This window comes from Streptomyces sp. NPDC029836, assembly GCF_055574495.1.
On the sequence record NZ_JBVHZI010000011.1, the window covers coordinates 111200 to 165407 of the forward strand.

Annotated in this window: 58 protein-coding genes and 1 pseudogene (2 of these 59 cut by a window edge); 22 read left to right on the forward strand and 37 right to left on the reverse strand. The window is 72.1% G+C overall.

Annotated features, from left to right (window positions below):
- Positions 1-269, reverse strand: partial view of a TetR/AcrR family transcriptional regulator gene (locus ACZ4XJ_RS27840; protein ID WP_362882050.1) — the beginning only. 310 nt of this gene lie to the left of the window's left edge; only the first 269 of its 579 coding nucleotides appear in the window; the start codon lies at positions 267-269; the stop codon falls past the left edge of the window.
- A 91-nt stretch (positions 270-360) separates the two neighbouring features.
- Here ACZ4XJ_RS27840 and ACZ4XJ_RS27845 point away from each other — a divergent pair, with 91 nt between their 5' ends.
- The 7 genes from ACZ4XJ_RS27845 (at position 361) to ACZ4XJ_RS27875 (ending at position 8073) form a co-directional block, all read left to right on the forward strand.
- On the forward strand, positions 361-807 hold the full coding sequence (locus ACZ4XJ_RS27845) for an anthrone oxygenase family protein (protein WP_468497807.1): 447 nt from the start codon (positions 361-363) through the stop codon (positions 805-807).
- A gap of 219 nt (positions 808-1026) precedes the next feature.
- On the forward strand, positions 1027-1638 hold the full coding sequence (locus ACZ4XJ_RS27850) for a hypothetical protein (protein WP_362882053.1): 612 nt from the start codon (positions 1027-1029) through the stop codon (positions 1636-1638).
- A gap of 151 nt (positions 1639-1789) precedes the next feature.
- Positions 1790-2512, forward strand: coding sequence for a hypothetical protein (locus ACZ4XJ_RS27855; RefSeq protein WP_468497808.1), 723 nt, complete (start codon positions 1790-1792; stop codon positions 2510-2512).
- 2 nt (positions 2513-2514) lie between these two features.
- Positions 2515-3777 carry an MAB_1171c family putative transporter gene (locus tag ACZ4XJ_RS27860; protein ID WP_468497809.1) on the forward strand — a complete coding sequence of 421 codons (1263 nt, stop codon included), beginning with the start codon at positions 2515-2517 and terminating at the stop codon, positions 3775-3777.
- 40 nt (positions 3778-3817) lie between these two features.
- Positions 3818-4999, forward strand: a complete 1182-nt coding sequence (locus ACZ4XJ_RS27865; RefSeq protein WP_468497810.1) for an MAB_1171c family putative transporter — start codon at positions 3818-3820, stop codon at positions 4997-4999.
- 67 nt (positions 5000-5066) lie between these two features.
- Positions 5067-6347, forward strand: coding sequence for an FAD-dependent monooxygenase family protein (locus ACZ4XJ_RS27870; protein ID WP_362882060.1), 1281 nt, complete (start codon positions 5067-5069; stop codon positions 6345-6347).
- Positions 6348-6636: 289 nt separating this feature from the next.
- Entirely contained in the window at positions 6637-8073 is a 1437-nt protein-coding gene (locus tag ACZ4XJ_RS27875; protein WP_468497811.1) for an NADH:flavin oxidoreductase/NADH oxidase family protein, read from the forward strand.
- A gap of 13 nt (positions 8074-8086) precedes the next feature.
- Here the strand turns inward: ACZ4XJ_RS27875 and ACZ4XJ_RS27880 are convergent, their stop codons facing one another.
- Complete coding sequence (locus ACZ4XJ_RS27880; RefSeq protein ID WP_362882064.1) at positions 8087-8284, reverse strand: hypothetical protein; 198 nt, start codon at positions 8282-8284, stop codon at positions 8087-8089.
- A gap of 80 nt (positions 8285-8364) precedes the next feature.
- On the opposite strand from ACZ4XJ_RS27880, the gene ACZ4XJ_RS27885 reads away from it, so the two are divergent.
- Entirely contained in the window at positions 8365-9834 is a 1470-nt protein-coding gene (locus tag ACZ4XJ_RS27885; protein WP_468497812.1) for a pyridine nucleotide-disulfide oxidoreductase, read from the forward strand.
- Between the two features lie 133 nt (positions 9835-9967).
- On the opposite strand, the gene ACZ4XJ_RS27890 is transcribed toward ACZ4XJ_RS27885, so the two are convergent.
- The 10 genes from ACZ4XJ_RS27890 to ACZ4XJ_RS27935 all read right to left on the reverse strand — a co-directional run bounded on the left by ACZ4XJ_RS27890 (position 9968) and on the right by ACZ4XJ_RS27935 (position 18045).
- Positions 9968-10963 (reverse strand): aldo/keto reductase, encoded by a 996-nt coding sequence (locus ACZ4XJ_RS27890; RefSeq protein WP_468497813.1) that lies wholly within the window; start codon positions 10961-10963, stop codon positions 9968-9970.
- Between the two features lie 60 nt (positions 10964-11023).
- The gene (locus ACZ4XJ_RS27895; RefSeq protein ID WP_362882068.1) at positions 11024-12289 is read right to left on the reverse strand and encodes an MFS transporter; all 1266 of its coding nucleotides are present in this window, start codon (positions 12287-12289) and stop codon (positions 11024-11026) included.
- Positions 12290-12291: 2 nt separating this feature from the next.
- The gene (locus tag ACZ4XJ_RS27900; RefSeq protein ID WP_362882070.1) at positions 12292-12519 is read right to left on the reverse strand and encodes a hypothetical protein; all 228 of its coding nucleotides are present in this window, start codon (positions 12517-12519) and stop codon (positions 12292-12294) included.
- Positions 12516-13598: a 3-oxoacyl-ACP synthase III family protein gene (locus ACZ4XJ_RS27905; protein WP_468497814.1), complete on the reverse strand. Its 1083-nt coding sequence runs from the start codon at positions 13596-13598 to the stop codon at positions 12516-12518. The genes ACZ4XJ_RS27900 and ACZ4XJ_RS27905 overlap by 4 nt, the downstream gene beginning before the upstream one ends.
- Entirely contained in the window at positions 13595-14296 is a 702-nt protein-coding gene (locus tag ACZ4XJ_RS27910) for an HAD-IB family hydrolase (protein ID WP_362882074.1), read from the reverse strand. The genes ACZ4XJ_RS27905 and ACZ4XJ_RS27910 overlap by 4 nt, the downstream gene beginning before the upstream one ends.
- A gap of 196 nt (positions 14297-14492) precedes the next feature.
- Positions 14493-15302, reverse strand: coding sequence for a carboxymuconolactone decarboxylase family protein (locus tag ACZ4XJ_RS27915; RefSeq protein WP_468497815.1), 810 nt, complete (start codon positions 15300-15302; stop codon positions 14493-14495).
- Between the two features lie 74 nt (positions 15303-15376).
- A complete protein-coding gene (locus ACZ4XJ_RS27920) occupies positions 15377-15604 on the reverse strand; it encodes a tautomerase family protein (RefSeq protein WP_362882077.1) in 228 nt (75 codons plus the stop codon).
- 14 nt (positions 15605-15618) lie between these two features.
- Positions 15619-16470, reverse strand: a complete 852-nt coding sequence (locus ACZ4XJ_RS27925) for a hypothetical protein (RefSeq protein WP_362882078.1) — start codon at positions 16468-16470, stop codon at positions 15619-15621.
- Positions 16471-16539: 69 nt separating this feature from the next.
- Positions 16540-17157: a hypothetical protein gene (locus ACZ4XJ_RS27930; RefSeq protein ID WP_362882080.1), complete on the reverse strand. Its 618-nt coding sequence runs from the start codon at positions 17155-17157 to the stop codon at positions 16540-16542.
- An 87-nt stretch (positions 17158-17244) separates the two neighbouring features.
- Positions 17245-18045 carry an AfsA-related hotdog domain-containing protein gene (locus tag ACZ4XJ_RS27935; protein WP_362882082.1) on the reverse strand — a complete coding sequence of 267 codons (801 nt, stop codon included), beginning with the start codon at positions 18043-18045 and terminating at the stop codon, positions 17245-17247.
- A 243-nt stretch (positions 18046-18288) separates the two neighbouring features.
- On the opposite strand from ACZ4XJ_RS27935, the gene ACZ4XJ_RS27940 reads away from it, so the two are divergent.
- The 3 genes from ACZ4XJ_RS27940 to ACZ4XJ_RS27950 all read left to right on the forward strand — a co-directional run bounded on the left by ACZ4XJ_RS27940 (position 18289) and on the right by ACZ4XJ_RS27950 (position 20497).
- The gene (locus ACZ4XJ_RS27940) at positions 18289-18957 is read left to right on the forward strand and encodes a TetR/AcrR family transcriptional regulator (RefSeq protein WP_468497816.1); all 669 of its coding nucleotides are present in this window, start codon (positions 18289-18291) and stop codon (positions 18955-18957) included.
- A gap of 440 nt (positions 18958-19397) precedes the next feature.
- A complete protein-coding gene (locus tag ACZ4XJ_RS27945) occupies positions 19398-19802 on the forward strand; it encodes an aggregation-promoting factor C-terminal-like domain-containing protein (protein WP_319191172.1) in 405 nt (134 codons plus the stop codon).
- A 401-nt stretch (positions 19803-20203) separates the two neighbouring features.
- Positions 20204-20497, forward strand: a complete 294-nt coding sequence (locus tag ACZ4XJ_RS27950) for a hypothetical protein (RefSeq protein ID WP_468497817.1) — start codon at positions 20204-20206, stop codon at positions 20495-20497.
- An 86-nt stretch (positions 20498-20583) separates the two neighbouring features.
- Here the strand turns inward: ACZ4XJ_RS27950 and ACZ4XJ_RS27955 are convergent, their stop codons facing one another.
- A complete protein-coding gene (locus ACZ4XJ_RS27955) occupies positions 20584-21168 on the reverse strand; it encodes a type IV secretory system conjugative DNA transfer family protein (RefSeq protein WP_468497818.1) in 585 nt (194 codons plus the stop codon).
- A gap of 66 nt (positions 21169-21234) precedes the next feature.
- On the opposite strand from ACZ4XJ_RS27955, the gene ACZ4XJ_RS27960 reads away from it, so the two are divergent.
- Both ACZ4XJ_RS27960 and ACZ4XJ_RS27965 read left to right on the forward strand, forming a co-directional pair.
- On the forward strand, positions 21235-21438 hold the full coding sequence (locus ACZ4XJ_RS27960) for a hypothetical protein (protein WP_468497819.1): 204 nt from the start codon (positions 21235-21237) through the stop codon (positions 21436-21438).
- 10 nt (positions 21439-21448) lie between these two features.
- Positions 21449-21598, forward strand: a complete 150-nt coding sequence (locus tag ACZ4XJ_RS27965) for a hypothetical protein (RefSeq protein ID WP_468497820.1) — start codon at positions 21449-21451, stop codon at positions 21596-21598.
- Positions 21599-21688: 90 nt separating this feature from the next.
- Here ACZ4XJ_RS27965 and ACZ4XJ_RS27970 read toward each other — a convergent pair whose 3' ends face one another.
- From ACZ4XJ_RS27970 to ACZ4XJ_RS27985, 4 genes are all read right to left on the reverse strand, one after another.
- On the reverse strand, positions 21689-22249 hold the full coding sequence (locus ACZ4XJ_RS27970; protein ID WP_468497821.1) for a hypothetical protein: 561 nt from the start codon (positions 22247-22249) through the stop codon (positions 21689-21691).
- 295 nt (positions 22250-22544) lie between these two features.
- The gene (locus tag ACZ4XJ_RS27975) at positions 22545-23333 is read right to left on the reverse strand and encodes an ABC transporter permease (RefSeq protein ID WP_362881600.1); all 789 of its coding nucleotides are present in this window, start codon (positions 23331-23333) and stop codon (positions 22545-22547) included.
- Positions 23330-24331, reverse strand: coding sequence for an ATP-binding cassette domain-containing protein (locus tag ACZ4XJ_RS27980; RefSeq protein ID WP_362881598.1), 1002 nt, complete (start codon positions 24329-24331; stop codon positions 23330-23332). Before ACZ4XJ_RS27980 ends, ACZ4XJ_RS27975 begins: the two co-directional genes overlap by 4 nt.
- 78 nt (positions 24332-24409) lie before the next feature.
- Entirely contained in the window at positions 24410-25078 is a 669-nt protein-coding gene (locus tag ACZ4XJ_RS27985; RefSeq protein WP_468497822.1) for a DUF4097 family beta strand repeat-containing protein, read from the reverse strand.
- Between the two features lie 250 nt (positions 25079-25328).
- On the opposite strand from ACZ4XJ_RS27985, the gene ACZ4XJ_RS27990 reads away from it, so the two are divergent.
- Complete coding sequence (locus ACZ4XJ_RS27990) at positions 25329-25913, forward strand: hypothetical protein (protein WP_468497823.1); 585 nt, start codon at positions 25329-25331, stop codon at positions 25911-25913.
- Between the two features lie 7 nt (positions 25914-25920).
- Here ACZ4XJ_RS27990 and ACZ4XJ_RS27995 read toward each other — a convergent pair whose 3' ends face one another.
- On the reverse strand, positions 25921-26136 hold the full coding sequence (locus tag ACZ4XJ_RS27995) for a hypothetical protein (RefSeq protein ID WP_468497824.1): 216 nt from the start codon (positions 26134-26136) through the stop codon (positions 25921-25923).
- A gap of 23 nt (positions 26137-26159) precedes the next feature.
- A complete protein-coding gene (locus ACZ4XJ_RS28000) occupies positions 26160-26504 on the reverse strand; it encodes a DUF6233 domain-containing protein (protein ID WP_468497825.1) in 345 nt (114 codons plus the stop codon).
- 203 nt (positions 26505-26707) lie between these two features.
- On the opposite strand from ACZ4XJ_RS28000, the gene ACZ4XJ_RS28005 reads away from it, so the two are divergent.
- Both ACZ4XJ_RS28005 and ACZ4XJ_RS28010 read left to right on the forward strand, forming a co-directional pair.
- The gene (locus tag ACZ4XJ_RS28005) at positions 26708-27115 is read left to right on the forward strand and encodes a YciI family protein (RefSeq protein ID WP_468497826.1); all 408 of its coding nucleotides are present in this window, start codon (positions 26708-26710) and stop codon (positions 27113-27115) included.
- Positions 27116-27123: 8 nt separating this feature from the next.
- Positions 27124-28269, forward strand: coding sequence for an RNA polymerase sigma factor (locus ACZ4XJ_RS28010; protein ID WP_362881638.1), 1146 nt, complete (start codon positions 27124-27126; stop codon positions 28267-28269).
- Positions 28270-28343: 74 nt separating this feature from the next.
- Here the strand turns inward: ACZ4XJ_RS28010 and ACZ4XJ_RS28015 are convergent, their stop codons facing one another.
- From ACZ4XJ_RS28015 to ACZ4XJ_RS28025, 3 genes are all read right to left on the reverse strand, one after another.
- Positions 28344-28880: a hypothetical protein gene (locus ACZ4XJ_RS28015; protein ID WP_362881589.1), complete on the reverse strand. Its 537-nt coding sequence runs from the start codon at positions 28878-28880 to the stop codon at positions 28344-28346.
- A 123-nt stretch (positions 28881-29003) separates the two neighbouring features.
- Entirely contained in the window at positions 29004-31673 is a 2670-nt protein-coding gene (gene rph / locus ACZ4XJ_RS28020; protein ID WP_468497827.1) for a rifamycin-inactivating phosphotransferase, read from the reverse strand.
- 304 nt (positions 31674-31977) lie between these two features.
- Positions 31978-32514, reverse strand: a complete 537-nt coding sequence (locus ACZ4XJ_RS28025) for a hypothetical protein (RefSeq protein ID WP_468497828.1) — start codon at positions 32512-32514, stop codon at positions 31978-31980.
- Positions 32515-32740: 226 nt separating this feature from the next.
- On the opposite strand from ACZ4XJ_RS28025, the gene ACZ4XJ_RS28030 reads away from it, so the two are divergent.
- Both ACZ4XJ_RS28030 and ACZ4XJ_RS28035 read left to right on the forward strand, forming a co-directional pair.
- Positions 32741-33247: a DinB family protein gene (locus ACZ4XJ_RS28030; RefSeq protein ID WP_468497829.1), complete on the forward strand. Its 507-nt coding sequence runs from the start codon at positions 32741-32743 to the stop codon at positions 33245-33247.
- A 108-nt stretch (positions 33248-33355) separates the two neighbouring features.
- Positions 33356-34209 (forward strand): annotated as a pseudogene (locus ACZ4XJ_RS28035) (helix-turn-helix transcriptional regulator).
- Between the two features lie 35 nt (positions 34210-34244).
- Here ACZ4XJ_RS28035 and ACZ4XJ_RS28040 read toward each other — a convergent pair.
- The 6 genes from ACZ4XJ_RS28040 to ACZ4XJ_RS28065 all read right to left on the reverse strand — a co-directional run bounded on the left by ACZ4XJ_RS28040 (position 34245) and on the right by ACZ4XJ_RS28065 (position 39450).
- Positions 34245-35651, reverse strand: coding sequence for an amidohydrolase family protein (locus tag ACZ4XJ_RS28040; protein WP_468497830.1), 1407 nt, complete (start codon positions 35649-35651; stop codon positions 34245-34247).
- A 356-nt stretch (positions 35652-36007) separates the two neighbouring features.
- Positions 36008-36361 (reverse strand): PRC-barrel domain-containing protein, encoded by a 354-nt coding sequence (locus tag ACZ4XJ_RS28045; RefSeq protein ID WP_383997860.1) that lies wholly within the window; start codon positions 36359-36361, stop codon positions 36008-36010.
- Between the two features lie 159 nt (positions 36362-36520).
- Positions 36521-36682, reverse strand: coding sequence for a hypothetical protein (locus ACZ4XJ_RS28050; RefSeq protein ID WP_053676175.1), 162 nt, complete (start codon positions 36680-36682; stop codon positions 36521-36523).
- Between the two features lie 109 nt (positions 36683-36791).
- A complete protein-coding gene (locus ACZ4XJ_RS28055; RefSeq protein ID WP_468497831.1) occupies positions 36792-37466 on the reverse strand; it encodes a nucleotidyl transferase AbiEii/AbiGii toxin family protein in 675 nt (224 codons plus the stop codon).
- A gap of 10 nt (positions 37467-37476) precedes the next feature.
- Positions 37477-37848, reverse strand: coding sequence for a hypothetical protein (locus ACZ4XJ_RS28060; RefSeq protein ID WP_468497832.1), 372 nt, complete (start codon positions 37846-37848; stop codon positions 37477-37479).
- Positions 37849-37914: 66 nt separating this feature from the next.
- The gene (locus tag ACZ4XJ_RS28065; protein WP_468497833.1) at positions 37915-39450 is read right to left on the reverse strand and encodes a tryptophan 7-halogenase; all 1536 of its coding nucleotides are present in this window, start codon (positions 39448-39450) and stop codon (positions 37915-37917) included.
- Between the two features lie 161 nt (positions 39451-39611).
- Between ACZ4XJ_RS28065 and ACZ4XJ_RS28070 the strand changes: the two genes are divergently transcribed.
- Positions 39612-39839, forward strand: coding sequence for a DUF6269 family protein (locus ACZ4XJ_RS28070; RefSeq protein WP_362881572.1), 228 nt, complete (start codon positions 39612-39614; stop codon positions 39837-39839).
- A 100-nt stretch (positions 39840-39939) separates the two neighbouring features.
- Here the strand turns inward: ACZ4XJ_RS28070 and ACZ4XJ_RS28075 are convergent, their stop codons facing one another.
- Positions 39940-42003: an AfsR/SARP family transcriptional regulator gene (locus ACZ4XJ_RS28075; protein WP_468497834.1), complete on the reverse strand. Its 2064-nt coding sequence runs from the start codon at positions 42001-42003 to the stop codon at positions 39940-39942.
- Between the two features lie 156 nt (positions 42004-42159).
- Here ACZ4XJ_RS28075 and ACZ4XJ_RS28080 point away from each other — a divergent pair, with 156 nt between their 5' ends.
- Positions 42160-42429 carry a hypothetical protein gene (locus tag ACZ4XJ_RS28080; protein WP_362881569.1) on the forward strand — a complete coding sequence of 90 codons (270 nt, stop codon included), beginning with the start codon at positions 42160-42162 and terminating at the stop codon, positions 42427-42429.
- A gap of 87 nt (positions 42430-42516) precedes the next feature.
- On the opposite strand, the gene ACZ4XJ_RS28085 is transcribed toward ACZ4XJ_RS28080, so the two are convergent.
- The 8 genes from ACZ4XJ_RS28085 to ACZ4XJ_RS28120 form a co-directional block, all read right to left on the reverse strand.
- Positions 42517-45504, reverse strand: coding sequence for an AfsR/SARP family transcriptional regulator (locus ACZ4XJ_RS28085; protein WP_468497835.1), 2988 nt, complete (start codon positions 45502-45504; stop codon positions 42517-42519).
- A gap of 129 nt (positions 45505-45633) precedes the next feature.
- Positions 45634-45942 carry an acyl-CoA carboxylase epsilon subunit gene (locus ACZ4XJ_RS28090; RefSeq protein ID WP_468497836.1) on the reverse strand — a complete coding sequence of 103 codons (309 nt, stop codon included), beginning with the start codon at positions 45940-45942 and terminating at the stop codon, positions 45634-45636.
- A gap of 10 nt (positions 45943-45952) precedes the next feature.
- Entirely contained in the window at positions 45953-47494 is a 1542-nt protein-coding gene (locus ACZ4XJ_RS28095) for an acyl-CoA carboxylase subunit beta (protein ID WP_468497889.1), read from the reverse strand.
- A gap of 26 nt (positions 47495-47520) precedes the next feature.
- On the reverse strand, positions 47521-48537 hold the full coding sequence (locus ACZ4XJ_RS28100) for a polyprenyl synthetase family protein (RefSeq protein WP_468497837.1): 1017 nt from the start codon (positions 48535-48537) through the stop codon (positions 47521-47523).
- A 186-nt stretch (positions 48538-48723) separates the two neighbouring features.
- Positions 48724-49218 (reverse strand): lasso peptide biosynthesis B2 protein, encoded by a 495-nt coding sequence (locus ACZ4XJ_RS28105; RefSeq protein WP_362881560.1) that lies wholly within the window; start codon positions 49216-49218, stop codon positions 48724-48726.
- The gene (locus tag ACZ4XJ_RS28110; RefSeq protein ID WP_362881558.1) at positions 49215-49472 is read right to left on the reverse strand and encodes a lasso peptide biosynthesis PqqD family chaperone; all 258 of its coding nucleotides are present in this window, start codon (positions 49470-49472) and stop codon (positions 49215-49217) included. The genes ACZ4XJ_RS28105 and ACZ4XJ_RS28110 overlap by 4 nt, the downstream gene beginning before the upstream one ends.
- Positions 49469-51325, reverse strand: a complete 1857-nt coding sequence (locus ACZ4XJ_RS28115; protein WP_468497838.1) for an asparagine synthase-related protein — start codon at positions 51323-51325, stop codon at positions 49469-49471. Before ACZ4XJ_RS28115 ends, ACZ4XJ_RS28110 begins: the two co-directional genes overlap by 4 nt.
- A 22-nt stretch (positions 51326-51347) precedes the next feature.
- The gene (locus ACZ4XJ_RS28120) at positions 51348-51467 is read right to left on the reverse strand and encodes a keywimysin-related RiPP (RefSeq protein ID WP_362881555.1); all 120 of its coding nucleotides are present in this window, start codon (positions 51465-51467) and stop codon (positions 51348-51350) included.
- Between the two features lie 319 nt (positions 51468-51786).
- Between ACZ4XJ_RS28120 and ACZ4XJ_RS28125 the strand changes: the two genes are divergently transcribed.
- Both ACZ4XJ_RS28125 and ACZ4XJ_RS28130 read left to right on the forward strand, forming a co-directional pair.
- Positions 51787-52485 (forward strand): hypothetical protein, encoded by a 699-nt coding sequence (locus ACZ4XJ_RS28125; protein ID WP_362881553.1) that lies wholly within the window; start codon positions 51787-51789, stop codon positions 52483-52485.
- Positions 52486-52593: 108 nt separating this feature from the next.
- Positions 52594-54208: the 5' portion of an MMPL family transporter gene (locus ACZ4XJ_RS28130; RefSeq protein WP_468497839.1), read on the forward strand. 578 nt of this gene lie beyond the right edge of the window; 1615 of the gene's 2193 nt are visible here — the first part of the coding sequence; its start codon is at positions 52594-52596; its stop codon lies off the right edge, out of view.

Below are 54208 nucleotides of genomic sequence, written 5' to 3' on the forward strand. Positions count from 1 at the left end.
ACCCGGTCGCGCGGGCCGGGTGCGGCGGAGGCCGCGCCCCGGACCGCCGCGGCCAGCTCGGCGGCGCCCTCCAGGGCAACGGCGCCGATGATCTCCCGTTTGCCGCGGAAGTGGCTGTAGAGGACGGGCTGGCTGTACTCGATGCGCTCGGCGAGCCGACGGGTGGTGACCGCGTCCCAACCCTGCTGCTCGGCGAGTTCGCGCGCCGTCGCCACGATGAGGCGCTCGCGGTCCGCCCGTTCACGTGCCTTGCGTTCCTGTACCGACATGATTCGATCCTAGCACCGCTAGACAAGCAAGCGGCAGTAGGGCTAGCGTTGCATCAACACCTAGCGGCACTAGATTTCCGAAGGGGTCGTCATGCTCAACGCACTTGGGATCGTCACCACCGTGGTCGTCGGCGTCATGGTGGGGGTGGAGTTCTCCGTCGCGTTCGTCATCAACCGGATCCTCGGCGCCCTGCCCGAGGACAGCGGCCAACTCGGCCGGGCCCACGGGGGCCGGATGCTCGGCGCCGTGATGCCGGTCTGGTACATCGGCTCGCTCGTCCTCGCCGCGATCTGGGCCGTCGCCGGATGGGACCGCCCCGGCGCCGGCCTGGTCGTCACCGCCGGCGCGTTGCTGATCGTCAGCGTGGTCATGTCGATCCTGCTGCTGGTCCCGATCAACAACCGGACCAAGAAGTGGACCCCCGAGAACCGGCCCGCGGACTGGAAGGAGCAGATGAACCGTTGGGACCGCTGGCACTACGTCCGCGTCGCCGTCATCATCGCCGCCTTCACCCTGTTGGTCACCGCCCTCGCCTGACCCGCGGGTCGGCGCGACGCGGGTTCTCTCCCATGTCGACAAGTCGGTTCCTCCGCGCGACTGAACCGCCTCGGGAGCCCGGGCGGTGGGGCGTGCGATCGAGCCAGGTGAAACGATCGTTTCATTGCGGAGCCGACCGTTTCCGTGATCTAGTTGCCTCCCGCAGGTCTCGGGCCCCACCGGACCACGTGTTCCCCTTCCATCCCGTCCGGAGGGTCCATGAACGACGGGTACGAACAGCTCGCCGAGACCGTGAGTGAAGTCGAAGTGCTTCGGCGGGAGTCGGGGCTCGACAGAGCGTCCGCCTTCAACCTGGCGGCCCTCTCGTTCCACACCTCCCTCGCGGAGGCGGACATCCGGCGACTGCTCGACGGCGAACCCGTCGCGTCGCCGGTGAGCGGGCCGGCCGAACTGGCCCGTCGCATCGCGTTCCTGAGGGAGACCCGGCTGACCGTGGACGGGGACACCGGCAACCGGCGTCAGTACACGACCGCCGAGATCGCCGCCGGCAGTGGGATGACACCCCAGTGGCACGGCAAGCTCCTGAACCGGAGCACGCCGAACATCTGGCACGGAGCGGGTCTGGCCCGGTTCTTCGACGTCCCCATGGAGTACTTCACCCACACTCCGCCCGAGGCGCTGAGGCGGGTGCTGGAGAGCAAGGTCATCCCGGAGCTCACGGCGCACCTCAGGAATCCTGCGCACGCGGTAAAGAATCGTTACGCCTTGCAGATCCAACTCCGTCTCGGCGACAAGGAACTGCCACCGAACCTGGAGACGGCGCTGATGGCCTTCGTTGACGCGATCACCCAGGAGAGCTCCGCCCCTTGAGGCCGGGGCGGGAACCCGGGAGGGCGGCCGACCCGGACCTTCGGTCACAGCACCACAGCACCACAGCACCACAGCGCACAGCACCACAGCGGAAGGCGGGCGGCCGCGGCCCCACCGCCCTTCGGAAGGAACGCAGAGTGAGGGCATTCGGATGAGCGAGCGGCAGAGGGCGAACCTTCCCACAGGGGTGTTCGCGGCTCTCGGGAGGGCGATCCGCCCCAAGAGCCTGCTCGTCGCGCCGAAGCACCACCTCACGCGACGGTCGACGGAACGGAAGATCGCGAGGCTCTGCGACGAGATCCTCGCGGGTCTGGAACGGCCGATCCCCTCGGATCCGGACCAGTTGTTCGAGGTACTGAGGGCCGACGTCGAGCGGCGGTTCAACGCGGACCGCGACGAGCTGCCGTACCGTCCGGTCCTCCTGCGCTTCCGCGAGTTCCCCGAAGAGACGGCCAGCGGTCTCACCGCCACCTTCGACGACCGAGTCGTCATCATCATCGAGAGTAAGACCACTACGTTGCACCAGTTCGTCATTTTTGCCCACGAGATCTGGCACACCCTGATGGGTGGCTGCCTGTCACACGGAACCCACGGATCAGACGGAACACAGGGATCACACGGATCACAGGGATCACACCGGATCCACAGTGACGTGGCCACGGCTGCCGCCCGGTCGCTCGGCGGTGATCTGGCCGGTGACGACCTGATGGCCATGGCCGCGAGGAGCCACGTCAACACCGAGGAGGAGAGCGACGCGGAGAACTTCGGGCTCCAGCTCGGATCCCGACTGCGGGAGTACCTCCAGGGTGGCGGCGCCGTACCCATCACCGGTCTGGCCGGCCGGATCCAGTCGAGCCTGGGCAGAGGCTACTGAGCATGACCGGATCGGACTACTACATACCCGCCGCCGTCCTGGCGATCGCCCTGGTGGTGAAGTCGCCCTCGTTCTGGCACACCTGGCACTCGCCGATGTCGAAGTCGATCCTCGTGATCCTCGCGTGTTCGGCGGCCGGCTTCGTGTTCGGCGCTCCGCCCACGATCGAGCGGGTCAACCGGATCACCGGTGTCCCGAACATCTCGGCGCTCATCGTCTACTGCATCCTGTCCTGCCTGGCGTGCGGGTCGCTCGTGCTCCTCATCCACTGGCGCGGTGGGGCCGAGGAGACCGTCCGACGGCACACCAGGCTGTGGATCGCGGCGACCGGCGTGGTGATGGCGACGTTCTGCGTGCTCTTCTCGCTCAGCGACGTACCGATCGAGCAGCAGCGCGACTTCGACACCTTCTACGCCAACACCCCGTACGTCCGGGAGATGATCGTTCTCTACCTGACCTCGCACACCGCCACGAGTCTCGTCGTGGCGACGAAGTGCTGGCGCTGGGCGCGGGAACTGCGCGAGCTCCAAGCGGCGTGGACCCACTGGGGTCTGGTCATCCTGGTGACCGCGTTCGGGCTCACCCTCTCGTTCGCCCTGCTCAAGTTCCTGGCCGTGGGTGCCCGCTGGGCCGGGACGGACGCCTGGGACGCGCTCAGCACCGACATCGCCCCTCCGCTGGCGGGACTGGGCGCGGCCATGACCACGGTCGGGTTCCTGCTGCCGGTCGTCGGGCCGCGGCTGGGGTCGATGTGGGTCTCCTGGCGGGCCTACCGGGCGATGGAGCCCCTGTGGCGTGCGCTCGAACCCTTCTCGGGGCCGGGGAAGCCCATGCGCATCCGTCGCACCGCGTCGCTGGAGATCCGGGCGATGGCCCGGTCCACCGAGATCGCCGACCGGCTGCTCAATCTGGCGCCCCACCTGGACACCGGTCGCCGCCAGGCCGCCGAGCGCTACGCCTCTTCGCACGGCTGCACGCCGGACGCCGCGATCATCTTCGCCGAGGCGGCGACGATCCACGCGGCCCTGGTCGCCGCGGAGGCGGCGGAGGCCGGGGCAGCGGTGACGGCCGGGGCGGGGGCGAACGCGGCGGTGGAGGTCGCCGCGGTGCGGACGTCGGGGCGGATTCCGGTGACCGCCGACGGGAACTCCGCGCTTCCCACCCGCGTCTCCGGAACGAACGGTCTGGCCCGACTCAGCATCCAGTTCTCCAAGATCCACCGTTCCGGCTCCCCCGTCGGCGCCGACCGCTCGGAGAGCAACTGATCATGCCCATTCCCCTCGACGCGGCGCAGGGCAGCCCTCGGTGAACGCGGGAACGGCGTACCTGTGCTCGGCGGGCGGTCTGTTGATCGCGGCCGCCATCAAGGCGTGGGCGCTACGGAAGAACCCGCGCGACCCGCTGCTGAGGGCCGTCACCGCGACCCTCGTCGTCGGCGCGCTCCTGTTCGTCACCGCCGCTCCGCCCCACCTCGCGGCCATCAACGCGCTGTTCGGCGTACCGAACATCGCGGCGCCCATCGTCTACTCGATCCTGACCGCGTTCGACGCCGTCACGATCGTGTTGCTGATCCACTGGCGGGGGAACGACGAGGCGCGCGTCACCCGGCGGCAGACCCGGTTGTGCCTGACGACCTACGCCTTGGTCGTCCTGGCGATCTGGACCCTGTTCGCGTGGGGTGACGCGCCGGTCGAGCGGCTCCGTGACCTGGACACCTACTACTCCAGCACCCTCTGGATCCGCGAGATGGTCCTGCTCTACCTGGCGGCGCACAGCGTGGCGGCCGTCACCATGATGGTGCTCAGTTGGCGTTGGTCGCGGCAGGTCCCCGGCACCCTGAAGGGCGGGCTGCTGCTCATCACCGCGGGCGCGGCCTGCACCTTCGCCTACGACCTCTTGAAGTACACGGCGATCGTCGCCCGCTGGCTCGGCCACGACTGGGATTGGCTGAGCACCCAGGTCGCCTTCTCCATCGCCGGTTTCAGCGCCTTCCTGATCGCCGGCGGATTCGTCCTGCCGCCCCTCGGACAGGGCGCCGGTTACCGGTGGCGGGCTCTTCGCCGCTTTCGCCGGCTCCAGCCACTGTGGTCGGAGATCCGTCCGGAGATACCTCGTACGAGCCCGCCGCCCATGGCCTGGTGGCAGCCCGTGGAGCACCGGCTGATGCAGCGTGAGAGGGACATCTTCGACGCGGTGTTGCGGCTGACGCCCTGGTTCGACCGGGCGACCGGCGCGAAGGCCTACGCCCTCGCCATGGCCGAGGGCTCCGAGAGCGGGCGGGCCCGCAGCGAGGCCGATGCCTGCGTAATAGCCCGGGCGGTCATCGGGAAGGGGCGTTCGGCGCCCGCGGTCGCGCCGGAGCTTCGGTGGACGGTCAGTTCCATCGAGGACTCCGACGATCTCCTCGACATGTCGGACGCCATGCTGCGCTCCTCGCGGGTGGAGGTGACGCGGCAGTCGGCAGCACTCGCCGAGCCCCGTGCATGACACCGGAGAAGGGGCCGCGAGCCCGCACGACGTCCGCCGCTCAGAGATCCTCCACAGAGAGACAGCCATGACCACCACACCCCCGGAGCACGTCGAAGCCCTGATCATCGGTGGGGGGTACGCGGGCCTGCTGGCCGCTTCCGTGGTCGCCCTGGCCGGCTACGACGTACTCGTGCTCGCGGGCCGCTCCGACAGCGGGCCGAAGGCGGCGGAGGCGACCGGGGCAACGGAGGCGACCGCGGCGGCGGCGACCGCGCCGGTGCGGGAGCCGCGGGCGGTGGGTGCCGCGGCGGCCGCCCAGCACGGCGAGGTGCTCCACATCGGTGGCATGTGGGACGTCAACGACCTGGCGTACGGCTCGGGCGCGATGCTGCGGCGCCGCGGCGCGCGGACGTTCCCCCTCCCCGCGGCGGGCGCCCACCTGTCCCGCACGCGGCCGCGGGCCTGGGGAACCCGCGAGGTGCTGACGTGCAGCCGTGACCTCCTGACCGAGGTGCTGCGCGAGGTCGTGGTCGCCAACCCCGCGCACGAGCGGAGCACCGCCGTACTCGATGACGCCCGGGCCGTCGGGCTGATCGGCGACGAGTCCGCGGTGCTGGGGGCGCGGGTCCTCTTCGACGACGGGACGGAGCGGGAGGTCACGGCGCAGCTGGTGGTCGACGCGAGCGGCGCCGACGCGCTCACCACGACCTGGCTGGGTGAGCTCGGGGTGGCCGCCGTACCGGTCACCACGCGCGGCACGGCCGGGTTCATGGCCAGCCGTAGGTACTGGGCACCGGAGGGGCAGGAGGACGTCGCCCTCACCTCCGTCGCGGACGGAGCGCGCAGCGCGGTGCTCGTCCCGATCGAGAACGGCCTGTGGACCGTCACGCAGACCGCCCCCGATCGGGAACGGATCACCGGCGGGGACGCGTTCGCCGCTGCCGCGCTGGCCCTGTCCGACCCCGGCGTGGGCCGGCTCATCGCCGGGGCGGAGCCCGCCGGCGAGGTCGTCGTCGCGCCGACGTCGACGCGCTGGCACCGGTACGAGCGCATCCGCGGACCCCGCGGCTTCGTCGTCATCGGCGACGCCCTGGCGACGTTCAGCCCCCTGGACGCGCGGGGGCAGTTGGCCACCGAGGCCGCGGCCAGGTCGCTGCGCGTGGCGCTCGGACGCGGCATCAGCCATCCGACGGCATCCCGACGGGCCCAGCAGGCGATCGCCGAGGAGGTCGCCCAGTTGTGGTCCGATCCGCAGACGGGGCCCATGGGCGGCAGCCAGCTCAAGCCCGTCACCCCGAGCCTCGCCGCGCGTCTCGCCCGCGTACGGACGGCGGCGGGTCGGCTACTGCGGCTGCGGGACCGGTGAACCGGCGCGGTACCGGTGCGAGCCGGGCGCGGGCGGCGCGGGGCGAACGGGGCGAGGCGCGAACCGGACGGGACGCGGTCGAGCCGGGCGCGGCTCGGGCGGGACAGGACAGGGCTCGGGCAGGGCAGGACAGGGCCCGGGGCGAGCCGGACAGGGCTCGGGCAGGGCAGGACAGGGCCCGGGGCGAGCCGGACAGGGCTCGGGGCGAGTGGCGCGCGGGCCGGGCTTCGAGCCCGTACCCGCGGGCCACCCAGGGACTTCACGTGACGACATCCGGAGGAAAGATTTCATGCACCTGTCCACACCTCTCGTGCTGCGCAACGGCAGCCGGATCGCGAACCGAATCGCCAAGGCGGCCATGGAGGAGAGTCTGGCCCGTCAGCCCGGACAACTGCCCGGGCCGGAGATCGAGGAGCTCTACCGCAGTTGGGCGCGCGGCGGAAGCGGGCTGATCATCACCGGAAACGTGATGGTGGACCGTCGGGCCCTCACCTCGCCGGGAACGATCGTGCTCGACGCCGGAAGCGACCTGGCCCCGTTCCGCCGCTGGGCGGCCGCCGCCGGTTCGGGGGGCTGTCAGGTCTGGATGCAGATCAACCATCCCGGTCGGCAGGTACGGGCGGACCTGCCCGGTGTCGCGTGGGCCCCGTCCGACATCGGTGTGAACCTCGGCAAGCACACGCGCGTCTTCGCCCGGCCGACGGCCATGACCGAAGCGGACGTCCAGGCGACGATCCAACGGTTCGCGACAACGGCGCGCCTGGCGGAGGAGGTCGGCTTCCACGGCGTCCAGATCCACGCGGCCCACGGCTACCTCCTCAGCCAGTTCCTCTCCCCCTTGGTCAACCGCCGCACCGACCGGTGGGGCGGCAGCCTGGAGAACAGGGCCAGGCTGCTGCTGAGCGTGGTGCGCGCCGTTCGCGCGGAGGTGTCGGACGGCTTCGCCGTGAGCATCAAGATCAACACTGCGGACTTCCAGCGCGGCGGCTTCGACGTCGACGAGGTGGAGCAGGTGCTCGCCTTCCTCAAGGACCTCGACGTGGACCTGGTGGAACTCTCGGGCGGCAGCGTGGAGAGCGCCGCGACCATGGGCCGCACGGCCGACGACAGGACGCTCGGCCGGGAGGCGTACTTCCTCGCCATCGCCGAGCGGCTCGTCGCGTCCGCGCCGATGCCGCTCATGCTGACGGGCGGCATCGGGCGTCGCGCGTCCGCGGAACGGGTCCTGGCGAGCGGGTTCGCCATGGTCGGGCTGGCCACCGCGCTCGCCCTGCGGCCCGACCTCCCCGCGCGCTGGGAGAAGGGCGAGGACATCGAGGTCGCCGCGCCGCGCCTCACGTGGCGTGACCGGGACATCGCCAGCGCCGGCGTGTTGGCCCTCGTACGGAGCCACATGAGCCGCGTCTCCCGGGGCCTCGCACCGCGCGCCCGCACCTCGGCCCGCCTCGCCTTCGTCCTCGACGCCCTGCGCAACCGGGGGTTGACCCGCGCGTACGGGCGGTGGTTGGCGCAGCACCCGGCGCCGGAGCCGGCCACGCCCCGGGAGCCGGCCGGCGACCCGGCGTCGGGCGGGGGCTCGGGCCCGGTTTTGGGCGGGGGCTCGGACGGGGGCGCTGTCGCGGTCCCGGCTCCGGTCGCGGGCCCGGAGGCAAGTGCCGTCACGGGCCCGGTCCCTGACGGGGACGCAGGTGCTGTCGCGGCTCCGGTCCGGCAGACGCCGCCGTGAACCGCGGCGTGGTTCAGGCCGGATCCGGGAGGTCGCCCTCCCGCACTTCCGGGGCCGGCACCCAACGGTAGACCGCCACGCCGTCGTCGTCGGGGCCCCGCAGGTAGCGTCCGATCTCGCGACTACCGCTGTGCGCAGCCAGGGCCACCTCGGTGGCTTGGATCCCCTCGATGCCCGCGAGCGGACCACCGACGAAGCGGGCACTGATCATCATCGGATTCTAGGGCTCACCATCAAAGCCCACTCGACTTCCGCCATACCGGCCAATGCCGGGGCAGAAAGCAGACCCGCATGGCCGGTAGGCCCCCCTCTCGCGCCCGAGTCCTGATCCTCGGAGGCGGGCTGAGCGGCACCCTGGCCGCCGCCGCGCTCGCCCGACACGGTGCCGGTGGCGGCACCGCTGCCGACATCGACACAGACACAGACATAGACATAGACATAGACATAGACATCGTTGAACGGCACGCCCTGCCGGACGGTCCGCGACCGCGCCGTGGACTGCCGCAGGCCCGTCACGCCCACCTGCTCTGGTCGGGCGGGGCCGAAGCCATCGAATCGCTCCTGCCCGGGACCACGCAGATGTGGTCGGACGCCGGCGCGCACCGGATACCCATCCCCAACGGCATGGTCTGCCTCTCCCCCGGCGGTTGGTACCGGCGGGCCTGGCCCGAAACCCAGTACCTCATCAGCGCCGGCCGCGACCTGGTCGACTGGGCCGTGCGCACCCGCGCCCTGGCGCTGCCGGGGGTCCGGCTGGTGCCCGAGGCGGAGCCGGTACGCCTCCTCGGCACCCGTTCCCGGGTCACCGGCGCGGTCATCCGACACCGGGACGGTACGGAGGAGGTCCGTGAGGCCGATCTGGTCATCGACGCCACCGGCCGCTCCTCGCGCGCTCCGAACTGGCTGGCCGAGCTGGGGATCCCGGCCGTTCGCGAGACCGTCGTCGACGCGGGGGTGACCTATGCGAGCCGCCGCTACGACGCGCCCGTCGACACCGCGGGTTGGCCTGTCATCAACATCCAGGCCGACGCCCGTCAGGCCGTGCCCGGGACGGGTGGCACCGTCCTTCCCATCGAGGGGGGCGAGTGGCTGGTCAGCCTCTCCGGCACCCGCGGCGGCCAACCCACCAGCGCGGATTCCGAGTTCCTGGAGTTCGCCCGGCACTTGCGGAGCCCCCTGATAGCGGAGTTCCTGGAGCGGGCCGAGCCCCTCGGCCCGGTGACGGTCAACCGGAACACGTCCAACCGGCGGCGCCACTACGAGAAGTCCCGCGTCGAAGGCTTCGTCGCGCTCGGGGACTCCGCCACCGCGCTCAACCCGGTCTACGGACACGGGATGTCCGTGGTGGCCCAGGGCGCCCGGGCGCTGCGGGACCTGGCGTCGAGGAGCGACATCACGTCGAAGGGGTTCGCGCGGCGCGCACAGCGTGCGATCGGCCGCCCGGCGGCCGCCGCCTGGCTGCTGGCCGCCGGCCAGGACGCCGCCTTCCCGCACTCGGTCGCGAAGGAACCCCACTTCGCCGACCGCCTCACCGCCCGGTACGTCAGCCGCCTCATCACCACCGCCTGCTCGGACTTCACCGTCGTCAAGGCCCTGACCGACGTCATGACCCTGCAGGCGGGCGGCGCGGTCCTGGCCCATCCCCGGGTCCTCCTGGCCGCCTTCCGCGGCCCCCGTCTCCCGCCCCTGGACGGCCCGGCCCTCACCCCGGCGGAGCAGGCGGTCCTCCTCGGACGCCCCACCCCGACGCACACGACCTGAACATCGCGGGAGGGTCGGGGCGGGGCGACTCGAACCGACTCGCCTCGCCTACTGCACGGCGCGGACTCGGGACGTCGGCGCCGTGGGACGGGTCACGGCGCCGCCGAGGGACGGGACGTACGGTCACGGGGGGTCAGGTGTTGAGCAGGCGCAGGGCCGCGGGTGCGTAGCGTTCTCCCGACACCTCGGTCGCCGGGAGGGCCTGCTCCAGTTCGTGCAGCTGGGCCGTGGTGAGGTGCAGGTCTGCCGCGCCGGCGTTCTCCTCCAGGTAGGTGATCCGCCGGGTGCCGGGGATCGGAACGATCTGCGGGCCTCGGGAGAGCAGCCAGGCGAGGGCCAGCTGGACCGGGGTGCAGCCGATGTGGCCGGCCAGGGACCGGACCCGCTCCACGAGGGCGAGGTTGCGGGTCAGGTTCTTTCCCTGGAAGCGGGGGTCGTTGCGGCGGTAGTCGTCCGGTTCCAGTTGGTCGAGGGAGGTGAGGGCCCCGGTGAGGAATCCCCGGCCGACCGGCGAGTAGGGCACGAGTCCGATGCCGAGTTCGGCGGCCGTGGGGGCGATGTCGCTCTCCACGTCCCGTTCCCACAGGGAGTACTCGGTTTGCAGGGCGGTGATGGGATGGGTGGCATGGGCACGGCGCAGGGTGTCGGCGTTGACCTCGGACAGGCCCAGGTGCCGGACCTTGCCGGCGGTGACGAGTTCCGCCATGGCGCCGACGGTCTCCTCGATCGGGGTGTCGGGGTCGCGGCGGTGCAGGTAGTAGAGGTCGATGCTCTCCACGCCCAGCCGGGCCAGGGACGCGTCACACGCCTGCCGGGCGTAGGCGGGGCCGGAGTCGATCACGGCCCCGCCGGCCGTGCCGCCGGGCCCGACGCCGCGGATGCCGAACTTGGTGGCCACCACCGCTTCGTCGCGGCGCCCCTTGAGGGCGCGGCCGAGGAGTTCTTCGTTGCGGCCGGCGGCGTAGGCGTCGGCGGTGTCGAAGAACGTCACTCCGGTGTCCAGGGCGCGGCGGATGGTGGCGATCGACTCCGTCTCGTCGCTGGTCCCGTAATAGGCGGACATGCCCATGCAGCCGAGGCCGATCGCCGAGACCCGGAGTCCTGCGGTGCCGAGGGTGCGGTGGTCCATGAGGGGCTTCTCCTGTGTTCGAGTGGGGTGTGTCTCGGGTGCGCGCGGCAGGGCGGGGGGTCAGCCGCTCGTGGGGGTGGGGGACGGTACGCGCTCGCGGCTGCGCGTACCGCGGGCGGAGAGCAGCAGGGTGAGCAGGGCGCAGACGGTCAACGCGGCGGCGACGGCGGTCACGGCGCGCGGTCCGGCGGCGGAGTCCACGAGCAGTCCGCCCGCGAGGGATCCCACGGCGATGGCGCCGTTGAAGGCGGCCACGTAGAGCGATGAGGCGGCGTCGGACTCTTCCTTCGCCAGTTGCAGCACCCAGGTCTGCAGGCCGACGGGCAGGGCCGCGAAGGCCAGGCCCCACAGGACGAGCAGGGTGATCGCCGCGGGCTGGGAGTCGCCGAAGGCCCACAGCAGGGTGAGCGAGACGGTCATCAGGACGAGGGCGCCCGTCAGGGTGCCGTGCACCGAGCGGCCGACCACGGCCCCCGCGAGGAAGTTGCCGGCGAACCCGGCGGCTCCGAAGACCAGGAGCAGGACGCCGACCATGCCTTCGCTGATCCCCGTGATCTGTTCCAGGTAGGGGGCGATGTAGGTGAAGGCGAGGAAGTGGCCGATCATCACCAGCGCGGTGACCGCGACGGCGACGCGCAGCCGTCCGTTGCGCAGGACGCGCGGCAGGGCGGCGAGGCTTCCGCTGCCCTGTGCGGGGAGGTTCGGCAACAGGAGCAGCACCGCGACGAGGACGACGAAGCCGATCGCGGCGACGGCGGCGAACGCGGTGTGCCAGCCGGACCGCTGACCGATCATGGTGCCAAGCGGGACGCCGAGCACCGAGGCCAGCGAGATCCCGCCCAGGACGAGTGCGGTGGCCCGAACGGCGTGCCGCTCGGGTACCAGTCGGACCGCGATGGCCGCGGCGATGGACCAGAAGACGCCGTGGGCGAGGGCCACCAGCACCCTGGCGGACAGCAGGGCGCCGTACGAGGAGGCGACGGTGGCCAGCAGGTTGCCCACGACGTACATGACGAGCAGCCCGGCCAGCAGCCATTTGCGGTCGACGCGCCCGCACAGGGTGGTCAGCGGCGCCGCGGTGATCGCGGCGACGGCGGCGAAACCGGTGACGAGGAAGCCGGCGGTGCCGACGGAGACGTCCACGCCCGCGCCGATCGACGGCAGCAGTCCGATGGGGAGCGTCTCGGTGGTGACGAAGGAGAACGTGCCCAGGGAGAGGGCGATCACGGCCAGCCAGGCACGCACCGGTGAGGTGCCGGGGCCGGGAGCGGCCGCGGCCTCGGGGCGTTGCCTGTCGGGGGTAAGGGTGGAGGAGCTTTGTGTCATGGCTACCGGTCTCCGTGGTCGAGGGTGGGGGCGGACGGGCCGCCCGTGGGAGCGGGGGTGGGGGTGTCGGTCCGGGCTCCGGGGCTCCAGCCGTGGGTGCAGGGATCGGCGTCGAGGACGTCGCGTCCCATCGACCAGTGGGCGACGGCGCATCCGGGCACCGCGCACAGCGCGTCGGGCACGGGGACGGAGCGGAACGCGGAAGCCGGGACGGTGACGAGTCCGTTCATCGGGCCACGCTCCCGACGAGCTGCGCGGAGTGCGACGGCCCGGCCGGGTGACGGGGCGGTGTGGCGTCCCAGCGGACCAGGGCCGTGCCGACTCCCATTCCGCCGCCGAAGCCGGCCAACAGCACCAGGTCGCCGTCCCGTAGCGCACCGGAGCGGTTGGCGTGGTCGAGTGCGAGCGGTATGGAGGCGGCACCGGTGTTGCCGTGCAGGTCGACGGGCAGGTGGGCGTGGGCGTTGGGCAGCCCGAGGTGGGGGATGACCTCGCCGACCATCACGCCGTTGGCCTGGTGGGGTACGAAGTGTTTGACCTCGGCCGGGTCGACGCCGTGGGCGGCGAGCACTCCCTGGACGGCGGCGGGCAGGCGCTCGTTGACGAAGTCGCGGACCTCCCTCCCCCGCATCCTGAAGAAGTGCTGCCCGTCGGCCAGGGTGCCCGCGGAGGCGGGGTGGCGGCTGCCGCCGGCCTGGACCCCGATCAGGTCGTGGAGGCTGCCGTCGGTGCTGGTGCCGGTCCCGACGATGCCGGACCCGGGGCGGGTCGGGCCGAGCACGACGGCTCCCGCGCCGTCCCCGAACAGCACCGCGGTCTTGCGGTCGCTGTGGTCCAGGATCCGCGAGTAGACGTCCGCGCCGATGACCAGCGCGTATTTGGCGTCGGTGTCCTCGCTGATGCCCGCCAGCAGTTGCGCACCGGTTTGCAGGGCGAAGACGAAGCCGGCGCAGACGGCGTTGATGTCGAAGGCGGCGGCCCGGGTCGCGCCGATCTGGTTCTGCACGAGGCAGGCGGTGGCCGGCTGCGGGTAGTCGGGGGTGGAGGTCGCGACGATCACCCAGGCGACGTCGCGCGCGTGGATCCCGGCGTCGTGCATCGCGGCGCGCGCGGCGGCGGTGGCCAGGTCGGAGGTCGCCTCGTGGGGCGCGGCGCGATGCCGTTCCCGTATGCCGGTCTTGCGCACGATCCACTCGGCGGTCACTCCGGCCAGTTCCGCGACGACGGAGTTGGGCACGATCTCGTTCGGGAGGTACGAGCCGGATCCGATGATGCCGACGGCGGTCGTGGCGGGTGAGTACACGGTCATCGCTGGTGCTCCAGAGGAGTGGGGGAAGGCCGGGCATCGAGCAGGGCGCGCAGGGCGGGGTCGTCGCCGACGACGACCGGGTGCCCGACGCAGGCGAGCATTTCCAGGTCGGACGGGTGGTCGCCGTACGCGTAGCAGTCGCGCGGGTCGATGTGCGGACGGTCGGCGAGGAAGCGGCGTACGGCGACCGCCTTGTGCGGGCCGATCATCGGGGTCTCGATGAGGCCCGTGTAGGTACCGGCGGTCCCCGGGCCGGCCGGGTCCGTCTCGACGAGGGGACGGCTGCACAGCAGGTGCCCGGCGCCGACGGCCCGGGCCACGGGGTCCAGGCAGGCGGGGAACGACCCCGAGACGAGGACGAGTTCGGCGCCCGCCTCGCGGTGGGCGCGCAGTGCGTCCCGGGTCCCTTCGATGAAGAGGCCGTCCGCGGCACGCTCGGCGAACCAGCGCTCGCCCCAGGCGGCGATGGTGGCCTCGGACTCGCCGGCGTACGCGGCGTAGTAGGCGCGGTTGATCAGCTCGCGCGGGGTGCCGGCCGCTGCGGCCTGCTGGAAACCGGCGAGGAGCCGGTCGTGCTCGGCGGTCCCCGCGGGCCCGTGCCGGCCGGTCAGGTGGTAGTGGAGGAAGTCGAACATGCTCTTGCGGTGGATGAGTGTCTCGTCCACGTCGGCGAAGACGAGGTAGGGACGAGCGGTCATGGTGGGTCCCTCCTTCGGATACGGGTGTGTGCTCGGTTCGGGATGTGGTTCCGGGGCCGGGACCGGGGCAGGGCGGGGTGGGCAGGAGCCGTGGCCCGGTGGGGGCTCGGTCGTGGCCTGACGCTGGGTCGTGGCCCCGTGCTCGGTCGTGGCCCGATGGTGTGCGGGCGCGCGGCCCGGTCGCGGCGTTGCCGGCCTATCGCGTGTGGAAGACGTCGCGCGCCGCGTTGAGGCCGTTCACCGCCGCCGGGACTCCGGCGTACACCGCCATCTGCAGGATGGTCTCGACGGCGTCCTGCCGGGTGCCGCCGGCGTCGAGGACTTCGTGCACGTGCGCCATGAGTTGCTGTCGTCGCGTGCCGATGGCCGTGCAGGCGGCGACGGACACGATCGCGCGGGTGAGCGGATCGAGGCCGCCGGGCGGGGTCGCGGGATCCAGGTTGCCGAAGGCGTTCTCGCCGAAGAAGTCGGCGAGGGCCGGGTCGACGGCGCGCACGGCGGCCAGGGCCTGCTCGCCGTGGCCGCCCTGCCCGGCGTAGCCGCCGTGGCCGCTGTGGGTCCGCGCGCCCGGCGCGCGTGCGGACCGGCCGGTGATGGCGGCGGCGTTCGCGGCCTCGGCCGCGAAGACGGTCCTGACGACGTTCAGCGCTCCCAACGTCGCGGGAAATCCGGCGTGGTCACTCAGGTGCAGGACCGTTTCGACGATGTCCCGCCGGCCGCAACCGACGTTGCGCGCGCCACGGACGTGGAACTCCAGTTGCGGAGCGGCGTTGCCCAGTGCGGTCAGCGCGGCGACGGTGACGAGTTGGCGGGTCGGCAGTTCCAGGCCCGGCCGGGAACATACGTCGCCGAACGCGAAGCCGACGATCAGCTCGCCGAAGCCGGGGGCGATGTCCTGGAAGCCGTCGAGGATGCCGGGGCGCTCGGTGGCTTCGATCCGGCGCAGTGTCCGTAGCCCGCGCTCCATCCGGTCGTGGTGGTCGGCGGAGGAGGAGTGTGCGCTCATGGCGGAAGTCCTTCCTGGTTCGGGACGGGTGGGGCCGGGCATCGCGCCCGGCCCCGGGACCGGCGTGGGCGACGTCAGACGGTGGAGGAGCCGCTGAGCCGGCTGAGTCGGGCGAAGTCGGGGTGGGACCCGACCGCGCCGCCCTCGGACCAGCGGTCGCGCGGCACTTCCCGGATGTAGACCGTGATCCGGTCGCGGGGTGCTCCCGTGACCCGGTGGACGGTCTCCGTGAGCTCCTCCATCAGCTCGCGGCACTTCTCCTCGTCCTCACTGGGCCAGGTCGTCACGGAGATGATCGGCATGGTGGTTCCTCTCGTCAGCCGGTGGTCGTGAATTCCTCGAAGCTGGGTCCCTGCAGCTTCAGCTGGGCGTGGATGTCCCCGCCCAGGCCGAAGCGGCCGATCGCGCCGCCGTAGTTCTGCTGGTAGCTCATCCAGAGCACGATGACGTTGACGACGCGATTGCCGCCGGTGCCGGGCGCCGGGAAGGGATCGGGCAAGGACGCCCGGTAGCGGCCCTTGCCGTCCTGGTCGGTGACGAAGGCGTTGGGTACGCCGAGCGGTCCGGGCCGGGTCGGCCCCGCGGGGTCCAGGTCGCGTGCCCGTAGGGACATCACCGTGTACAGGCTGTTGGGGAGCATCCCGGCGAACTCGAAGCGGAACTCGGCGGACTTCGCGTCGTCGGCCAGTCGCACCTCCAGCTCACCGCGCGCCCGCCCCCAGGTGCCGAGGGTCACCGGTTCCGTCACCTTCGGCCCGTCCTGGGCCCGCAGGTCCGGCACGTCGACCTGGTGGAAGGGGTAGCTCGGGCGTACCACCTCGGACGCGTGGGGGAACTGCTCCGGGGCGAAGACCATCGGGTAGTTGCTGCAGGGCAGCGGCAACGGCAGCGTGTGCAGCACGATCGCGTTGTCGGCCGGGCTGAACTGGCCGGGATGATCCGGCAGGTCACGGACGACGCGGTACGGCTCGTTGCCACCGAACGGCGGCAGCGGGCTCTTGGCGGACACGATGGCGCATCCCCAGCCGTTCGACACTCCGCCCGTTCCGTCGTCACGGTTGATGCGGCCGATCACGACGAAGTCGCCGTTCCCGTCCATCACTTCACTGGGCGGGTAGGTCGGCCCCTGAGTGGTGAGACTCAGCTGGTAGGTGCGCGACGGTCCCATCCGCTTCTCCTCTCCTTCGCATGATTTCCTTCGTGCGTCCTGCCGGTGACGGGCAGGACGTGGGGCGTGTTACGACACGCGGGCCCAGATCGTCGTGTAGAGACCACGCTCGCCGCCGGCGATGAAACGGTCACCGGCCTGCCGGACGATCTCCTGGTAGCGCGGGGAGGTGAACACGGCCGTGTACTCGGCCGGGTCGCAGCTGAATCCGGAGACGAACATGACACCGGGCTCGGTGCTCAGCACGGAGTGGTACGCCTCGAAGACCTCGACCTCGTCGGCGGTGCGCACCACGTCGTAGATCGTCTCCTCGCGCCAGGCGCGGTACGAGGTGTGGACCCGCGGCGGCACCTCGATGTGCCGCATCTGTACGTAGGGGGTCTGCGGCAGCGGGGTGTCGGCCTGCTTGGGCGCGTCGACGAAGCCCAGCACCTGACGTCGGAAGTCACCCTCGGCCATCGGGGCCAGTGCGTCCCACAGTCGCGCCCAGTCGGAGCGCAGATCGGGGAACTGCTCCCAGCCGGCGACGGGGGCCAGCTCCAGGAGGGCGGGTCCCTCCAGGCTCCGGAACAGGGCACGGCCCTCGAACGCGGATGCGGCGTGGTGGGCCTTCCAGGCGGTGGCGGCGGCATCGACCTGATCGGGCTTGACGGACAGTTCCACGGCGGTGATGAGTGATGCGGACATGGCTGCTCCTCAATGGAGTGGAGTGGTGGGGCGGGGCGGGGTTCGGCGGAGTGCGGCCGGTACGGCCGGGGGCCGGGGTGGGGTGGGTCAGACCCCGGAGAGGGCGGCGGCCGGGGTCCGGAGCGTGTGCTCGACGGCCTGGCGGGCGCGGCGGTCCTCCTTGGCCTCGATCACGTCGGAATCGAAGGCGGTGAAGGCCAGATGGGTGAGGGAGGAGCGACGGCCGGCCTGGTGGATGCCGACCTCGGAGTGGAAGGAGAGGCGGGACGGATCCTGCGTGCGGGACTCGGTGATCCGGTACTCGATGGTCGAGCACAGCGGGAAGAGGAAGTTCTCGAAGGTGGTGTTCATGTGCTCGATGACGAAGTAGTACTTGCGCTGCGGCCACTGAGCCGCGAAGAAGCGCTCCGTCACCGCCAGGAACATCTGCCGCGATGCCTCGACGGCGATCATGCCCTGCACGTGCTGGCCGGTCTGGTGGTCGAGCAACAGCTCGTTGTCGTTGTGCAGCCGTAGTCCCGCTCCGAATAACGCGTCGTTCACCTGGTGCAGGTCCGCGATCAGCGCGTTGGCCACCTGGTGCTTGTGCACCTCACCGGCGCCGCTGAGGGCGGCGGGCTGGAGGCGGATCTGTACGCGGTCCAGGCCGCGGTGGCGCAGTTCCTCGACGATGAGCAACACATCGGACTCGGAGACGCCCTGCGCACTCTCGACGAGGACCGGGTCGCCTTCCGTCGCGTATGCGCCGCGGCGCAGGTCGTCGATGAACTGGGAGACGGTGAATACGTTTTCCTGTGCGGCGAAACCGATAAACCGGTCCCCGACCAGGACGATGCTCTGGATCGGATGATTGATGACTAACTCCTCGGTAGTGGAACCGCGTGGCACTGCGTGGCACGACAGGTTTTCCGGGCGATGAGCAGACGGAAGAGGGGAATTCGCGGGTAATCGCGCACCGTCGCGACGCCTGGCGGTTCCCGGCCCCGGGGGCCTTGGCGGAGGCGCCGGCCGGGCTGACGTCATCGACACTAGGGGAACGCTGGAGAGGGCGCAACCATCTAGTTGGTTAGTACCAACCATCTAGTTGGTTGCGGCCAACCATCTAGTTGGTTTTCGTGCTAGGCTCGACGCATGGCCAATGATCCGACTCGCGACACGCCGACCCGCCTCCTGGACGCAGCCCGCCAGGAGTTCGCCACGTACGGCATCGCGGGCGCCCGTGTGGACCGCATCGCCGAACAGGCTGCGGCGAACAAACAGCGTCTGTACTCCTACTTCGGTAGCAAGGAACAGCTCTTCTCCAAGGTCCTGGCCTGCGCCTATCAGGATTTGAGCGAGCGGGTTCCGGTGCCGACGACGCGGGAGGGTCTTGAGCGATACGTAGGCCAGGTCTTCGACTACCACCGGCGCGACCCGAGCCTGGTGCGGCTGCTCGCGTGGGAGGGTCTGCACTACGGAGACGCGGAGATTCCCGGCGAGGAAGAGCGTCACGCGTACTACCTCAGCAAGAACGAGGCCCTCTGCAAGGCGCTGTCCCTCACCTCACCCCAAGAGGTCGGCCACCTGCTGATGACCCTGATCGGGATCGCTTCCTGGCCCTTCGTGGTGGAGCAGCAGCGCCGCCTGATGGCCGGCCTGGTCGCCGGGTCCGAAGAGGGTTGGAACGAATTGCGCGCCAGCCTGACCTCGTACGGCAGCGCGGTCATCCATGCCCGGGTACCCAAAATCGATCACGAAACCGGAATCGAATCCGGTGTGATGTCCGACGCGGATTCCGTCGGACGCGGAGAACATCCATAACGCCCGATGGGGTGCTCGAACGCGATGACCGTCCCGTGCCCTCGACGGTGCGGTCGGAGGTGGGAAGCCTTCGTGTCCATGTGGGGTATGAGTCATCACTTTCGGTGAGATTCGGGCGGCTCCGGGGTGAGCCGTCCCACAGGACCCACGTCACATACGAGCCCGGATAGTAGGCCGCGAAGGTCCGCGGCGGCGCTCCGCACCGGCCCGCGCCCGCCCTCCTGCCCGCCGACCGGTCGACGGGCTGTCGGTCCCCGGCTGCGAGGGCGGGTAGTAGGAAGGCTCGTTGCCAGGCCGTTGGGGCGTCGGTAGAACTGGATGTGTCGCCGGGCGGCACGGGTGCTCCACCCGCCGCTGACGAACCCCTCTCCACCGCGTGAAGGGATCACGCATGCCCTCGGCATGCCGCGACCGTCCTCGTCCCCTGTGGAAGGTTTCCCGTGTCGAACACCGTCATCCGCCGCATCGCCGCCTCGAAGAAGGCCCTCGCGGGCACCGTCGTCGCCCTCGGCGTCGCCGGCTCGATGCTCGCCACGGTCCCCGCCCAGGCGGCCCCCACGAGCGCCAAGGCGATCGCCCAGCAGATGATCAAGGACCCGGCGCAGTTCGCGGCGTTCAACAACATCATTTCGCGTGAGAGCGGCTGGAACCACACCGCGACGAACGCCTCCTCGGGCGCCTACGGCCTCGTCCAGGCCCTCCCGGCCTCGAAGATGTCCTCCGCCGGCTCCGACTGGAAGACCAACCCCGCCACCCAGATCAAGTGGGGCCTGGACTACATGAACTCCCGCTACGGCAGCCCCGTCGGCGCCTGGAACTTCTGGCAGACCCACCACTGGTACTGAGCCACCAGCGGCACCGCGCCTCCAGCGGACACAGCAGTACGCAACACACACAGCAGTACCCAACGCACACAGCAACGCCCGGCTGGGACACCCCCGCCGGGCGTTTTCGCGTGGGCGCCGCAGCGGCCGTACCCGGGCGATCGGTGCTCACCCTTCGCGGCCTCGCGCGGCCTCGCGCGGCCCCGCACGGCCTCGCCGACCACGGACGCAGTGCGCCCCCGGTTCACTCCGTGCGACCCAACGCGCCCTGCCCGGAATGGAGTTGAACCCGCCATCAGTGTCGGTGGCGGGGACTACCGTCGTGGGTACGCCCGATCGGGCCGGCTTTCTCCGCTCCTCCAGTCCACTCGTTCAGTCCACTCCTCCAGTCCGCTGCTCCCCGACCGACCGAGGAATCGCTGATGGCACACGTCCGTGGCCACTACCGGAAGAACGGCTCCTACGTCCGCCCCCACACCCGCCGGGTCAAGGGACCATCCACCTCCGCCCGTGAGGCGGTGCGCCGTACGACCGTCCCCCGCCCGCGGCCGGATCCGGGCGCGACCACGTACGTCCTCGGCCACTACCGGAACGGCCACTACGTCCGGCCGCACCGGCGCCGGATCAGTGCTCCGCTCGCGGTGGCGACGGGCGGGGGCGGCCTGCTGCTACTGATCTTCGTGCTGCTCGCGCTCTTCGGTGGGGGCGGCGCGTAGGCGCCGGCCGAAGCGAGCCGCGCGGCCCCGGCACGGGCCGGTCCGCCGCGTGGTGCGGCCCGGCGCCGTGGGGCGCCGGGCCGGGGTCAGGCGCGGGCGCCCGGGTCGTGCCGGGTGAGGGAGGCCTTGACCTCGCGGGCGTGCGGGCCCTCCCACCACGGGATCGTCTCCACCAGGACGGGCTTGGTGCCGGAAGCCAGGACGAGGGCGCGGCCGGGGGGCATCGCGCCGAGGTCGGAGACCTTCAGGACGCGGTCGCGGCGTACGGACTCGTTCATGCTGCGGTTGCCGGTCCAGCCACCCGTCTCCGAGTCACGGGTCGTGCTGTACTCGCGCAGTTCGTACTCCCCCGCCAGCTCGGACAGGTCGCCGAGGAACCGGGTGTCGGAGACACCGCCGCCGTAGACCCGCACGTTGGCGGCGGACCAGAGCTTCTCCATGCCGCGCTCGCCCCACACCTCGATGCCCTGGGCCCAGGACTGGAGGATGGTCATCAGGATGATGCCGCGCGAGCCGTAGTGCGAGTACAGGTCGGGCAGGGCGCGCCAGCGGCAGACGTTCGCCGCCTCGTCCAGGACTCCGACCAGCGGGCGCGACAGGCGGCCGCCGCGCTGGGTGGTGGCGTACTCCTCGGCGGCCTCGACGACGGCCACGGTCAGGGCGGTGACCAACGGGCCCGCCGAGTCGCTGCCCTCGCGGGAGAGCGAAAAGAGGGTGGAGTCGCTGCGGACGAACTCGTGGGGGCGGTCGCCGCCTTCCCGGGGCCGTTTTCCGGTCGGGACGTCCTCGCGGCGCTGCCGCCGGGGACGTACCAGGATCCGGCGAAGTCGGTCAGCAACGCCCTGTCCGCGATGGCCAAGTCCGGCCGTCTGCTCCGCTTGTCCCGCGGCACCTACGCGGTCGCATCCCCGTCCACCGGCGCCATCGCCGCAAGCTCCTGAGGGCCTGGCCATGCACCCGACCCACCCGGCCACCGAAGTCCTCCAGCAGCGCGCCCAGGACATGGGCGGTCCGACGACGGCGACCATCGCCGACGACCGCTACGGCGGTGCGATCCGGCTGCTGATCAACCCGGACGGGAGCACCGAGTCGTTGGACTGAGCACCGCGCTCACCGATTCGCCGACCCGACGCACATCGGGTCGTCTCCGCTCCGGCGGGCGCCGGAGCGGAGACGACTCCGCCGGGATCGTCAGGCGGCCTCCTTGATCAGGTCGACCTGGACCTTTGCCGCGTTCGACAGGTCCTCCTTCCTGGCCGCGCTCACGTAGGCGACCACGTTGCCGACACGCAGGATCACGTCGGCCCTGCCACCGCTGATGTTGAACACCTCTGTCTCGTCCGCGCCGATCTCCAACGGCAAATCCCCAACGGAGTCCTTGCGCGCGAAGGTCCTGTTCACCAGGGCGGTCGACGCCGCCTCCGCGGCCTCCTGGGCCCCGAACGAGTAGAGGGTGAACTCGATCTGCCTGTCAGTCGCATCCTTGGCCACGACCAGCTTGCGGCCCACGCCCACCAGCCCGTCGCACGGGGTACTGGTGCCCTCCTCGCACGGCTGGCGTGCCTGATCGCCCTCCAGCACCACCGCGTCCTCACCGCCGAAGCTGACGAGGCCGTTGCTGACGCTCTTGTTGGTCGGCATCGCCGACCGGAGCTTCTGGGCTCCGGTCGACTCGTCCTTCTTGCCCACGCCGTCGAGTCCGACCTTGGCCGCGTCCTCCGTGTCACCACCACAGGCGGTCAGCAGCGTCATCAACGCCACCGCACACACGGTGCCCCGCACAAGGCTCTTCACTTTGAACTCCATTCACATCCGACTGGCTTCGAGACCCACCCAAGCACCCGAGCCCGTCCCATCCGTCCTCGGGGTGGGAACGGGACGGCGGGTGTGGAGCGATGGCTTCCGCACCTCGGGGCAGCTGGACCTCGCGGGGTTGCAGCCGGTGACCGGGCCGGACGCGAAAGGGGCGGCGTGCTCCGACGGGGTGTCGGGGTACGCCGCCCCTGGGGCGGAGGCCGCGGGGAGGTGGCCCGCGCTGTCACTGCGGTTACTTCGGGTCGCGCTTGAAGGAGGCGGTGGACCAGCGGTAGCCGAGGGCGGCCAGGGCGAGGGACCAGGCCAGGGCGAGCCAGCCGTTGTGGCCGATCTCGGTGCCGAGCAGGAGGCCGCGCAGGGTTTCGATGGCGGGGGTGAAGGGCTGGTACTGGGCGATCGGTTGGAACCAGCCCGGCATCGCGTCGATCGGGGTGAACGCGCTGGAGATGAGCGGCAGCAGGATCAGCGGCATCGCGCTGTTGCTCGCGGCCTCGGCGTTCGGGCTGACCATGCCCATGCCGACGGCGATCCAGGTGAGGGCCAGGGCGAAGAGGACGATCAGTCCGAAGGCGGCGAGCCACTCCAGAACCGTGGCGTCGGTGGAGCGGAAGCCGATGGCGACGGCGACGATGCCGACGAGGACCACGCTGGCGACCGACTGCATGACGCTGCCGATGACGTGCCCGATGAGGACCGAGCCCCGGTGGATGTTCATCGTCCGGAAGCGGGCGATGATGCCCTCGGACATGTCGGTGGAGACGGACACGGCGGCCCCGATGACGGTGGAGCCGATGGTCATGAGCAGGATGCCGGGGACGACGTACGCGATGTAGGCGGAGCGGTCGGCGCCGCCGCCGAGGCCGGCGCTCATCACGCCGCCGAAGATGTAGACGAAGAGCAGGAGCAGCATCACCGGGGTGAGCAGCAGGTTCAGGGTGAGGGAGGGGTAGCGGCGCGCGTGCAGGAGGTTGCGGCGCAGCATGGTGGAGGAGTCGCGCACGGCGAGGGAGAGGGTGCTCATCGGACGTTCTCCTTGGACTGGGCGGGCTGGGCGGGCTGGACGGGCTGGGCCGGCTGCGTGTGCGGGGCGGGGACGGTGGTGTTGCCGGTGAGGGCGAAGAAGACGTCGTCGAGGTCCGGGGTGTGGACGGTGAGTTCGTCGGCCTCGATGCCGGCCGAGTCGAGCCGGTCGAGGATGGCGCGCAGGTCGCGCTGGCTGCCGTCGCTGGGGAGCTGGAGCGCGAGGGACTCGTCGTCGCGGGTGGCGGCGTGGAGGGTCGCGGCGGCGGACCGGTAGCCGGCCGGGTCGGTGAAGCGGAGGCGGACGTGGCCGCCGGGCACGAGGCGCTTGAGTTCGGCGGCGGTGCCCTCGGCGGCGATCCGACCGTTGCTCAGGACCGCGATCCGGTCGGCGAGTTGGTCGGCTTCCTCCAGGTACTGGGTGGTGAGGAAGACGGTGACGCCGCCGGTGACCAGTTCCCGGATGATCTGCCACATGGTGTGGCGGGAGCGCGGGTCGAGGCCGGTGGTCGGCTCGTCGAGGAAAATGATCCGCGGGCTGCCGACCAGGGTCATGGCGATGTCGAGTCGGCGCTTCATGCCGCCGGAGTAGGTGGAGGCGGGCTTCTTCGCGGCTTCGGTGAGGTCGAAGCGTTCCAGTAGTTCGGTGACGGTGCGGCGGCCCTCGCCCCTGGGGAGGTGGTGGAGGTCCGCCATCAGGAGCATGTTCTCCTCGCCGGTGATCAGGCCGTCCACGGCGGAGAACTGGCCGGTGACGCCGATCGCGTCGCGCACGGCCCCGGGGTCGACGGCCAGGTCGTGGCCGGCGACGTGCAGGGCGCCGGCGTCGGCGCCGATGAGGGTGGAGAGGATCTTGACGGCGGTGGTCTTGCCGGCGCCGTTCGGGCCGAGCAGGGCGAAGACCGTACCGGCCGGAACCGTCAGGTCGATGCCGTCGAGGACCGTCCTGTCGCCGTAGGACTTGCGCAACCCGTGCGCCACGATGGCCAGGTTCGTCATGAGGGGTGTCGCTCCTTGTGAGGGCTTGCGGATTACAGGGGTTGCGGGTGGGAAAGGGGGGCGGGAGATCGCGGGCGGTCAGAGGCTGCGGGCCGTGATGTCGCCGTACGAGGTCGTCGCGTGGATGTGCAGGTCGGCGGCGCCGGTGGTGTTCCTGAGCCCGTTGTGGATCCGGCCGTACGAGGTGTCGGCGTCGAGGCAGGCGCTGACCCCGGCGGCGGCCTCGATCGACAGGTCGCCGGCCTCGGTGCGCAGCGTGACCGTGCCGCTCGTGGCTTCGCCGACCTTGACGTCGCCCTTCCGCGTGCTGATCTCGGCGGGGCCGCCCAGCCGGCCGACGGTGATGTCCCCGGCGGCGAGGACGAGGCGGGCGCTCGCGGTCTCGTCGAGCTCGATGGAGCCCTGCGCGCCCTCGAAGCCGACGTCGCCGAGCCGCCCGACGCCGCGGAACTCGGCGGCCGCCGCCTTGGCTTCGACGCGGGAGCCGGCCGGCAGGTGGACGATCACCTCGACCGCGCCCGTGTTCCCGAGGAGCTTGCCCTTCGGCGCCGGGGCCGCGATCCGCAGGACGCCGTCGCCGTACTCGACGGTGGTGTGCTGCGCGGCCTCCAGGTCGCGGCTCTTCGAGCCGTCCGCGGGCAGGACCTCGACCGTGGTGTCGGCGCGCTCGGCGGCGACGAACCGGATGCGTCCGGCGGGGATGTCGAGGACGGCGGAGACGGCGGCGGGGGTGGCGAACTTCTGCATGTTGACTTCCTTCGACTCGTTGTTTCCGATGAAGGAAAAGCTACGTTGCCTTCATCAATACGGCAACAACTTCGTTGCTCAAGTCAGCAATAATTACAGGTCAGATGCCAGTAATCGTTGCAATGATTCGAAGGAGCAATGCAACACGACTGCGGCGTGCGTTGCATTGAACAGACGTGAACGCTCGGATCGGGTGCTGGAGCCGGGGCGTCGGCGGGCCAAGGACCGGTGAGCCGGGAGCCATGGGTCGGTGTGGGCGGCCCGGACTGACGGGGAAAGCGGGGCGAGCAGCTCGGTCGCCGTCGCGCCGTCGGCCCCGTCCAGCATCCAGGGCAGCAGGACGGCCGCGTGCGCGTCGATCAACCGGGCGTACGACCGGCTGAAGTTCGTCCACTGGTCGGGGGCGAGCACCCACGGCGTCGCGACGGCCGACCGGCCGGCCGCCCGGATGACGCCGAAGCAGGAGGGGCGCTACGGCGTCCTGGTCAGGGCGAACAACCGGTTGATGGCCTCGGGCACCGCGTCGGGTCCGACCGCCGGCGCCGCCGCTCTGGTCATCGCGAAGGCCGTGACGGCCCGCAGGCCCCGTACCCGCTACACCGCGGGCCGCGACGCCGCGCCGGTCACCCGTCTCGTCCGGGTGCTGTCCAACCGCACGCCCGACCGTGTGTTCGCCGCCAACCTGCGCCACCTCCACCTTCGGGGCCGTCGCCTGACGGGCACGTCGCCTGACGGGGACGGGCGCGGGAAGCGGGCCCGTCCCGCCGGGGCCCGCCGCGCGGGGTCGGGGTCGGGGTCGGGGTCGGGGTCGGGGTCGGGGTCGGGGCGGCGGTAGCGGGGCGCTACGGGGTGTGCCAGGTGGCGGGGCCGCCGCCGCGCCAGTCGATGAGGCCTTCGCCGTAGGGGGCGACCTCGTCCGGGTCGCGCCCGGCCCGACGCAGGAGTTCCAGGACGTCGGCGGGGCCGAAGGCGCGGCCGAGGATCTCACCGTCGACGCGGACGCGGCGCCCGCCCTGTTCGTCGGGCGGGTAAACGATCACGGGGAGCGGGTCATCCATGGTTCAAGGGTGCCGCCGGCCGGTCACTCCAGCACCCCGAGGGCGGTGTCCGGCCGGCACTGGGGGCAGGCGGAGACACCCTCGGCGAGCGCTCGCCGGACGGCGTCCCGGTCGGCGGGCCGGCAGCGCGTACGGGTGTCCCAGCAGGTGCCGACGTGTACGCGGACCGCCGGCCGGCCGGTCCCGATCCCGTGCTCGACCAGCCATTCCGCGGGCGCCGGCGGCGGCGCGGGCGGCCCCTGCGCGGCCTCGTACGCCGTACGCCGCTCCTCGGCGGCGATCCAGTCGCGCGTGCGCTGCAGGTCTCTGACCTGGACCTTCTCCAGGAAGCGGAGGAGATCGAGACGCGATGACTCATTTTCGGACACAAGTTCGATTATAGGCCAGGGTGAGGCCGCCCGATGGATACCGGGAGCGCCCCCGCGGCACGCCGTGCCCGGCCCGCCGGGGTGCTCGCCCGGACGGGTTCGAGAAGAATTCGGCGGCGATGTCGAGAACCCGTGGGCGGCTCCGTCCCCGTGGTGAGAGCGACCGGCGACCACAATGGGTCGCACCAGTGAGGAGAACGAAGATGGCCAAGTACCTGCTGCTCAAGCACTACCGCGGCGCCCCGGCTCCGGCCAACGACGTGCCGATGGACCGCTGGACGCCCGAGGAGATCTCGGCGCACGTGCAGTACATGCACGACTTCGCGGGCCGACTGGAGCGGACCGGCGAGTTCGTCGACGGTCAGGCGCTCGCCCCCGAGGGGGCGTGGGTCCGCTCCGACGGCGAGGGGCGCCCGCCGGTCACCGACGGACCGTTCGCCGAGACCAAGGACCTCATCGCCGGCTGGATGATCATCGACGTGGACAGCTACGAGCGGGCCGTCGAGCTGGCCGGGGAACTGTCGGCCGCGCCGGGGGCCGGCGGCAAGCCGATCCACGAGTGGCTGGAGGTGCGCCCCTTCCTGTCCGCGCCGCCCACCATCGCGGAGTGACGTCACCGATGGACGAGCTCCTGCTCAGGCGGCTGACGCCGAGCGTGCTCACCGTCCTCGTCCGCCGCGGAGCCGACTTCGCGGCGGCCGAGGACGCGGTGCAGGACGCACTGGTCGAGGCGCTCCGGGTCTGGCCGGCCGACCCGCCGCGGGACGCCAAGGGTTGGCTGGTCACCGTCGCCTGGCGCAAGTTCCTCGACGCGACCCGCGCCGACGTCTCCCGGCGTCGGCGCGAGGACCGCGTCGAGGAGGAGCCGGCGCCCGGACCGGCAGTTGCGGCGGACGACACGCTCCGGCTCTACTTCCTGTGCGCGCACCCGTCGTTGACCCCGGCGTCCGCGGTGGCGCTCACCCTGCGCGCCGTCGGCGGGCTCACCACCCGCCAGATCGCCCGGGCCTACCTGGTGCCCGAGGCGACCATGGCGCAGCGCATCAGTCGGGCCAAGCGGACCGTCTCCGGCGTGCGCCTTGACCGGCCCGGGGACGTCGCCACCGTGCTGCGCGTGCTCTACCTGGTCTTCAACGAGGGCTACTCCGGCGACGTCGACCTCGCCGCGGAGGCGATCCGCCTCACCCGGCAGCTCGCGGCCGCCGTCGACCACCCGGAGGCGGCGGGGCTGCTCGCCCTCATGCTGCTCCACCACGCCCGTCGTGCCGCCCGGACCGCGCCCGACGGCAGCCTCGTACCGCTCGCCGCACAGGACCGGGGCCGGTGGGACACCGTGATGATCGCCGAGGGTGTCGGGATCCTCCAAGCGGCCCTCGCGCGCGACCGGTTGGGCGAGTTCCAGGCCCAGGCCGCCATCGCGGCGCTCCACGCGGACGCGCCCGCCGCCGAGGAGACCGACTGGGCGCAGATCGTCGAGTGGTACGACGAGCTGGCGCGCCTGACCGACAGCCCGGTCGTACGGCTCAACCGGGCGGTCGCCGTCGGGGAGGCCGACGGTCCGCGCGCGGGGCTGCGGGCGCTCGCGGAGCTGGACGCCTCGCTCCCCCGCCACACCGCGGTGGCGGCGTACCTCCACGAGCGCGACGGCGACCGGGCGACGGCGGCCCGGTTGTACGCCGAGGCCGCCCACCAGGCGCCCAACCTCGCCGAGCGCGACCACCTGACGCGCCAGGCGGCCCGGCTCAACGCGGGCCGGGGTCAGTGAGGGACGGGGCATCGTCAGGAGTGCGCCACCCTCCACCAGGCGATCGAGGACTGAATCCCGCTGTACGAGGCAGGTCACGCCCGGCCGCCCACTCGGCGCGGTAGCTGTCGCCGGCACTGCCGCTGCCGCCTCCCGTACGACCAGGTCACCGCGGTCATCAGGGGCGGGATGGCGAACAGTGGTGCGAAGACGAAGGCCCAGACGGTCCGGGCCGTACCGCCCGACATGTACGTCTGGCTCTCGACGGTGAAGGCGACCACGAGTTGCCACAGTGCCACCAGGACCAGGAGGGCCGAGGCCGTCCGAGCGAGCGCGGCAAGGGTCCGGGGTCGCAGCGGCTGCCACCGGTCGCTGACGAGGAGCAGCGGGAACAGGGCGGCCAGTTCGGCGAGGACGGAGAGGCCGACGACGTACGCGATGCCCCAGCCGGGGATGTCGAAGACGTCCCGCAGAACCTGGTCGCTGTAGCCGACGTGGATCCCGGATGCCATGGCGATGCGCCACAGGCCGGACGGGAGGGCGCACAGGGCGATGGCGTGGGCGGCCCGGCGGGCCCAACGGGGAGCGGGTACGGGGCCGGAGGCGGGCAGCGGAGCGGTCGCTGTGGTCATGCCCCCATGCTGGCCGTGGACATGGCAGTCACGCGTCGTCCGCCACGGCGGACCGTCTCCGCCGTGCGGCGGACGCACACCCCGCTCGGGTCATACCTCAGCGGGGCGCGCGTCCGTGGTCCGTCAGGGAAGGATCTCGACGTACCCGTCCGTGCCGTGCACACGGATCCGCTGCCCGTCCCGAATCAGTCGGGTGGCACCTTCCACGCCCACCACGGCCGGCAGGCCGTACTCCCGGGCGATCACCGCGCCGTGCGTCATCAGGCCGCCCACCTCCGTCACCAATCCGGCGATGCCGACGAACAGCGGTGACCAGCTGGGGTCCGTGAAGGTCGTCACCAGGATGTCGCCCGCTTCGAGGTCGGCCCGCGCCATGTCCAGGACGACGCGGGCCCTGCCCTCCACGGTCCCCGCGGAGACCGGTACGCCGACCAGGGCGCCGGCCGGCACGTCGTCGCGGCGGTAGGACCCGGTGAGGGCCTCACCGTCCGAGGTGAGCACCCGGGGCGGCGTGAGCGCGTGGTGCGCCCGGAACGCCTCCCTGCGCCGCTGGACGAGACGCGGGTCGACCGGCCGATTGACGCGCACGACCTCGTGCAGTTCCTGGAAGGTGAGGTGGAAGACGTCCTCCGGCTCGGCGATCGCGCCCGCCGCCACCAGACGCTCGGCCTCCTCCAGCAGAGCCCGCTTGTAGACGGAGTAGCGGCTGATGATGCCGTACTTCGGGTACTCCCGGTATCCGATGAAGGTGCGGACCCGGTCGATCATCCGCCGGGTCTCGTCGGCCTTGCGGTCCCCGTCCGGCAGGGCGCGCAGGCGTGACAGCACGTCCTGTTCCTTCCGCAACGCCTTCTGCCGGCCCTCCTCGAAGCGCCGTTCGGCGGCGCCGGGACCGAAGTTGCGCACGTTGTCGAGGATCGCGGGGATCAGCGTGGTGGGGCGCTCGCGCCAGCGCGGCCGGGTGATGTCGATCTCGCCGACGCAGCGCATGCCGTACCGGTCGAGGTAGCCCTCGATGGCGTCGCGCGCTTCGGTGCCGCCCGCGAGTTTCGCCAGTTCGTCCAGGAAGCCCTCGTCCTCGACGCCTTGCAGGAACGTCACCACGTCCGGCCGTGGACGGATCACGTCCGCGACGTCGAGCAGCGCCAGCCCCATCTCCGACGTGATGTTGTCGGGGGCGGACAGGGTGAGCGTGTCGGCCGCGTTCTTCTCGCCCAGCCACTCGTACAAATTGTCGTTGAGCCACCAGGTGGCCTCCATGCCGGCCATGATCGCCTGCATGCTCAGCGGATCACTGAGGACGCGTTTGTGCTCCTCGAAGGCCTCCAACAGGTAGTCGAAGAGCTCCGGTCCGGTCTTCGTCCGGATGTCGCGCTCCAGCGCGGCGATGGACGTCCGGCTGCGTTCGATCAGCGCGGTGACGATCGCCGGGTCGGTCTCGATCGGGTCGGGCGCGCCGGGGGCGGGGGGTCCGCCGGGAGCCGCGGCCTGGGTCGTCTCCGGAGGCGACGGGAGGAAGTCGTCGCGGCCGAGGACGGTCTCCAGGGCGTCCCTGATCAGCGGATCGGCCTTGCCCACGGCGTCCAGGAGGCCGGCGCGGCTCTCGGGCGCGCTCAGGCGCGGGGTGACGTCGACGAACAGCCGGCCGCCCGCCTCGTGCATCGGCACCATGGCGGTCAGCTGCCACATGGAAAGCCCGAGGGCCTTCATGGGGTCGGTCATCATCTGCCCGTGACCGACGGAGACGTAGACGCGGTTCTCCCGGTCGTCGCGCTCCGGGACGGGGAACAGCGTCGTGATCGGACGGCTCTGCACGATCCGGAAGCCGTCGTCGACCAGACACCATTCGATGTCCTGCGGACGACCGAAGTGCGCCTCGATCCGCCGCCCGAGTTCCACCAGCCGCACGACCTGCGCGTCCGTCAGCGACGGCTCCTCCTGCCGGCGCGGGTCGATCGGCACGCCCCCCGTACCGCCGGCCGGCAGGGCGCGCACCGCACGCCGCTTGACGGCGATCGCCCTGTCGACGACCTCCCCCTCGCGCACCCTGAAGACGTCCGGGTTCACCAGCCCGGAGACCAGGGCTTCACCGAGGCCGAAGCCGGCGTCGACGGTGGCGACCCTCCGGTTGCCCGTGACGGGATCGGCCGTGAACAGGACGCCGGCCGCGTGCGGGAAGACCATCCGCTGCACGACCACGGCCATGTCGACCGTACGGTCGTCGATGCCGTTCCGGCGCCGGTAGCTCACGGCCCGCTCGGTGAACAGCGAGGCCCAGCACCGGCTGACGTGTCGAAGGACCGCCGCCGGGCCCACGACGTTCAGGTACGTGTCCTGCTGACCGGCGAACGACGCCGTCGGCAGGTCCTCGGCGGTGGCGCTGGATCGGACGGCGTACGCCGCTTCCTCACCGAACCGGGCGAGCGCGCCGGTGATCGCCGCGGCGAGATCGTCCGGAACGGGGATCTCCTCGATGGTCCGGCGGATCTCCGCGCTGAGCGTACGGATCGCCTCCCGGTCGTCCGCGTCCAGGCGCGACAGTCGGTCGAACCGGTCGTCGATCGACGGCGCCTGCGCCATGACGCGCCGGAAGGCGCTCGTCGTCACGCAGAAGCCGTCCGGCACGCGGATGCCCTCGACCCGTGACAGTGCGCCCAGTTGCGCGCCCTTGCCGCCGACGACCGCGAGCTGCGTCTCGTCGACCTCGCGCAGATCCCGTACGTACGGCTCGCTCTGCCGGCTCTCCCGGCTCTGCTGGCCCGGCTGCTCGTTCCGCTTGTTCTGCTCGCTCATCGCGATCCCTCCGCAACGGTGCCTGTTCCGGCGTCATCGCGTCCCTCGTACGCCGACAGCAACACACGCACGTCGTGCCCTCATTTCCGCAGGTGGTGGCCTAGACCGAGGATTCTCCGCCACCACCGGGGCCTTGCCGCAAGCCCCCCTGTGCGCTATACCTTGGAAGTGCGGGGAGAGCGATCTCCCCGCTTTTCGTTTTCCCTGCTTCTCGTTTTCCCCGCTTTTCGTTTTCCCCCGCGGTCCGAGACCTCGCGCGCCCGTCGGCGCGTGCCGCGCCGTACGGATCGGCCGCGTCCGGACGTCAGCCCTCGTTCGCGGCGGCGAGTGCCTCGGCGATCAGGCGGGTGGCGAAGTCACGGTCGGCGGTGATGCGGTTGATGTGCTCCGCGAGGAGGAAGGCGGTGGCCTCCAAGGGGTTCATCTCGGCCTGGGTCCACTCCCCGTACTGCCGGCGCCACAGGTTCGGGCTCAGCTCGATGCCCGCCGCGATGACCATGCCGGCCATGGTGGGGATGGTCTCGGGGCGGACGCTCCTGGGCATCGCGCGCATCGAGGCGACCAGGCTCGGGACGACGTACTCGATGACGTCCTTGTCCTGGGCCTCGTGCGCTTTCCGCAGCCACGTCATGAACATGTAGATGAGCGTGCACGCGCCGTCCAGGAGGTCACGGACCGCTTCGGCGTCCATGGAACCGGCGAGTTGGTCGACGAGCTCCCGCTGCTCGGGGTCGGTCTCGGTCCTGCCGTCGTAGACGGCCTTGAGCCGTGAGTCGATCATCATGAGCGCCGCGCCGACATCTCCGGGGGAAGCGTGCTCGGGGTCACAGGGCGATGACACAGGTTCCTCCTCGTGTGGCTGCCGCGGGCAGCACCTGATCCGTACGTTAGGCCGCCGATCGGCCACCGTCCGGCAAATGCCGATGGGCGTCCCCTGGTTCGTTGGGCACGCCGACCATGTCGCGGCGATGGATCGCGGTGCACCGGCTGGTTGGACACCCGGCCGCAGCCGCGGCCGTCGACAAATGCCTCGACACCGGTCGCACCGATCGGCAACCCTTCGGGCGATGACCAGAATCGATGACACGCCGCCCGCGTGGGACGAGCGCACCCAGCTCACCACGTTCCTCGACTACGCACGCGACACCGCCCGCGCCAAGTGCGACGGCGTCTCCGCCGAGAACGCGGGCAGGGCGCTCCTCCCGGGCTCACCGCTGATGACCATGAGCGGGTTGATCAACCACCTCCGCTGGGTCGAGTACTACTGGTTCCAGGTGGTCTTCCTCGGAGAGGAGGACCAGGGTCCCTGGACCGACGAGGACCCCGACCGCGAGATGCGCATCGCCGTGGACTTCCCGCTCACGCGGTTGCTCGACGAGTACGCCGCCCAGAGCGCCCGCTACCGCGAGCTGGTCGCCGACAGCGGCCTGGACGAGAAGGCCCGGCGTGCCCGCCGTGGCGGCGTGCACGTCGACCTGCGCTGGATCCTCCTCCACCTCACCGAAGAGACGGCCCGCCACAACGGCCACCTGGACATCCTGCGCGAGCTGCTCGACGGTACGACCGGCGACTAGGTTCCGGCCCTTGGCCGGCGCCGGACCGGATGCCGCTGCTTCGGGGCCGGTCGTGTCCGGGTGTGGTGCACCCGGGCAACGCCGGCGGCGGCCGCTTAGCCTGACGGGGTGACCAGCAACGATCTCGGAGATTTCCTGCGCGCCCGCCGTGCCCGGCTGCGTCCCGGCGACGTCGGGCTGGCCTCCTACGGTGCCCGCCGGGTGGCGGGGCTGCGGCGGGAGGAGGTCGCCGTCCTGGCCGGGATGAACAGCGACTACTACGCCCGTCTCGAACAGGGCCGCGAACGCGGGCCCTCCCCGCAGATCCTCGAAGCCATCAGCAGCGCCCTGCGGCTGGACGACGAGGCGCGGGAGCACCTGTTCCGACTGGCGGGCACCGCGCCGGAAGGCGGGCGGCCCTTCCCGAGGGAAACCGTCGGTGCCGCGCTGCGGCAGTTGCTGGACGGGCAGTCGAACGCCGCGGCGTTCGTGCTGAACCCGGCGACCGACCTCCTGGCATCGAACGCGTTGGCCGACGCGCTGTTCTCACCGTTCGCTCGGCCGGACAACCTGGCGCGGATGACCTTCCTCGACCCGGCCGCCCGGGGCTTCTTCGTCCGGTGGGAGCGGGCTGCCGAGGCGGTCGTCGCCGCGTTGCGCCACGCCACGGGCCTCGACCCGCACTATCGGCACCTGCGCGATCTCGTCGGCTCGCTGGTCGAGGAGAGCGCGGAGTTCGCCGCACTGTGGTCCGCGCACGCCGTGCACGGCAAGACCCGTGACGGCAAGGAGTTGCTCCACCCCGACGTCGGGCGGCTCTCGCTCACCTTCCAGACCTTCGACGTGCGCGGCGCGTCGGGTCAGCAACTGGTGGTCTACCAGGCCCAACCGGGCAGCCCCGACGCCCGGGCCTCGCCCTGCTCGGGAGCCTGCACGCCACGCGTCACCAGGAGTCCGCCACGGAGGGCCGAGCCGGCGCGTGAAGCGGGGACGGGAGTGCCCGCGCAGTCGGTGACGGTCAGGCCGCCACGGGGGTGGTGAGTACGTACTCCCGCGAGGCGTGGACCTCGTCGCGCAGGGCGGGCAGGTCGACGTCGAGGACGTGGCCGTTCCATTTGCGGACCGCGCCGTTGATGAGGACGGCGCTGATGTTGCGGGCGTCGGAGCCCAGGACGACGGTGCCGATCGGGTCGTTGAGCGGCATGTTGTTGAGGTCCTCGGCGCGGATGACGAGCAGGTCGGCCTTCTTGCCCGGGGTGAGCGAGCCGGTGACGTGCGCGAGGCCGTTGGTGCGGGCGCCCTGGAGGGTGGCGAAGTCCAGGACGTCATGGGTGGTGATGCGGGTCGGCCGGCGGTCGGTGCCGTGGACGGCGTTGACCGCACGCATCCGCTGGATGGTGTGCAGGGCCCGCATCTGGGTGAACATGTCGCCGGCCAAGGCCACTTCGACGTCGATGCTGAGGCCCGGGCGCACCCCGGCGGACAGGGCCTCGTCGATCGCGGGGATCGCGGTCTCCAGTCCGATCTGGGCGTCCGAGGTCGGGGCGAGGGCGATGGTCGTACCGCTGTCCCCGATCGCCCGCCATGCCGCCGGGGTCAGGCCGGTGGCGTGGATGAGGGTGAGGTCGGGGCCGAGGACGCCCTCCTTCGCCCACCTGAGGACGGCTTCGGAGGAGGCGGCCCCGAAGACGGCGTCGACGCTCACGCCGATCCCCAGTTCGGCGGCCGTGCGGGCGAGTTCGGGGCCGTGGGCGAGGGCGGGACCGGCTATCGCGTCGGTGGCGAGGGCTGCCAACCGCAGCGTCAGCAGTTGGTCCTCGTGGCCGAAGTACCGTTCCTTGAGGCGGGTCAGGTCGCCGGGCCACTGCCGGTCCCAGTCACCGAAGTGCGGGCCCATGGAGGCGTGCACGCCTCGGATGCCGGTGTCGACGAGGGCTTGGACGGCGGCGTCGGAGTGCTCGGGGGTGCGCGCGTTGTGGGAGAAGTCGAGCATGCAGGTGATGCCGCTGTCGATCGCCGTGAGCGCGGCCAGTTTGGTGCCGACGTACATGTCGTGCGGCCGGTAGACGGTGGCGTGGCCGGCGAGGGTGGACATCACGTAGGTGCCGAGGTCGTCGACGTCCGGCATGGTCCGGCGCAGCTGGGTCTGCCAGGCGTGGCGGTGCGTGTCGACGAAGCCGGGGGTGAGGACGGTCGCGGTGGCGTCGACGACCACGGCGCCGTCCCGGCTCAGGTCGGGGCCGATCGCGGCGATGGACTCGCCCTCGACGAGCAGGTCCGCGCCGTGCAGGACACCGAGGTCGGGATCCATGGTGACGATCGTCGCGCCGGTGAACAGGATGCGGCGCCGCTCGCGGTCGGCGGCCGGGCGTGGGAGCCGGAGCTGTTCGAGTACGGCGGGACTGGTGGTGTCGGGGGGAGTCACGGGAGGTCCGTCCGTTCCGTCGTACGTGCGCGGGGGCGGAGGGAGGAGGGTCCGTGCGTTCGTGCGTTCGTGCGGTAGGCCTACGCCGCCCCTGCGGAGTGGTGGGTGACCCCAGCCTCGGTCCGTCGCCCCGCGACAACCAGGCCGCCGCTTGCCCGGGTGCGGCGCACCCCGGCTGCGACGGCGTTCGTACGCGGTGTGCCGCGCGGGAACCGGGCGAGCGCGGCGGGGCGGGACGGGGTTCGATCGGCGCGGGGCTCCGGGGCGGACGAAGCTCGCGGGCCGGGGTACGGCAGAGGGCCGGGGCGGCAACCGTGTGGTTGCCGCCCCGGCCCCGGCGCTCGGGCCGCGCGTCGTCAGATGCGGTTCGGGCCGCCGTAGTGGCCGCCGACCTGGCGGTGGTAGTCCTCGTTGCCGAGGTGCTTGTCCTTGTCGAACTCCGGAGCGGCCTTGATCTGCTCCTTGGTCCGGTCGACGTAGACCTTCTGCTCGTCGGCGTCGACGCGCTGGACCGTACCGGCGGGAAGGAGCACTTCCTTGCCGAAGATCCACGGGCCGGTGTCGACGACCAGGTACGCGGACCCGACCTCGTCGGAGTGCTTGTCGACCTTGCCGATGGAGCCGTCCGTGGCCTCGACCTTGTAGCCGGTCAGGTCCGTACCGGCCAGGTGGCCGGACGTCTCGCGGTAACCCCATACGTTCTCAGTCATACCAACAACTCCTTCATTGATTTCGGTGATTGCTTTCCCGGAGTTCTTTTTGGGAAGACCCCGGGATGCCACACCGTCAGAAATTCGCCTGCCCCGGAAATGCCGATCGACACTCCCCCGGGCCGGGTGTTTCACATGTGGGGCGGGTACGTCGCCGGTCTACCAGCGGTACCAGCGGCCGCTGCCACCCTTGGGACGGGCGACGAATCCGACCAGCCACAGCACCAGTACGGCGATGGCGACCCACCAGAGGATCTTCACCGCGAAACCGGCGCCGAAGAGGATCAGAGCGAGCAGAAGAACAAGCAGCAGGGGAACCATAGTTATTACCTCCGAGGCTCCTTCTGTCCGGCGTCCGACGAAGCATGCGCACAAATCTTATTTGTTTCTTATCGGCGCAGCCGGGAAGCCGAGGGGTCCTCAAGAAGCGCTACGCGTAGGGCTCGTCGTCCTCGGCGGCGGCCAGCCGGGGCGCGATGTCGTCGGCCCAGGACCGGGCCCAGGCCCGGAGTGTGGCGATGGCGTCGTCGTCGAGGCCGTAGGCGGCGAACTCCTCGTCGTCGTACCAGTCGGCGCCGCCGAGGCGGGCGTGCAGGTCGTCGAGGCGGAACTCGTCGCGGCCGTGCCGGGCGCCGAGCCGTTCCAGACCCGCGAAGGGGTGGTGGCGGTGGGCGGCGTGGACGTCGATGAGGTCGCGCACCGCTCCCCGGTCGGCCAGGGCCCGGACCTTGGTGCCGATGACGTCGTCGAGCGCGAGGACCGGCCCGTACTCGGTGTCCTGCGGCGCGGACCAGAGGTTCTCCTTCAGGACGTCGACCTCGCAACGCCCGCCGCCGCGGAGGTCGGTGACCATCAGGCGGGCGGACAGCGGGTCCACGCCGATGACGTCGACGCCCCAGCCGCGCTTGGTCAGCTCGTGGACCAGGTCGGTGGCGATGTCGTCCATCGGGGCGGGGTTCTCGGTGGCGACGTCGAGGTCCTGGCTGAGGCGGTCGACGAGACCGTGGGCCTGGACGGCGTAGCCGCCGGTGATCACCAGGGGGTACGGGCTGCCGATGGCGATGACGTCGGCGAGGAGCCGGCGGTGGAGCGCGCTGAGGTTCACGCGGCGGGGCTCACGCGGCCGGGAAGGTCGCCCGGGGGGCGAGCCGCGGGAAGGCGTCCTCCCAGACCTGCCGGACGTGGCGGCTGATGAGGGTGCGCAGGACGGGCCACTGCGCGATCAGCAGGTGCTGGTCGAGGAGGCCGGTCAGGTCCTCGCGCAGGCCTTCCGCGAGGACGGTGCGGTAGAGGCTCATGCGCTGGCGCGGCCGGTCCAGATCGTACGTGCGCAGCCCCGACCAGGCGATGTGCAGGGGCAGCGTGACCGGGCCGGAGGTGGGGCCGGTCAGCTCGCCGAGGGAGGCGGGCAGCCGGTCGGCGTACCGGGTGCGCAGGACCTCGCCGGCCTTGGTCGGGGGGACGGGAGAGGAGAGCTGCTGCGCCATGGGCCCAGTATCGCCCGTCCCACCCGCCCCCGGCACCGCGGACGTGGCATCCCGCTCCGGGTGCGGTCAGCACCTGCGACCGCCGACCCGAGCCCCCGGCCCGGGGGACGCGACGGTGCGGTGGGCGGGCGGGGCGTGCAGTCGGGCGAGGTAGTCGTGGGCCGTGGGGAGGGTTTCCAGGAGGGTGCGCTGGTGGCGCTCGATACGGCTGAAGTGCTCCTCGGCGGCGCGCAGGGCGTCGGGATGACGGGCGAGGGCCGCGGGCGGGGCGGCCGTGCGCGGGCTGAAGGCGGTCAGCAGGGCGCGCAGCGGCAGTTCGTCGGGGGCCGGTGCGAGGCCGGCGCGGTGGGTTTCCAGGGCCGCTCGCGCGGTGTCCGAGAGGACCGGCGTCCGCCGGGCCGGGTGCCGCAGCCGCACGAGGTCGAGGGCCCGCTCGTGGTGCGCCGCGGCCGCCCGGTTGAACCGGGCCGCGGGGGCCTCCGGGGTGTCGGCGGCGGGGAAGTCCCGGATCAGGCGGTCCAGCAGGTCCAGGGTGACGGCGTGGTCCTCGGCCAGGGGGTCGGTGAAGCCGGCGGCCGTACCGAGGGCCACGCAGTTGTTCACCCAGGAGCGCCGGGGCCGTCCCGGGCGGTGGCGGGTGTGGGTGAGTCGCGGGGGCGTCCCGCGCGGGTCGAGGGCGCCGGTGAGGTCCCGGGCCGCTTCGTCGGGGGTGGTGCGGCAGCTCGCGTAGGCCGCGCCGGCGCCTTGGCGGCCGAGCAGGGGCAGGCGCCAGGTCCAGCCGCCGCGTACCGCGGTGGCGGTGGTGTACGGCTCGACGCCGTGCAGGGCGCTGTCGTGAGGGACCGTCATGGTGACGCTGCTGTCGGTGGGGACGAGGTCCGTCTCGTCGGTGAAGGGTTCGGCAAGCACACCGCCGATCAGCGAGCGGGACTCGCCCGTGCAGTCCAGGACGAGGTCGGCGTTCAGGGTGCCGCGCGTGGTGTGCAGGGCCGTCACCCTGCCGCGGGTGTCGCGGTCGGCGCCGAGCAGGTCACCGGTCAGGAGCCGGACCCCGCAGGTCCGGACAGCCCTCGCGCGCAGGAAATGGGTCAGCATCGTGGTGTCCGCGTGCCAGCCGTAGGGAATTGCGGCCCAGCCGTCCAGCCAGCGCGGTGATTTCTTCGCGTCCATGAGCGGGGGCTCGCGGAAACAGGCGTGGTCGGAAGGGGCGACGGTCCGTCCGGAGGTACGACGCAGGGCCCAGGCGTCGGAGAGCGGAAATCCCTCGCAGTCCGGGATCGGGCTGCTCCGCGGAATGTAGACGTGCGTGTGCGGGGCCGACCAGTCCACGTATTTGACGGCTGCGGAGAAAGAGGCGTCGGCGGCCCGCATCCATGCGTCCTCCAGGACGCCGAGCGGGTCGAAGAGGGTGCGCTGCGCGGTCGGCGCCAGCACTGTGACCTGCCCGGACGGCCGGTACGGGGTTTCCAGGACGGTGACGCGGACCGTGCCGGGGAAGGCGGAGGCGAGCCGAGCGGCGGCGATCCAGGCGGTGAGGGTACCGCCGGCGATCACCACGTCCGTGCGGGGGGCGGGGGCGGTCCGTTCCGCGCTCTTGTCCATGGGAAAAGGGTGGGGAGCTGCTCTGCATTCCATCCATATTCCATCCATGGAACAGCTGTATTCGGGGCGCAAGCCGGAAAGGAGATCACCCATAGGGGCTGATTCCAATCTGTTGGTGCGGGACCTGAACGGGGCCCGGAACCGACAGGAGGAAATCGGAAATGTTCGAGCTGCCCCAGGTCCAGCACCCCTTGGACATCCTGACCGAGATCGAGAACACCGCGGCGGTGGATCAGGAACTGCTGCTGCGCGACGGCGCCACCCCGTGGGCCGATCTGCTCGCGGACTACGTCGACGCGCTGAACGAGCTGGCCGTGCGGGGCACCGCGGAGAACGGCTGGATCGCGACGTACGGCCTGGACGAGGGGCACGCGGGAGGCTGCGGCTGACGGCGCCGGAACACGGCGCCGGCGGCCCGGTGGGATCCACCGGGCCGCCGCGGGAAGGGACGGGACGCCGAAGGCGCCTCGGGACGTCGCGAGGGACGTGTCAGCGGACGAGCACGCGGGTCCGGGCGAAGAGCATGACCAGGGAGGCCAGGTGGTAGCGGGGGACGGCGCCCTCGGTGTGCCGGCCCGGTTCGAGGAGGCGGGCGTCGGCGAGGCGGTCGAGGACGTCCTCGGCCTCGTGGTGCGGGAGGTCGAGGACGGCGGCGGCGTCGGCCGGGGTGAGCACCCGCAGGCCGGTGGCGGTGAGCGCGTCGAGGGCTGCCGCGGTGGGGCCGTCGAGGCCGTCCAGGGTCGGGCGCAGCGTGGTGGCCAGGTCGAGGCTGCCGATGCGGAGTTCGGCCAACCGGCCGTCCTCGGCCGCGAGCCGGGCGGCGAGCCGGGACACGGGCCAGTGGGGGCGGTCGGCGAGCCGGGCCGCGGCGATGCGCAGGGCGAGCGGGAGGCGGTCGCAGTACTCGGCGACCCGGGCGACGGATGCCGCGTCGGCGGCGAGCCGCTCGGGGCCGACGATGCGGGCGAGGAAGCGGGTCGCCTCGGCGGGGGTCATCGGTCCCAGCCGGACCAGGCGGGTGCCGGCGAGGCCGGCGAGGCCGGGGCGGATGCCGGTGACGACGGTACGGGAGTCCCCGCCGCCCGGCAGGAGGGGACATACCTGGGTGTCGTCGGCGGCGTTGTCGAGGACGACGAGCACGCGGCGGCCGGCGAGGAGGGTGCGGTAGAGCGCGGTGCGCTCCTCGACGCCGTCGGGGATGCGGTGTTCGTCCACCCCGAGGGCGCGCAGGAACCACCCGAGGGCCTGGCGGGGCGGGCACGGCGTGCCGTCGGCGGTGCGCAGGTCGGCGTAGAGCCGGCCCCCGGGGAAGTCACGGCGGACGCGTTCGGCGGCGTGCAGGGCGAGGGCGGACTTGCCGGTGCCGGGGGCGCCGGTCACGACCACGTCCTGGCCCGCGCCCAGCGCGCCGAGCACCTCGCGCAGTTCCGTCCCGCGCCCGGTGAAGTCGCCGGGGGCGGCGGGGCAGCCGTCCGGGATCGGGTAGGGGGGCGTCGCGGGCGCGGCGGCCGTGGCGGGCAAGGGGTCCGTCGCGGGCACGGCGGTCGGCGCCGGCGCCACGGCCCTTGCCGCCGGCACCGGCAGGGCGGGCACGGCGGTCGGCGCGGCCACTGCCGTTGTCGCGGACAGGGCAGGCAGCGCGGTAGCCGCGGTAGCCGCGGTAGTCGCGGTAGTCGCGGCAGTCGCGGCAGTCGCGGGCGGCACGGTCACCACGGGCGGCACGGGCGTCGTGGTCGTCGTGGTCCTCGTGGTCGTCGCGACCGGGTCTCGGGGCGGGGCCGGGGCCGGGAGCGCGGTGGCGCGTCGCGGGGGCGTCGGGCCCGGCAGGGTCCCGGTGAGGATCTGCTGGTGCAGGGTGCGCAGTTCGGGGCCGGGGTCGATGCCGAGTTCTTCGGCGAGGAGGCGGCGGCCCGCTTCGTACGCCGCGAGGGCGTCGGGTCGGCGGCCGCAGCGGTCGAGGGCCGTCATCAGCTGCGCGCGCAGCCGTTCGCGCAGCGGGTGGCGGGTGACCTCGCGGGTCAGGACCGGAACGAGCGTGGTGTGCTCGCCCAGCGCCAGGGCGGCCTCCGTGTGGTGTTCCACGGTGGCCAGGTGGGTCTCGGTCATGCCGGGGCCCTCGGCGGTGGCGAGGTGGTCGGTGACGTCGCTCAGGGCCGGGCCGTGCCACAGGGCGAGGGCGTCGGCGAGGCGGCGTTCGGCATCGGCGTGCCGGCCCGCGCGGAGGTCGGCGCGGCCGGCGTCGGCGAGCTGCTGGAAGGTGTGCCAGTCGACGGTGCGGGCGCCGGTGTCCATGCGGTAGCCGGCGCCGTGCCGCTCCAGGCCGTGGCCCGGCCCGAGCCGGGTGCGCAGCCGGGAGACGTACGTGTAGAGCTGGCTCGTGCTCGTGGTGGGCGGTTCCTCGCCCCACAGGAGGGCCGTGAGGCGCTCGTCCGTGACGACCCGGCCGTTCGCGAGGAGCAGGGCGGCCAGCGCGGTGCGCTGCTTGGCGCCGTCGAGGGCGACCGGACGGCCGTCGAGCTCGGCCGACACCGGCCCGAGGAGCGTGAAGTCCATGGTCTCCTCCGCGTTTGCCGGGCGGGCCCGGACTGTCCGGGCCGCGTCCCGCCAAAAGCTAGTGACCTGCGATTTCTCATCACCCTCGGACCGATTTCAGTGAAGCGAAAGCGCTTTGAAAGCGCGGAAAAACGACGTCTTCCTAACGTGGTGGACATGCCGAAGGGCAGCGCCGAGACCGACCCGAAGGAGACCATCGTGAACCGCATCGCCCGCACCGCCCGCCGCACCGCCGCCACCGCCGTTCTCGCCCCGATGGGCCGGGTCGCCGCCACCACGGCGGTCCTGGTGGCCGCGCTCGGTGCGGCCGCGATCCCGACCGGGGCCGGTGACGACCCGTGGGTCTCGGTCGGCGCCGCGGCCCCCTCGGACGATCCGTGGGTCTCCGCCCCGGCCACGACCCTGCAGGACGACCCGTGGGTCTGAGACGACACGACTGCCGCGCGAACGCCATGAACGCCATGAAGGCCAGGAACGCCTTGAAGGCCGGCAAGGCCGGGGACCCCGCCGACGTCAGGGTCGTACGAGCGCGAACAGCTGCGGTGAGCCGACCGGTTCGCCTTCCGCGAGCACCACCAGGATCCGCTCCACCCGATCCCGCCACACCGGCGAACCGACCTCCGTGAACAGCTCCGTCGCGGCCCGCAGGCTGCCCGCGGCGCCGGCCCGGTCCCCTCGCAGCATCAGTACGCTTCCCAGCACTCCGGCCGCCCGCGCCTCCAGGAACGTGTCCGGGACCTCCGACGCGGTCCGCACCGCGCCGCGCAGCACCGACTCGGCCTCGTCCAGCCGGTCCTGGCACCACAGGGCCTCGCCCAGGGCGCGCAGCACATGGGCCTCGCCCCGCCTATCGCCGCTGCCCAGCACCAGTTCCATCGCCCGCCGGCAGGCCTCCTCCGCCCGCACGCCGTCCCTGCTCTGCAGCAGCGCCTCGGCCAGCCGCACCGTGCTGTGCGCCTCCGCCCGTACGGTGCCCAGCCCGCGGCTCTTGGCCACGGCCTCCGAGGACAGCATCAGCGATGCCTGCGCGTTGCCGCGCTCCAGCTCGATCTGCGCCAACATGCCCAGCACATGGGTCTCGGCGTAGTGGTCGCCGACCTCCCGGAAGATCTCCAGCGACAGCCGGCCCCGCTCCACCGCACCGTCCAGGTCGCCCCGGTGGCGTTCGCACAGCGCCAGGTTCCGGAGCACCAGGGCGCGGCCCTGGGCCTGGTCCAACTCCTCGAACAGGTGGAGGGCCAGGTTCAGGCGTGCGTACGCGCTGTCGTGGTCCCACCGGATGATCTCCAGGGTGCCCAGCGACTGCTGCATCGCCGCCTCCCCCAGCCGGTCGCCGGTGCGGCGGGCGGCGTCCAGGGCGGCTTCGGCGGACTCGCGCCAGTCCTCCAGGTAGTTGCGGCTCTGGAAGAGCGTCACGCTGGACATCGTCAGGTCCCAGGCGTAGCCCGACTCGTCGTCCCGGGCCGCCTGCTGGATCAGCGCGGTGAGGGAGAGGCGTTCCGCTTCGAGCCACTCCATCGGGTCCTCCAGCAGGTCGGCGGCCAGGTGGTCCGGCAGCTCGCGCACCGGGGCGGTGCCGGGTACGACGGTGTAGTCGCCGCCGTAGATGCGCCGGTGCGCCGCCTTCGCCAGGCCCAGCCACACCGCGCAGGCCCGGCGCAGGGCGGCGCGCAGTTCCGCCTCGCCGTCCTCGGCCACGGCGCATTCGCGGGCGAACAGGCGCAGCAGGTCCTGGAAGCGGTAGCGGACGTGGCCGCCGCCCGCGCTGAAGGGTTCCAGCAGTTGGGCGTCGACGAGGTGCTCGATGAGGTCCTCGGCGTCGACGGGGTCGATGTCGAGGAGGGCCGCGCCGGACCAGGCCGAGAACTCGGTGATGTTGAGCGAGCCGAGCAGGCGGAACATGCGGGCGGTGTCGGCGGGCTGGTCGCGGTAGCTCAGTCTGAAGCCCGCCCGGACGCCGCGCGAGTCGAGGCTGAGCTCGTCCAACCGGCGGCGCTGGTCCTCCAGGCGGGCGACCAGGGTGCGGACCGTCCAGTGCGGTTTCGCGGCGAGCCGGGCGGCGGCGATGCGCAGGGCGAGGGGCAGCCGGTCGCACAGTTCGCTCAGCCGGTTGGCTCCCACCGGGTCCGCGGTGAACCGGTCGTCGCCCGCGACCTTGGAAAGCAGGGTGATGGCCTCGTCCTGGCCGAGCGAGGCCAGGTGCAGCGGCACGAAGGCGTAGTCGCCGGCCAGCGCCCCGCCCATGTTGTCGCGGCTGGTCACCAGCACGCAGCAGCCCGAGGTGCCCGGCAGCAGGGGGCGGATCTGCTGGAAGGAACGGGCGTTGTCCAGCACGATCAGGACCCGGCGGCCGTCCAGGACGCTCCGGAAGAGGGCGGTCCGTTCGGCCTGTTCGTCGGGGATCTGGGGGCCGGGGACGCCGAGTGCGCGCAGGAAGCGGTCCAGGACGGCGCCCGGTCGGCGGGGGGCCTCCTCGTCGTAGCCGCGCAGGTCGGCGAAGAGCTGTCCGTCGGGGAAGCGGGACGCGACCTGGTGCGACCAGTGCACGGCCAGGGCCGTTTTGCCCACGCCGCCGGTGCCGACGATCGAGCCGACGGGCAGGGAGGGGCCGCCCTGGTGTTCCAGCAGCCGGTCCAGGGAGGCGAGTTCGGTGGCGCGTCCGGTGAAGGAGGCGGGCGCGGGCGGCAGGTGGGCGGGTACGGCGGCCGCGGCGACGGCCGGGGTGACGGTCCCGTCGGCCGGGGTCAGCCGGGGCGAGTCGGCGAGGATGTCGTCGTGCAGTTCCCGCAGGGCGGGGCCGGGGTCGATGCCGAGTTCCTCGGCGAGCAGCCGGCGGCCGACCTGGTAGGCCTCCAGGGCCTCGGCGCGGCGCCCGGAGCGGTACTGGGCGAGCATCAGCTGGCCGAGCGCCTGTTCGCGCAGCGGGTGTTCGCGGACGAAGCCGGTGAGTTCGCCGATCAGTTCGCGGTGCCCGCCCTGCTCGAGGCGGATCGCGGTCAGCTGCTCGTGGACGCCCAGGCGCAGTTCGGTCAGTCGGGCCGCCTCCGCCTCGACCCGTTCGGCGGTGACGCCGGCCAGGGCCGGGCCCCGCCACATGGCGAGGGCCTCCTCGAAGTGGGCGCGGGCCTCGTCGCCGCGGCCTCGGCGGGCCGCCTCCCGGCCCTCGGCGGCCCGTTCCTCGAACTCGACGGCGTCGATGCGGTGCTCGCCGGTGTGGAGCATGTAGCCGGGGTGGCTGGTGACCAACAGGTCGTCGAGGCCGACGGCCGTCTTGAGGGTCTTGCGCAGCGCGGAGACGCAGATGGCGATCTGGTTGCGGGCGGTGGCGGGCGGGTTGCCGTGCCAGACGGCGTCGGCGAGGGTGTCGACGGAGACCACCCGGCCCGGTCTGAGCAGCAGCATCGACATGATGGTGCGCTGTCGGGCTCCCTGGAGGGCGACGGCGCGGCCCTCCGCGCTGATGTCCAGGGGGCCCAGGATCCGGAACACCAGCTGGAGCACGGCTGCCCTCCTCACTCGGCCGCAGCCGTACCCGGCGACCGGTGGGCCGCCTTCTTCTGGGGTACAGGTCGCGCCAGGGGCGGACAACGCGGGCGGCAGCAAGCTGCCAGGAACCGGCCCCGACGCAGGTCAGCCGCCTGCCTGCCAGGAGGCGGGCGGGAGCAGTCCGGAGGGCTGCCAGGGCGCGGCCCGGTCGGCCGCCGGCCGGGCGGGGCCGTCGTGAGCGGCCGTCAGGGCGGCGATCAGGGCGGCCACGGCGGCGAGTTCCTCGGGGGTGGGGCGGCCGTTGATGACCTTGAAGAGGGCGGGGGCCAAGGGGCCGTCCAGTACCGGGGTGGCGGGTCCGGCGGGCAGCGGCGCCCGGGCCGCGGTGGGCGGTGTCGTGGGCGGTGCCGCGGGGGGTGCCGCGGGGGGTGCCGCGGGCAGGGTCAGGGGCATGGAACCGTCCTCACATCGGGGGGTTGCCGTGCTTGCGGGTGGGGGTGACGGCGTGCTTGGTGCGGAGCATGCCGAGGGCTCCGATCAGGGCGGAGCGGGTGTCGGCCGGGTCGATGACGTCGTCCACGAGCCCGCGTTCGGCGGCGTAGTAGGGGTGCATCAGCTCGGCCCTGTACTCCTTGACGAGCTGCCCGCGTACGGCCTCCGGGTCGTCGGCGGCGGCGATCCGGCGGCGGAAGACGACGTTCGCGGCTCCCTCGGCGCCCATCACCGCTATCTCGTTGGCCGGCCACGCGAAGGAGACGTCGGTGCCGATGGAACGGGAGTCCATGACGATGTACGCGCCGCCGTACGCCTTGCGCAGGATGACCTGGACGCGGGGGACGGTGGCGGTGCAGTACGCGTACAACAGCTTGGCGCCGTGTCGGATGATGCCGCCGTGCTCCTGGTCGACGCCGGGCAGGAAGCCGGGGACGTCGACCAGTGTGACGAGCGGGATCGAGAAGGCGTCGCACAGTTGGACGAAGCGGGCGGCCTTCTCGGAGGAGTGGATGTCGAGGACTCCGGCCAGGGACTGCGGCTGGCTGGCGACGATGCCGACGACCTGGCCGCCCAGCCGCGCGAGGGTGGTGATGACGCTGGTGGCCCAGCGCTCGTGGACCTCCATGTGATCGCCGTCGTCGACGATCTCCGTGATGACCTCGCGCATGTCGTAGGGGCGGCTGCCGTCGAGCGGCACCAGGTCGAGCAGGCGCTCGCAGCGCCGGTCGACGGGGTCGTCGCAGGGCGCGGGGGGCGGGGTGGAGCGGTTGTTGGAGGGCAGCATCGTGATGAGGTAGCGGACCTCGGAGATGCAGGTCTCCTCGTCGTCGTACGCGAAGTGCGCCACGCCCGAGGTCTCCGCGTGCACATCGGCGCCGCCGAGCCCGTTCTGGGTGATCTCCTCGCCGGTCACCGCGCGGACCACGTCCGGACCGGTGATGAACATCTGCGAGGTCTCACGGACCATGAACACGAAGTCCGTCAGCGCCGGCGAGTAGGCGGCGCCGCCGGCGCAGGGACCGAGCATCACGCTGATCTGCGGGATGACGCCCGAGGCCCGCGTGTTGCGCCGGAAGATGCCCCCGTACCCGGCCAGCGCCGAGACGCCCTCCTGGATGCGGGCGCCCGCGCCGTCGTTGAGGGAGACCAGCGGGGCGCCGGCCGCGATGGCCATGTCCATGATCTTGTGGATCTTCGTCGCGTGGGCCTCGCCCAGCGCCCCGCCGAAGATCCGGAAATCGTGCGCGTAGACGAAGACCGTGCGGCCCTCGATCTCGCCCCAGCCGGTGATGACGCCGTCGGTGTGCGGCCGTCTGTCCTCCAGGCCGAAGCCGGTCGCGCGGTGTCGGCGCAGCTGCTCGACCTCGTGGAACGACCCCTCGTCGAGGAGCAGCGCGATGCGCTCGCGGGCCGTCAGCTTGCCCTTGGCGTGCTGCGCCTCGGTGGCGGCCGGAACGCCGTCGAGCACTTCCCGGCGGATGCGGACGAGTTCGGCGACGCGTTCGGCCATGGTCATGGGCAGCGGCTCCTTGCGGTTCAGCTGGTGCGGAGGGCGACGTAGTCGCAGAGGGCGAGCAGGGCCCGCCGGGCGGGTAGGGCGGGCAGGGAGGCGAGGGCGGTACGGGCGCGGTCCAGTCGACGGTGCATCACGGCCTCGGTCTCGGCCGGTGCCTGCGAGCGCTCGAACAGGTCCAGGGCGCGCGGGAGGGCGGCGGCCGGGACGGGGCCGGCGTGGAGGAGGTCGCGCAGTTCGGCATCGGCCGGATCGGTGCTCTCTCGGGCCAGTAGCACCGGCAGGCTCTGTACGCCGGCCAGCAGGTCCTTGCCGCGTTCCTTGCCGGTGAGTTCGGCCGGGGAGGTCAGGTCCAGGAGGTCGTCGGCTATCTGGAAGGCGATGCCGAGCTGCTCGCCGCAGTCGGTGAGGGCGGCGACGGCCGCGGCGGGGGCGCAGGCCTGGGTGGCGCCGATGCCGAGCGACATCGCGAGCAGGGCGGCGGTCTTGCCGGCGGCCACGTGGAAGTAGTGGGTGACCGGGTCCTCGTCGGGGCCCGGACCGGCGAGTTCTCGGAGCTGGCCGGCGACGAGCCGTCCGGCGGCCCGGGCGTTGAGGTGCACGGCGGCGGGTCCGAGGTCGGCGGCGAGCTGGGCGGCGCGGGCGAGCAGCCAGTCCCCGCCGAGGACGGCGGCGCGCTCGCCCCAGCGGGCGTGGGCGCTGGGTACCCCGTGGCGGGTGGCGGCGCCGTCCATGACGTCGTCGTGGTAGAGCGAGGCGATGTGGACGAGTTCGGAGATGGCGGCGGCCTGCGTCACTCCGGGGGTCCACGGATCGCCGAACTCGGCGCCGAGCAGGACCAGCAGGGGCCGCAGCCGCTTGCCGCCGGCGTCGGCGAGGTGGCCGGTGAGGGCGGCCACCCGGGGGTCGAGGGCGTCGTGCGCGGTGGCCTGGAGCCACTTCTCGGCCCGGGTGAGGGCTTCCCGCATCCGGGTCTCGAACTCGGGTTCGTCCAGGGCGAGTCGGCTCAGTAGCCCGGCCGCGGGGAGGTCCGGCGACACGGACGCGTCGGCCCCGCGCAATTGTCCCGCACCCACAGCACCCATGGGGAATCCCCTTCGCGAACGGACGAACCAGTGACGTTCAGATATGCGCTCGGACCAGCCTCGGTCGCGCTCCCGTTGCCGGACAACAGCACTGACATGAAGGTGCCAGTACGACGGACACCGGCGCCGACCAGCGGTTTGTCAACTTCCTGCCGACGTGGCGCCGTCCCGGTCCGACGAGGCGGCGGGCCCCCGGCGGGAACGGCGCCCCTGGTGGGGGCCGACCGTGATCAGTCGGGACCAGCTCTCGTAGCGGCCCTTCTCGCCGACCAGCCCGCCCTCGGCCTCCACCCAGGCGTGTGCCGTGAACGGTGGCGCGGCCCGTACGCCGACGCACCAGGTCGGCCAGACGCCCCGGCTGCGGCAGAGCAGCGCGACCGCGACGGAGCGCGGCAGGCAACTGCGCATGCCGTTCATGGCGAGGCTGGCCTCCAGTACGGCGCCGCGGGCCCGCAGCGCCTGCGCGGCCGTCGCCGGGGCGGCCCCGCGGCTCAGGAACGTGAGCGCCCGCCGCAGGCGGTGCGGTGCGAGGAGGACCAGCAGCCGGGCCGCGCCGACCAGGGTCCGGATCCACAGCCGCCGTCGCAGCGGCAGTCGGGCGCCGCGGTCTCGCGGAAGGGCGGTGGTCAGGCTCATTCCTGCACCACCCCGGCGGCCCGCATGGCCGCGAGGAGCGCGTGCACGTCGGCGGCGGCCCGTTCCTCGTCGACCTCGAAGGCCTCGGTCAGGCGCAGCACCGCTTCCGTGGAACCGCCCCCGTCCAGCAGGGTGCGGGCGATCACCGCGGCGCTCGGGTTGAGCTGCCAGTACTCACCGCTGCGGCCGTCCAGGAGCACTCCTCCGTACTCGGTGTCGGCGACGCTGAGGTGCTCGCGGTTGCGGAGTTTCATGCCGTTCTCCCACTGGGTCGGGTGGATGCCGTGCGTGCCGTGCCTGCCGTGCCTGCCGTGCGCAGCCAGGACTCGCAGGCGAGCGTGGAGTAGAGGGCGTTGTCGGCGAGTTCGGGCGAGCCGGGGGCCAGGCACAGCCGGCGCAGCGCCGCGGCGTCCACCAGCCCGGCGTCGGCGAGCGCGCTGTCCTCCCAGAGGGCGGCCAGCTCCTCGCGGTGGCGGTACAGGCCCGCCACGGCGTCCGGGGTTCCGTCGCCCTTGGTGCTGCGGCTCAGGTTGCGGGCGGGCACGATGCCTTGCATGGCCCGGGCCAACAGTGGTTTGTACGCCCACGGGGTGACGCGGTCCTCGGGCCGTACGGACAGGGCCGCGTCGACCACCCGGTCGTCGAAGAACGGGTGGGCGACGGGTACGCCCGCCTGCCGCGCGGCGTCGTCGTAGGCCCGCACGTCCTGGGTACCCGCGTACACGGCCGCGAGCTCGACGTGGCGGGCGCGGTCGGGCGCGTACGGTCGTACGGAGCCCGCGGCGTCGGCCAGGACGCGTTCGGCGATGTCGAGGCAGTCGGGGGTGAACCAGGGGGCCACCACCGGCGGGTGCGTCCAACCGAAGCCGGGCCGGCTGAGGGACAGCGAGCCGGAGGTGCGGACGGTGAGTCGGGCGAAGGCGGCGTGGTGGCCGCGGCGGTCGGCCAGTTCGCGCAGCACCTCGCGCCGGGGCCAGGCGTAGAGGGTGCGGTAGCCGCGCAGGCGGGACAGTGCGAGCAGGGGCCTGCGGGTCAGCAGGGAGTGGTAGTGCCCCGCGCCACCGAAGAAGAGGTGGTCGCCGCCGATGCCGGTCAGGTGCAGTCGGGAGCCGCGTCCGGCCATCCGGGCGACCAGGGCGGTGGCCCGGTGGCGGCTGACGGCGAACGGTGAGGGCGCGTCCCAGCGGTCGCGGGGGTCGAGCACGCCGCTGTAGAACAGCGGTAGTTCGTCCTCCGGTTGGACGTAGTGCTCGGTGCCGGTCAGTTCCCGCGCGGCGAGTCGGGCCCAGTGGCCGTCCTCGTTCTCGCTCTCGTCGCCGGTGGAGGTGCAGGCGATCAACCGCGCGCCCCGGGATTGCCGGGCGGCGAGGAAGCAGATGGAGGTCGAGTCCAGGCCGCCGGAGAGGTCGGCGCTGATCAGGCCGCCGCCGTTCGTACGTACGGACACCGCGGCGAGCAGGGCCGACCGCACCGCTGCGGCACCCTCGGCGATCTTGAGGTGGGGCTCGGGCGGCCGGTGCCATCGGTGTTCGCGGGGAGCGCCTCCGTCGGGGACGACCAGGCACGAGCCGGGCGGCACCGCCTCGACGCCGTGCCACAGGGCGCGCTGGTCGAGGGGGGCGGGTACCGGGTGGAACAGGCGCAGCGCCAACTGCGCCGTGTCGGGTCGCGCGCCGAGCAACGCGGCGAGCTCGGCTGCCCGGTCGGCGGCGACGACGGTCCCGTCGGCGCGGCCGTGGAAGACCCGGCGGGTGCCGTACGCCGTGCCCTGCACCCGTAGCTGCCCGGCGACGGCGGCGATCAGGTGGAACTGACCGGGCAGGGCGCCGGCCAGGGCGTCCAGGTCGGTGGGGATGCGGACGTGGCGGGTGCGCTCGCGCAGTTCGTCGCCGTCGGCGGCGAAGGAGCCGACGAGGGCGACGGCGGTGTCGCGGTGCCGGGCGACCAGGGGCGCGCCGTCGGGCCAGTGGCCGACGATCCAGGGCCGTCCGGAGCCGTGCGGGACCACCCCGAGTCCGGGGCGGTCCTCGCACAGGCGCCGGGCCACGGCGCCCGCGGCCTCGCAGTCGGGGAACGCGAAGAAGAAGGGCATGCCGTGGCCTGACATCACATCACTCCAGGGTGTCCGCTCAGACCATCGCGTACGGCGTGAACCAGTCGTTGCCGCGCGGGCCCCACAGTCCGGTCATCTCGCGGAAGGAGCCGGCGGCGGAGAAGAGCGGTGCCTCGTAAACGGCCTTCTTGGCCATGATGATTTCCCTCTCGAATGGATGGGTCGAACGAAAGTGCGCCCGTGGAATCGTGTGCGCTTCCGTGCGCTTCGTGTACTTCCGGGAAACAACGTCGCATCGATATGGCCACGCGGACGTCGGACTGTCAGGATCGTGCCACGGGGCCGGGAGCCCGGGCAGCCTGCTGACAGCGGCTCCGCGGAGCGCCTTCCGACGGCCTGACCAGAGCTGTGTCAGCTTCCTGCCAAACCTTTCCCGGGCCGGTTCGCCCCGCGGCCGGGCCCTTACGCTCCCTCACGGAAATCTCCGAGGAAGGCTTGAGGAATTGCGTAGGAAAATGATGCTCGGCGCCGCCGTATTCGCCGCCGCGACCCTGTCGTTGACGGTCTCTTCGGCTTCGGCCGCCCCGATGGCCGACCCGGTGCCCGCGCCGTCCGTGCGCGCGTGCGGTGAGGTGCGGCTGACCGGGTCGCTGCCCGCGCCCCCGGCCGGCATGGCCGTGCGGCAGCAGGTCACCATCGGGGCCGACTGCAAGCCGGTGTTCGGCGAGGCGCGGCTGGTCCCCGCGCCTCAGGACGGCGCCGCTCAGAAGGCGGCCGGGAGCCGGCCGGCCGCCGCGGCCGGGGACGCCCCGGCGACCGAGCGCCGGTTGAGGAGCTGGAACGAGATGTACGACTGCTGCAACATCCGGATGACCGGCCTCTACACCACCTCCCGGTGGACCCCGGGGGACGGCCGGATCAGCACCGCGTCCACCGCGGTCACACAGGGCTGGAACCGGGAACCGTGGAACGCCGGTTGGTCGCTGAAGTCCGCCGTGCACAACACCGACTGCACGACCGACTGCGGCGCCTCGCGCACCGAGGCGCACGCCGATTTCACGTACAAGGGAATCTTCGACTTCTCCGGAAACACCTACGCCAACGCGCACCACTCGTACGTCGACCTGAATGCGGACGGCACCGCGAACTGCCGCTTCGACGTACAGCTGCGCAACACCTTCATCGGCTGGAACTGGCAGCGCGGCTGTTCCTGAGGGTGGCGGGGGCGTGACAGCAACCGGACACGGTCGCAGCGCTCCGCGCCCCCGCTCCCTAGCCTCGTGGGACATATTCCTGACGTCCCACGCTTGTGAAGGAGTCTCATGTTCGGACGGATCGGACGCTTCGTCGTCCTCCGGCCCTGGGTGACCATCTCGGCCTGGCTGATAGCGGCGGTGGCACTGGCCGTACTCGCCCCCCAGCTGAAGTCCACCAGTGACCAGGCCGAATTCCTGCCCTCCCATTACGAGTCCGTCCAGGCGGCGAAGGCACAGGAACGCGCGTTCCCCCAGCATGAGCAGCCGGCTGCCATCGCCGTCTTCCGGCGCGGCGACTCCAAGACGCTCACCGACGCCGACAAGACCGCCGTGGCCAAGGTCGCCGCCGGTCTCCAGGCCAAGGGCCTGGACCTCATCAAGCGGGTGGAGAGCAGCCCCGAGGCGGTTTCCCCCGACGGCACCGTCGCGCTGGCGCAGGTCGTCGCGACCGTCAAGGACCCCTACGACCCGGCGCTCGGGGAGTCGGTCAAGAAGCTGCGCGAGGAGGCGAAGTCGCTCCTCGTCGGTACGGACCTCTCGCTCGGTTTCACCGGGCAGGCGGCCAGTGCGGTGGATGCCAAGGAGGCTTCCGGCGACACCGACGCCATGATCATGTCGGCCACGCTGCTGCTCATCGTGGTGCTGCTGCTGCTCATCTTCCGCAGCCCGCTCATCGCCGTCCTGCCGGTGGTGATCATCGGTATGGCGTTCGTGGTGGCCACCGGACTGATCTCGACGGCGGTCGAGCTCTTCGGGCTCAAGGCGGACGGCTCCATATCCGCGATCCTGATCGTGGTCCTCTTCGGCGTCGGCACCGACTACATCCTCTTCCTGCTGTTCCGGTACCGCGAGTTGCTGCGCGGCGGCCAGGACCCCAAGCAGGCCATGATCAGCACGGTGGCGCTGGTGGGCGAGACCATCGCGTCCGCCGCGGGTGCGGTCATCGTCGCGTTCCTGGCGCTGCTGCTGTCCACGATGGGCATGCTGCGCACCATGGGCCCCTCGCTGGCGATCTCGGTGGCGGTCGCCCTGGTGGCCGGTCTGACGCTGGTCCCGGCGGTCTTCTCGCTGCTGGGCGCCAAGGCGTTCTGGCCGTCGAAGGCTTGGCGCAAGGAGCCGAAGAACGTCCTCGCCGGCCGGATCGGCGGGCTCGCCGCCAAGCGTCCGGGCATCGTCGCGGGCGTCACCTCCGCCGTGCTCGCGGTGCTCGCCGTGGGTGTCCTCAGCTTCCACGCGGAGTTCGACGGTGACAGTTCGCTGCCGCAGAACACCGAGTCCGTGCAGGCGATGAAGGACCTCCAGCGCGGCTTCTCGGCCGGGCAGACCGACCCGACCACCGTCTACCTGGAGCAGCGCGACGGCTCCGCCCTGGACCCGGCCCGGCTGGAGGCGTTCCGCACCGCGCTGGGCGCCGTCGACGGCGTCGACTCCGTCTCCCCCGCCACGCCCGGGACCGGCGGGGGCATCGCCCAGTACAGCGTGGTGCTGAAGTTCAAGCCCACCGAGGACAAGGCGCTCTCCCTGGTCTCGGGTCCGCTGCGGGACGCCGCCCACGAGGCCGCACCCGAGGGCGCCAGGGCCCTCGTCGGTGGCACGTCCGCGGTGCTCGCCGACATCAGCACGGCCGTCAACCGCGACTACAAGGTGGTCTTCCCGGCCGCCGGCCTGGCCATCATGCTCA

Excerpts from the sequence above, each read along its gene's own strand:
- ACZ4XJ_RS28010 (WP_362881638.1), top strand. The coding sequence starts at position 27,124 with ATGGACGAGCTCCTGCTCAGGCGGCTGACGCCGAGCGTGCTCACCGTC.
- ACZ4XJ_RS27940 (WP_468497816.1), top strand. The coding sequence starts at position 18,289 with ATGGCCAATGATCCGACTCGCGACACGCCGACCCGCCTCCTGGACGCA.
- ACZ4XJ_RS27925 (WP_362882078.1), bottom strand. The coding sequence starts at position 16,470 with ATGGGACCGTCGCGCACCTACCAGCTGAGTCTCACCACTCAGGGGCCG.
- ACZ4XJ_RS27895 (WP_362882068.1), bottom strand. The coding sequence starts at position 12,289 with ATGACACAAAGCTCCTCCACCCTTACCCCCGACAGGCAACGCCCCGAG.
- ACZ4XJ_RS27845 (WP_468497807.1), top strand. The coding sequence starts at position 361 with ATGCTCAACGCACTTGGGATCGTCACCACCGTGGTCGTCGGCGTCATG.
- ACZ4XJ_RS28070 (WP_362881572.1), top strand. The coding sequence starts at position 39,612 with ATGTTCGAGCTGCCCCAGGTCCAGCACCCCTTGGACATCCTGACCGAG.
- ACZ4XJ_RS27980 (WP_362881598.1), bottom strand. The coding sequence starts at position 24,331 with ATGACGAACCTGGCCATCGTGGCGCACGGGTTGCGCAAGTCCTACGGC.
- ACZ4XJ_RS27985 (WP_468497822.1), bottom strand. The coding sequence starts at position 25,078 with ATGCAGAAGTTCGCCACCCCCGCCGCCGTCTCCGCCGTCCTCGACATC.
- ACZ4XJ_RS28065 (WP_468497833.1), bottom strand. The coding sequence starts at position 39,450 with ATGGACAAGAGCGCGGAACGGACCGCCCCCGCCCCCCGCACGGACGTG.
- ACZ4XJ_RS27860 (WP_468497809.1), top strand. The coding sequence starts at position 2,515 with ATGACCGGATCGGACTACTACATACCCGCCGCCGTCCTGGCGATCGCC.
- ACZ4XJ_RS27870 (WP_362882060.1), top strand. The coding sequence starts at position 5,067 with ATGACCACCACACCCCCGGAGCACGTCGAAGCCCTGATCATCGGTGGG.
- ACZ4XJ_RS28015 (WP_362881589.1), bottom strand. The coding sequence starts at position 28,880 with ATGACCACAGCGACCGCTCCGCTGCCCGCCTCCGGCCCCGTACCCGCT.
- ACZ4XJ_RS28005 (WP_468497826.1), top strand. The coding sequence starts at position 26,708 with ATGGCCAAGTACCTGCTGCTCAAGCACTACCGCGGCGCCCCGGCTCCG.
- ACZ4XJ_RS27920 (WP_362882077.1), bottom strand. The coding sequence starts at position 15,604 with ATGCCGATCATCTCCGTGACGACCTGGCCCAGTGAGGACGAGGAGAAG.
- ACZ4XJ_RS28105 (WP_362881560.1), bottom strand. The coding sequence starts at position 49,218 with ATGAGCCTGACCACCGCCCTTCCGCGAGACCGCGGCGCCCGACTGCCG.
- ACZ4XJ_RS27900 (WP_362882070.1), bottom strand. The coding sequence starts at position 12,519 with ATGAACGGACTCGTCACCGTCCCGGCTTCCGCGTTCCGCTCCGTCCCC.
- ACZ4XJ_RS27850 (WP_362882053.1), top strand. The coding sequence starts at position 1,027 with ATGAACGACGGGTACGAACAGCTCGCCGAGACCGTGAGTGAAGTCGAA.
- ACZ4XJ_RS28090 (WP_468497836.1), bottom strand. The coding sequence starts at position 45,942 with ATGCCCCTGACCCTGCCCGCGGCACCCCCCGCGGCACCCCCCGCGGCA.
- ACZ4XJ_RS28045 (WP_383997860.1), bottom strand. The coding sequence starts at position 36,361 with ATGACTGAGAACGTATGGGGTTACCGCGAGACGTCCGGCCACCTGGCC.
- ACZ4XJ_RS27875 (WP_468497811.1), top strand. The coding sequence starts at position 6,637 with ATGCACCTGTCCACACCTCTCGTGCTGCGCAACGGCAGCCGGATCGCG.
- ACZ4XJ_RS27995 (WP_468497824.1), bottom strand. The coding sequence starts at position 26,136 with ATGGATGACCCGCTCCCCGTGATCGTTTACCCGCCCGACGAACAGGGC.
- rph (WP_468497827.1), bottom strand. The coding sequence starts at position 31,673 with ATGAGCGAGCAGAACAAGCGGAACGAGCAGCCGGGCCAGCAGAGCCGG.
- ACZ4XJ_RS27880 (WP_362882064.1), bottom strand. The coding sequence starts at position 8,284 with ATGATCAGTGCCCGCTTCGTCGGTGGTCCGCTCGCGGGCATCGAGGGG.
- ACZ4XJ_RS27905 (WP_468497814.1), bottom strand. The coding sequence starts at position 13,598 with ATGACCGTGTACTCACCCGCCACGACCGCCGTCGGCATCATCGGATCC.
- ACZ4XJ_RS27930 (WP_362882080.1), bottom strand. The coding sequence starts at position 17,157 with ATGTCCGCATCACTCATCACCGCCGTGGAACTGTCCGTCAAGCCCGAT.
- ACZ4XJ_RS27975 (WP_362881600.1), bottom strand. The coding sequence starts at position 23,333 with ATGAGCACCCTCTCCCTCGCCGTGCGCGACTCCTCCACCATGCTGCGC.
- ACZ4XJ_RS28110 (WP_362881558.1), bottom strand. The coding sequence starts at position 49,472 with ATGAAACTCCGCAACCGCGAGCACCTCAGCGTCGCCGACACCGAGTAC.
- ACZ4XJ_RS27965 (WP_468497820.1), top strand. The coding sequence starts at position 21,449 with ATGCACCCGACCCACCCGGCCACCGAAGTCCTCCAGCAGCGCGCCCAG.
- ACZ4XJ_RS28075 (WP_468497834.1), bottom strand. The coding sequence starts at position 42,003 with ATGGACTTCACGCTCCTCGGGCCGGTGTCGGCCGAGCTCGACGGCCGT.
- ACZ4XJ_RS27855 (WP_468497808.1), top strand. The coding sequence starts at position 1,790 with ATGAGCGAGCGGCAGAGGGCGAACCTTCCCACAGGGGTGTTCGCGGCT.
- ACZ4XJ_RS28120 (WP_362881555.1), bottom strand. The coding sequence starts at position 51,467 with ATGGCCAAGAAGGCCGTTTACGAGGCACCGCTCTTCTCCGCCGCCGGC.
- ACZ4XJ_RS27885 (WP_468497812.1), top strand. The coding sequence starts at position 8,365 with ATGGCCGGTAGGCCCCCCTCTCGCGCCCGAGTCCTGATCCTCGGAGGC.
- ACZ4XJ_RS28050 (WP_053676175.1), bottom strand. The coding sequence starts at position 36,682 with ATGGTTCCCCTGCTGCTTGTTCTTCTGCTCGCTCTGATCCTCTTCGGC.
- ACZ4XJ_RS28115 (WP_468497838.1), bottom strand. The coding sequence starts at position 51,325 with ATGTCAGGCCACGGCATGCCCTTCTTCTTCGCGTTCCCCGACTGCGAG.
- ACZ4XJ_RS28080 (WP_362881569.1), top strand. The coding sequence starts at position 42,160 with ATGCCGAAGGGCAGCGCCGAGACCGACCCGAAGGAGACCATCGTGAAC.
- ACZ4XJ_RS27915 (WP_468497815.1), bottom strand. The coding sequence starts at position 15,302 with ATGAGCGCACACTCCTCCTCCGCCGACCACCACGACCGGATGGAGCGC.
- ACZ4XJ_RS27970 (WP_468497821.1), bottom strand. The coding sequence starts at position 22,249 with ATGACGCTGCTGACCGCCTGTGGTGGTGACACGGAGGACGCGGCCAAG.
- ACZ4XJ_RS27950 (WP_468497817.1), top strand. The coding sequence starts at position 20,204 with ATGGCACACGTCCGTGGCCACTACCGGAAGAACGGCTCCTACGTCCGC.
- ACZ4XJ_RS27890 (WP_468497813.1), bottom strand. The coding sequence starts at position 10,963 with ATGGACCACCGCACCCTCGGCACCGCAGGACTCCGGGTCTCGGCGATC.
- ACZ4XJ_RS28095 (WP_468497889.1), bottom strand. The coding sequence starts at position 47,494 with ATGGCCGAACGCGTCGCCGAACTCGTCCGCATCCGCCGGGAAGTGCTC.
- ACZ4XJ_RS27910 (WP_362882074.1), bottom strand. The coding sequence starts at position 14,296 with ATGACCGCTCGTCCCTACCTCGTCTTCGCCGACGTGGACGAGACACTC.
- ACZ4XJ_RS28125 (WP_362881553.1), top strand. The coding sequence starts at position 51,787 with ATGATGCTCGGCGCCGCCGTATTCGCCGCCGCGACCCTGTCGTTGACG.
- ACZ4XJ_RS28060 (WP_468497832.1), bottom strand. The coding sequence starts at position 37,848 with ATGGCGCAGCAGCTCTCCTCTCCCGTCCCCCCGACCAAGGCCGGCGAG.
- ACZ4XJ_RS28030 (WP_468497829.1), top strand. The coding sequence starts at position 32,741 with ATGACCAGAATCGATGACACGCCGCCCGCGTGGGACGAGCGCACCCAG.